Below are 57,671 nucleotides of genomic sequence, written 5' to 3' on the forward strand. Positions count from 1 at the left end.
ATCCCCCATCGTCCCGACCCGGCCCAAGCCCGCAGACCCCGACAGGTCCGCGGGCTTCATGCCGTTCCACGCCGATCACACCACGACGGACCGGCCGGCCCTACCCGCCACGCACCCCGGCAACCCGAAAGGGGAGGGGGCTCCCGGCCAAACCGCACTTCGCCGAGGCTCCAGAGGAGATGCCTGGGCGGTGCTGGCGGCGGGGGCTATAGACGAAGCGGAAGAGGCCGAATCCAGCCTCCTGCGCCTGCGTGAGACTGCAAACCTCCGATGGGGACGTCACGATGAGCACCGCCCCTCCTGCTTCAACGACGGGGGATAGGGGGGACGGCACTGCGTCCGGAGGTGCGCCGGGAAGCGTCGGAGAAGTGTTCCTCGTCTTCCTCAGGCTAGGCCTGACCTCCTTCGGGGGGCCGATCGCTCATCTCGGATATTTTCGGCAGGCTCTGGTCATGCGCCGCCGCTGGATCGACGAGGCCGGCTATGCTGATCTCGTCGCGCTCTGCCAGTTCCTGCCGGGGCCTGCCTCGAGTCAGGTCGGGTTCGCCTTGGGCCTCCTGCGAGGCGGAGGACTCTTGGGCGGCCTCGCGGCCTGGACGGCTTTCACGCTTCCCTCGGCCCTTCTGCTGCTGGCCTTCGCCTACGGCGCGAGCGCGCTGTCCGGCCCGGTGGCCGACGGATTGATCCACGGGCTCAAGCTCGTCGCAGTGGCGGTGGTCGCGCAGGCGGTCTGGGGCATGGCCCGGTCACTCGCACCCGATCGTTCGCGGGCGTCGCTCGCCCTCGGTGCGCTGCTGCTGACGGTGTTCGCCCAAACGGCGTTCAGCCAGATCCTGGCGATCGCCCTCGGAGCGGCAGCAGGGCTCGTCCTGTGCCGCTCGGATGACGGGTCGGGCAGCGGCCCTCGCGCCGTTCCGGTCTCACGCCGGGCTGGGGCGGTTGCATGGGCCGTCTTCCTCATCCTGCTGATCGGACTTCCCTTCCTCGCACAAGCGCTCGCCTCCCACACCCTGGCGGTGTCGGACGCCTTCTACCGCTCCGGTGCCTTCGTCTTCGGCGGCGGCCATGTCGTCCTGCCGCTGCTGCGCTCGGCGGTGGTCGAGCCCGGCTGGGTGTCGCCTAGCGCCTTCCTGGCCGGTTACGGTGCGGCTCAAGCCGTTCCGGGGCCGCTCTTCACGGTGGCCGCCTATCTTGGGGCGGTGGCAGGACCGGGACCGAACGGCCCGCTCGGCGCCGCCCTCGCGCTGGCCGCCATCTTCCTGCCGGGCCTCCTGCTCGTCTACGGGACGCTGCCGTTCTGGGATTCCGTCCGGGCGCGACCGGCGGCGCGGGCGGCCATGCGCGGGACCAATGCCGCCGTGGTCGGCATCCTGGGCGCGGCCCTCTACGATCCGGTCTGGACCGGCGCGGTCGGCTCACCCCGTGACTTCGCCCTGGCCGCGATCGCCTTCGTCCTGCTGACCGTCTGGAAGGCGCCGCCCTGGAGCGTCGTCGTGCTGACGGCCCTGGGCGGACTCGTTCTCGCTTCGGGGTGAGAAAGCGATCCGTCAAGGCCCGTCGCGGTTCGGCGCGGGCCGATAGGCCTCCGTCGGAAGATCACGCGACAGGCTCTCGCCGGTCGAGCGGCCCGGTGCCGGACTCGGCATCAGGCCGCCTCCCGCTCCCTCTGCCGGTTTGGGCACATCGGTGATGTAGCGCTGCGCTCCCCCTTGGGCTGGGTTCGCGGCCGGTGATTCGGTCGCCGGGGCAGCGCCTTGCGGCGCGGTCGGTGCGAGGTAGCGGCGACCGCCGCTGTCGGGTGGCGTCGGCGCTGGCGGCCGAAGCGGCGGCGCGGCCTGCGGCTGGGCCGGAGGCCCTGGCGCCGGCTTCGGTGCGCTCTCGGCGGGCGGCTCGCTGGGCGCGGGCCGAACGGCCTGCCTCTTCGTCGGAGCAGGCTTTTCGCGCCGGACGGAGGCTGGGCGCGGCCGGGCCGGCGCGGCGCGGATGCCGGGCTCGCCGGGAAGGCTGATGGTCATCCGCTCGACCGCGGCGACGAGGTCGTCCAGACTCGCCTGCGCCGTGCGGCACAGCCGGATCCGCAAGGACAGGGCGCGCCGGCCTGCGGTCGGGGCGACCGACGCATCGAACAGGCCGCCGCGGCTCGCGACGCGCTGCGCCGCGCTCGCCCGTTCGAACCATTGCCACGCGTAGAGGCAGTCGCTGCCGAGCGCGAGGCCGACCGGCCCGTAGCCGTTGCGACGCGGCGCGACGATGCGCAAGACCTGACCCGGAAACCGGACGGCGATCTCGCCCTCGATGCCGAATTGGCTCGGCTTGGCCAGTCGCGGCGGAAAGGCGAGCAGCAGATCTCCGGTCTCGTTGCGCAGGGCGATCTCGGCATGGTTGCGGCCGTCGCCTCCCTCGAAGCGGATGCGCTGGTCGAATCCGTCGCGCAGGCGCGTCTCGACCACGCCGGCGACCGCTCCGGCGCCGGGCAGGCGCAGGGCCGGCGCCGATTGAGCCAGGACGGGACCGGCGAGCAACAGCGCCGCGACCGCCGCGAAGGAGCCGAGGAGGCACGATCTCACGGAAACCCTTTCCCGTTCGATCCGGCCCCGGAGGAGAGGCGGGAGGGCACCGAGAAGCGGTCGCTCTCCGGGCTCGTGGCGGCCCGGCCGCGCTCGGCCTGCTGGTCCTGCCAGAGTGTGCCGGGAGGCGGAGCGGAGAGACCCTCGGGCTTGTCGAGGCCGTTATAGCCCGGCAGCAGGGCGAAGCCGTAGCGCTCGTAGGGCATCGCGCCCGCCCCGTTCACCCGCCGCGCCACCAAGGGAGGACGCGCCGTTACGGGCTCGCGGGCATAGCTGCCGGGCGCGGCCGGCTCGGAGAGCACGCGCTGCAGCGAACTCGGCGGGTAGCGCAGGGGATTGTCGAGGGGGACCGGCAGCGGGAACTCGTTGCGCTGGACCGCTGCCGGCACCGTACCGGTCTGGGAGCCGGCCGTGGCCGCGTCCGGCCGGGGCACCCGGCCATAGGACGGCGCATCAGGCTTCGGCTCGACCTTCGCCTGCGCGGGCGGCCGGGCAGGAGGCGGCTGTGGGGCTGCGCAGGGCAGCGGCGGCCCGCCCGGATCCTCACGGAACAGCATGTCGACGACCTTCGGAAACAGACCGTCGTAGCGGTTCACGGTTTCGAGATAGGGGCGCTGACGCTTCAGGCGTTGCAGCGTGAGCGCGTACCCGAACACCGTGGTCTCGCTCGGCATCCAGGCGACCGCGCGCTGGAACCATTCGAGCGCCGTGTCGAACTGGCAGGAATTGTAGGCGTACCACGCCAGCCCCTGCGCGCCCTCGCCGGAGGCGGAGGCGATCACAACCTTGGCGTAGCGCTCGATCCGGGCCGGCTCGATGAAGGGCGGGTTGGCGAGCGTCAGCTTGCGCTCGAGCACGTCGATGAACAGCAGCTCGTTGCCGACGAAGCGGTCGCGCCAAGCATAGGCCACCTCTTCCGCCTCGCGCATCATGTTCAATTCGCGCAGGGTGTGGGCGAGGCCGTGGGCGACCATGGCGTCGCCGCCGCGGCCGATGGCGAGCTTGAACCACTCCAGCGCCTCGCGGAACTGGCGCCTCTTGTAGGCGTACCAGCCGAGCAATCCGGTCTGGCTCGGGTCGCCGCTCTTGCGGGCATAGGTCTGGAAGGCGGTGAGGTCGGCCAGTGTCGGTGTCTGCGCCGGTTCGTCGTGCAGGAAGGCAGCGATGCGGGCGCGCGTGATGTCGAGGCGGATCGCGTCGAATTCCGAGGCGCCCTCCGGGAGGGTGTGCCCCATGGCGATGAGCCGCTCGGCCTGATCCATCTTGAGATGGCTCATTGCCTTCTGGATCGTGGCGAGCCGCGCGCCCGCATCGGCGCTGCCGTCGAGGACGGATTTGTAGAGGTCGAAGGCGTCCTCGCCCGCCCCCGTCGTGGCCAGCGCGTCGGCGATGATCCAAAGGCTCTCGAGATCCGTCGTGTCGAGGGCGCCGGGATCGGCGCGGTAGAGGGCAACCACCTCCTCGGAATTCTTGCCCGAAGCGTTCCTCTCCGCGGTGGCCTTGATGCTGTTGCGGAACTCGGCCCGGCGGAGCTTGCGCGCGAGTTCCTCCGAGGGCTGCCAGTTCGGTTCGAGCGAGCGGCGCGCGGCGATGGCCGCGCGCAGGTCCTGGAAGCGTCCGGCGGTGAAGAGATCCCACAGCGGCGCCTCCTCGGGCGGGCTCGGCTGCAGGGTGTCGAGATCGGACGGCTCGGTCCATCCCGGATAGAGCCGCTTCAGCCGCGCGATCTCGGCCTTCATCCGCGCGGTCTGCTTCTGCGAGGCGTAGTAGCGCAGTGCGCTCTCGTCGACCATGCCGGGCGTGCCGCCGGTCTCCGGATCGACCATGATCGCGGGCGCGCGGGCGCCGTCGCCGTAGATCAGGCGCGAGGTGGCCTCGGGCGCCGGCTGGGCGCCTCCCTGGGCTGCAGCGGGTACCGCACCTGCCAGCAGGGCAAGGGCGGCGAGGGCAGTCGCGGGGGGAATCAGGACTTCACGCATGACGGATACCGCATCCGGGCCGCGATCAGCGCGAGAAGGTGGAGGGTCGTCGGATAGTAGTTCTGATTGTCCTGCACCGTCCTTAACGGTTCGGGAAAGGGCGTGCCGTCGGCGGCGCAGGCGGTGAGGGCGGGGATCGCCGTGTAGCCCGCCTCGCTCAGCCACTCGACGGGCTGCCCGTCGCGGGTGTCGACGATCGGAAGGCGCTCGCGGTCGATTCCGCCCCACAGCGTCTTGAACGGCGCGTAATCCTCCGGCCGCCCGACGCCGGCCCAGGCGAGATAGAGCGGCACGCGGATCGCATTATAGGAGAACAGCGGCGGGAAGCCGTCGGCAGGGCGGAGGGTCTCCTTGGCCGAGATCCACTCGGTCGGCAGGCCGCTCGGCCCGAAGCGGGACTGGCGCAGGAAGTCGAGGCCGCTGCGGATCAGCGAGGCCCAGTCGTATTCGGGGGCGACGATCGTCAGCCGCTGGAAGGCGGGAAAGACCCAGTAGGACAGGTTGATGAGCGGCCCGTCGGCGCGCTCCCGGGCCGAGAAGCCGGAGACCGCCGGCAGCAGGACCGGCCCGTGCGGGTCCTTGAACAGGATCGTCTTGCGGCCGAACTCGACGGCGATGCGGCGCGCGGCGGTGCGGTAGGACGGCTCGCCCCAGGCCTCCGCCGCCTCGGTCAGCGCCCAGGCGACCAGGATGTCGCCGTCGGTGGCGTTGTTCATGTCGGAGACGGCCGGGCGATGGTCGGGCGCCCAGCGCCAGGCCAGCAATTCGTCGGAGCGCACCATCAGATTGGCGCGGGTCCAGCCCCAGATTCGCTCGAAGGCAGCTCGGTCGCCGGATGCGACCGCGATCAGCATGCCGTAGCCCTGGCCCTCGCTGTGGCTGATCATTCCGTTGGCGGTATCGACGATCCGGCCCTGCTCGGTGACGAACCGCGCCCGGTAGGCGCGCCAGGCCGCGTCATCGTTCAGGGTGTTGGCGAGAGCCGGGCCGGCATCGCTCCGCGCCGGCGTCTCAGGACGCGGCGGGCTCGGCAGGGCTGTCGCGGGCGGCACGGTCGTGGCCTCTGTCTGCTGAATCGCGGGCTGAGCAGGGGCCGGCTGGGCAGGGGCCGGCTGCGATGGCGGCTGCTGGGCGGAGGCGGGTCCCGCCACCATCAGGGCGATCGTCCACCCGGAGAGACGCAGGACATTGCTGAGACGGGAACGGGACGGCGCAAGGGCGGGCCGCATCAGGAATTCCTCCGGCCGAGCTGACGCACGAGGCCCGTGGTGGCGAGGCCGAGACACAGGGCCATGAACAGGGTCATGCCGACGTAGTAGCCGGGATTGAGGGAGAGCCACGCCGCCGAGACCAGCCGGAAATTCGCGAGCGACCATATGCGGGTCTTGATCAGCGCGACGCGATCCGGCTCGACGGTGGTCAGGGTGCCGTCCGAGGCGTCCAGAAAGGCGGCGCGCCCGACGAGGCGGGTCCAGACCACCGGATCGACGAGGCAGGACACCGAGGCCTTGAGCATCGACGGATTCGGGGCGGTAACGAGCACAGTGGTCTCGCTGAGTCGGGTTCCGCCGCTGTCCTCGGCGATGATCAGCGAGGCGCGCGGATTGACCGGCACGTCCCCCGCCGCCGGCGCCTCGATCAGGCCCGTCACGCCGCTGCGCAGTCGCAGGGCCCCGTTCGCGAGCCGGGTCCAGCCCTCCCGCAGGACCGTCGGCACGAAGGCCGCACCCGACAGGGTCTGATCCCAGCGGGCCACGAGTTCCTCGTCGGTTTCGGGGCTTGCCGGCCGCGGCGGGCTTCGCGGCGAGGGCGCCGGGGCAGCGGCAGGGGCGGCAGCGGATGCGGAAGGGGGGGCAGCCGCGGGCGCGGCCGCGACGCTGACCGGCACCGCGGCAGGCGGCAGGGCGCAGCGCATCGGCAGGTTGCGGCGCAACCGGTCGAGGGTCAGGACGCCCTCGGGGCCGAACTGGCCCGGTGTGGCCACGGTCTCGGCGCGCCCCGCCCAGATGCGGCGGATCTCGCCGGGATCGAGACCGACCTCTTGGATCGTCACCGGGTTGAGGGCGCGGGCAGGCGCCACCACGAGCTTGGCACCGCCCTCCGTGCCGCCCGCATCGGGCACGAGTTCGAAGTCGATGAGGCGCTTGGCGGCGATGGCGAGGCGGGCAGCCAGCGTCGCGGCGGCATCCGCCGTCTCGCGGTCGGTGACCGGCAGCACGAGGCGCGGGCGCCCGCCCGACGCTGTGACCGGCACGGCAAAGGGGACCGCTCCCGCCTTGACCGCCGCGAGGTCGGGGCTGCGCACGGCGCGCGCCAGCGCCGGGATTTCGAGGCGGGTGCGGTCGAGGAAGAGGAAGCGCGGCTGCCGCGCCGCCGGCGAGAGGGTGTCGCAGACCTTGTCGGACGCGTTCGGCAGCTGCGCGCTGATCTCGACGCTGTTCAGCCCCGGCCGCCACAGGCTCAAGGGCAGCGGGATGGCCTGATCGTCGAACACCTCGCCGCGGGCATAGGGCAGCGGCACGCTCGCGGCGTTGCGGCCGTTGATGTCGACGACGATCTGGGCGCTCGAATCGAGGCCGGCGGCGTAGCCGCCCGCCAGGTGCAGCATCACCTTGCCGTAGTCGGCGGGCACGAAATCGGCGGGAAAGCGCAGCTCGATCCGGGTGCGCAGCAGGCGCCCGTTGAACTCGCGGCTCGTGACGCCGAGGCGCGCCAGTTCGAGCCGCTCGCCGCCCTGCACCTCGTAGCCCCGGATCAGGGGCGCGAGGGCCGCGCCGGGCGCGCTGCCGCCGGCATCCCCAGCCACGGCGAGCTGGGCGGTCGCCGCCCGCACGTCCTCGGGGCCGAGGCCGGTCACGACCAGCGTCGGCGCGCGGTTGCCCCGCGGCGGCAGCAGCGCGAGTCGCGGCCCGGTGATCGGCCCGAGATCCTCGACGCCGTCCGTGCCGCGGATCTCGGCGGCGGTGCCGACGAGCAGGTTGACGCCGTTGCGGCCGGAGAGCGGCGGCCCGAAGCTGACCGCGGGCCGGGCGAGCCGGCTCACGACGGCCACGGCCTGCACGGCACCGATCATCCGCTCCAGGCGCGGCAGGGTCGGCTTCTCGTTGAGCAGCACGCCCATCGGGAGGGCCCCGCTCTCGTCGGGCTCCAGGGCGGCCAGGGATTTCAGGTCGAGGTCGGCGGCCGGCGCGACCACCAGCCCGGAGCGGGAGGGGTCGATCTGGGTCCACAGCTCGTAGGTCGCTTCGATCGTGCAGTCGACGCGGTGGCGCTGGCTCGCCGTCAGGGTGACGGCGTTGTAGCCGGCCTTGAGGACACCGTCGGGAATGGCGAATTCCACCACCTTGACCGCACCGGGCGCCTGGATCCGGGTCCAGCCGACCTTGGTGCCGTTCACGAGGCCGGTGAGTTCCGAGCCCTCCGGTGCCACCGAGATCGCCGAGAGGTAGGAGACGCGCAGCCGCGCCCCGCCCCGGACCTGCCCTTCGGTGAGGTAGACCGGGTATTGCAGCACGTCCTCCTCACCCGAGAGGCGGAAGCCGCGGGTGCCCGCGGGCAGGCGGCGGGCCGGGGCGATGGTCGCCTGCACCTGGGAGCGGCGGGTGGCGTCCGAACTCTCTGCGGCCGGGGGGCGGCCCTGAGTCGCCGACGGTTGCGCGGGCGCTTGAGGCGGAGCCGGGTTCGGCTTGCGCAGGGCATCTCCGGTCGGGGGCACCGTCAGGCGCTCCGCCGGACCGGTCCCGAGGAAGCTCTGCGCCCGGGCGGCCGAGCCCGACGCGACCGCGCAGGCGAGCGCGAGGGCCAGGGCGGGCGCTCGGGCCATCCGGCGCCACGGACCCGAGCCCCGTCGGGACCGATGCCGCTTCGCCATCGTGCTCACGCCGTACCCGCTTCGCGGCCGGTCCGTCCGGCGAGCGCACGCTCGTTCTCGTAGTCGAGCATCATGCGCACCCAGTCGTTCGAGGCGCGGGAAGGGGCTTGGGGTGATGCTTGGGGTGATGCTTGGAGTGATGCTTGGGTTGGGGCTTGAGCAGCCTCGGCTGGAGCAGCGTCCCTCGGAAGCGTCGGGGTGACCTGGAGCGTGGGCCGCAGCGCGGACGACGCAAGCAGCGGCTCGGGCAGATTCGCCCCGGTCGGGGCCTGTTCCGGCGCGTCGTAGATCGGCGAGGTGCCGTCGATCACGGGGGCTACGGCCGGCCGCGCGTCGGCGGCGAGGGCGTAGCGCGCGGCGCGGAACGGCTCGGAGAGCCCCCACCAGATGAATTGCAGCGTGCCGGTCAGAATGTTCTTGTGGCGGCGGCGGCGCATCTGGAAGCGGCGCATCGCCTCCGCGTCGCCGTACATCAGGCCGGCGAGTGCCACGTAGTCCTGTGGCCGGAGGCGGCCGAAGCTCAGGCGGGCGAAAGCCTCGTCCTTGGCGCGGTCGATCCGCTCCAGGGTCACCGGCAAGGCCCCCGCCGGGCGCGCGCCGGCCACCGGGACGATGGTGAGCGCGCCCGTGAGTGTGCGGTGCCCGACCCCAGCCGGCAGCAGGGCCGCGGGCAGGCGCACCGTGCAGGCCTCTGCGGAGACGCGCTCGATCGACACGTCGATGGCCCGGCCGGCCAGCGTGATCTGGCCGCGGCGGTTGATGGCGAGCGAGGGCGCCCGCTCTAGCTGACGGCGCTCGGCGCAGACCCCGAGCGCCGCACCCGCGGTCAGCAAGTTGAAGAAGTTCCACAGGCCGACCACCAGCATCAGGTTGGTCACGCCCGGCTCGAACAGGTAGCGCCACGCCGCCACCGCGCAGCCCACCGCGAGCAGCCCGTAGACGGCGAAGAAGGGGAGCGAGGCCGACGAGAGATGGTTGTGGTCGAGGCTGATGCCCTTGTCGGTGACGTTGAAGGTCGGCTTGCGCGGCGACCAGATTACCGAGACGATCGCCTTCGACAGATAGAGGCCCTGGACATACTCGTAGAGCTCCGAGACGAAGGGCCAGCGGAACTTGCCGTAGACATAGTTCTGCATCATCAGGTTGATGACGATGTAGGTCGCTGTATAGGCAATCGATTCATCGACGCTGGCGACGAAAATCTTCAGGTCGAAGAAAATGTGTAACAGCGGCGCGAACATGAAGATCAGCCGCGGCACGGGGAAGAACCAGAACGTCATGCTGGAGAGGTAGGCGATCTTCTGGATCGGCTTGAGCCCCTTCTGCAGCGCGGGGTTCTTCAGGAGCAGGATCTGGAACATGCCCTGGCACCAGCGCGAGCGCTGGCCGATGAAGGCCGAGAGCGTCTCGGGCTGGAGACCGGCAATCAGGGGCTTGTCGACATAGGCGCTGGTCCAGCCGCGGGAATGCAGCTCGAACGCCGTCTCGCAATCCTCGGTGATGGTGATGCCGGAGAATCCCCCGGCCTCGTCGAGGGCGGTGCGGCGCAGCAGGGCGGCGGAGCCGCAGAAGAACGAGCCGTTCCACTTGTCGAGCCCGCGCTGCGTCACCGCGTAGAACATCTCGTTCTCCGACGGCATCCGCTCGAAAGTGCGCAGGTTCCGCTCGATCGGGTCGGGATTGAGGAAAGCGTGCGGGGTCTGGACGAGGAAGAGCTTGGGATCCTCGGCGAAGTAGCCGACGGTCTCGCTCAGGAACGAGCGGAACGGGACGTGGTCGGCGTCGAGCACGACGACGATCTCGCCGGTGGCAAAGGCGAGCCCGTTGTTGAGGTTACCCGCCTTGGCGTGCTCGTTGCGGGCACGGGTGAGATAGCGGCAGCCGAGTTCCTCGGCGAGCGCGGTCAGGTCGCGTCGCCGCTCGCGCGCGGCCTTGGCCTTCTCCGGGTTGGGATCGGCGCATTTCTGATCCGAGCCGCCGTCGTCGAGAAGCCAGACCGTGAGCTTGTCGGGCGGGTAGTTGATCTGGCGCGCGGCTGCCAGCGTCATCGCCAGGATGGCGGCGTCCTCGTTGTAGCTCGGCACGAACACGTCGACGGTGGGCAGCTCGGCCGCGCTCGCCACCGGGGGCGGGCGCCGCCTGAGCGGGTCGGCGTTGATGATCAGGCTCACGAACAGGATGAAGACGCAGTACAATTCGCCGAGCAGCAGCAGCAGGCCGAAGCCGAAGCTGACCGGATCGCCGGGCGAGGGCAGCGTGTCGGTGACCCGCCACAGGATGTAGCGGAGCACCACGAGGCTTCCGAGCGCCAGGAACACGAAGCGGGTGCGCGGGCCGTCGAGGAACAGCCACAGCACGATCATCGCCGCCATGGCGGCGAGGCTCATGGCGAGCTGGTTCTGGGTCCCGACCGGCTGGCTCAGCAGGACGAGGCCGGCGACCGTCGTTCCCATCCACGCCAGCCACCGCAGCGCACGTATCACACTCGCCACCCCTGCGTCGTGAACGGATCCATCTTTAAAATACGACGATCTCCGGATGCGTTCACGAGTCGGCTACCCTGCCTTGCGAATAGGGTTGATTTTGCGCTGCAGAGCGTAGCGTCATCCGTAGAAAAATATGCCGGCTCGGGAAAGCACCCTTGCGACTATAAAATGCAATCTTGAGGAATGTCTTCCTGATATGGAGATCAAGCCTGACCCGGGACGGGAGTACTTTGCGGTAAGACGGCAGGGCAAGGCGGCGGATTGTCCGCACCGATGCGACGCCTGAATCCTGGCGGCTCGCAGAGGGCGCGGCCCTCTTGCGGGGATGCGGGAGCGTGGGCGCCTGCCCTGCTCAGGCGGCCGCACGAAACCCCCGGTCGCGGCCCGTTTCCCCGCCGGGGAGCGATGGGGCCGCGGAAGGTTCGTGAGAGACGCTCAGAAATTCGCCCGGGCCTCGATGCTCGAATAGTAGCCCGTGCCCTGCACCCGGTCCCGCACGTAGCCGGCCGCGAGCGACATCTGGACGGGTCCGAAGCTCAAGCCCGAGAGGTGGGCGCCGACGCGGTACTGGCGGAAGAAGTCGTCGCCCAGGAACAGCGCCTCCGGACCGATATAGACGCCGTCGGCGACCATGTAGCCGACGCGGAAGCGGGAATAGTAGGCGTTGAACTTGGTCGAGTAGGAGCCGTAGGCCGAGACCATGGTCCGGTCGGTTGGCGTCGCGTAGAAGTTTCCGGCGACCTTCAGGCCGACACCGGTTCCGACGACCGGGTTGCCGGGGTCGGGGATCGAGAGCTGGTTGCTGCGGACGTTGAAGCCGATGTAGCCGGCAAGTGCCGCGTCCCGCCAGATCCACTCGTAGCCGGCGAGCAGCGAGCCCTCCTGCTGGTAGCCGGTAACGCGGCCGCCGACGGCCTGCCCCGGATAGGAATAGGTGCCGGCCACGCCCTCGACGCGCACGCGCGCGCCACTCACCGTCGGTGGGCTGCCGAGCGCCGTCGTCACGGTGACGGAGCCGAAGGCCGAGGAGTTGGAGGTGATGCTGGTCGAACCATCGACGGCCACCGCCCAGCTGTCATCCACCGCCTGTGCCTGCGCACCGGTGTACCAATCGACGCCGGCCGTCGCGGGGGCCGCGGTCGGCAGGTCGGCGGCCTGGGCCGGAGCGGCGAACACGGCCGCAAGCCCGCAGACCAGAACACAGAGATTCCCGGGAGTCCGTTGATGGTTGCGAGAAACCACAGCCATTCGATCCTCGGATACGCACACGCTACGCACCGATTTATCGGGGTCCAGGGTTAACAGGTGCCTCCCGGAAACGGAAAAAGCCCGGAGGCGTCGCCTGATTGCATTCGCTCGGCGTCTCTAGGCCCTTGCTATAGATGGGGTTTCTTTTTCCGAATTGGTCTCGACGATCGCCGGACAGGGCTCGCATTTCGCTCGGCTGACGGCTTGGCGGGCGTTTCGGGAGAAGCGGTCACGCCGCCCGGACCTGTGGGGCCGCCGCGCTCAGCACCGCCGCGAGATCGTCGGGGCGGAACGGCTTGTCCAGCTGCAGGAACTGCCGTGCCGCCGCCGGCAGGCGCCCGTGGGGGCTCGCCAGGATGATGCGGATGTCGGGATAGCGCTCGACCACCGTCGCGGCGAGTTGGAGGCCGGTCATCACCGGCATCGACTGGTCGGCCACCATGGCGTCGTAGGCCGCGCTCTCGCACAGGAGGGCCAGCGCGTGCTCGCCCGAGGCCGCTTGCACTACCTCGTGGCCGAGATCGGCCAGCGCCTCGGCGAGGCTCGCCCGGACGAGGCCGTCGCTCTCCACGAGGAGGACGCGCAACGCGGGCTGCCACAGGGGCGGCTCCTCCGCCCGCCGCTCGGTGGCCTTCAGCCAGATCTCGGCGACGAAGGCCTCCTCAGCGGTCCCGTCCGAGACGAGGCGCCAGCCGGCGTCGATCTCGGCGAGGAGCCGAGCCACCGTTTCCAGCGATTCGGGGCGCGGTGCCCGCGCGCGCCGACCGGGTTCGTGCTGCCCGCTGGCGATGAGGAGGCGCACGTAGGGGCCTGCCGGCAGGCCGAACCCGGTCTCCGCCTCGCTCAGGTGCTCGGCGGCCGCGATCGCGAAGCCGCGGAGGCCATGATCGCGGAAGTGAAAGGCGAGGTTGAGCAGCACGACTTCGAGGATGCGCTCGGCGCACAGCACCTTCGGCAGGTCGCCGGGGATGCGGTTGATGACCGGCACGTCGCGCAGCACGTTGGCCTGCATGAAGGCGAGGGCGGCCTCGACGCTCGCGCCGACGTCGCACTCGGTGATTGTCTCGCCCTCGCCACGCACGAGGCTGAGCATCCGCCGGGTCAGCGCCGCCCCGCGCACGGCACCCGCGAGTGCCGCATCGACGAGGCGCGCCGGCTCAGGATTCAGGCCGTGGCGCCGCCGCAGGGTGCCGAGATTGGCGAGCACGATCGTCAGCACATCATTGAAATCGTGGACGATGCCGTCGGTCACGCGGCGCAGGACGGCGTCGCGTCGCCGCTCATTCAGACCGGCGGGCGTCTCCGAGACGCCGCCCCCGATCGCCCGGCTCAGGGCATGGATGCGGCGGCCATCGCCCGCCTCGCGCAGGAAGCGCACCAGCACCCGCCGTTCCGCCTCGGGAGCGGGATCGATGCCCTCGGCGCGGGCGCGCAGCACAACGTCGTGCGGTCCGTCCGCCCGGCGTGCGGCGTCGAGGGTGAGATCGAGGAGCGCGCGATCCTCAGGCTCGAACCATGCGGCGAGGTCGGACAGGTCGCTGGCGTGGTCCGAGGCCGCGGTCCCGGCGCTCTCGACGTCCGACCACACGACCCGCCGCGTCTCCGGGTCGATCTCCCAGCAGGTCCAGCCGGACATCGCCTCGAAGGTCTGGAGCCGGCCCTTGATCCGGTCGAGGCCGGTGCCCGCCAGCGCCAGCGCCGCTTCGCGGCTCTGGGAGCGGCCGGCGACCGCCTCGGTCAGCGCCGCAATCTCGCGCACCGGCGAGACGGCGGGCTCGTCCGGCCCGGCCTCGCCCGCGGCGAGGCGCTGCAGCGGCTGCGCCGCCCGCCCGCCCAGGGCATAGCCGAGCGCGGCGGCCGCGCCCACAACGGCGAGCGCCAGCCCTAGGACACGCCCGTCCGGGAGCCCGGCCACCGCCGCGGTCGGAGGCGCCGAGGCGGTCACCACCCAGCCGGGACTGCCGAGTTCTCGCCCGCCTTGGACCGGCACGGAGGCCGAACGGTGCTCGCCCCAGGGCGTGGACGCGGTGCCCGCGAGCACCCGTCCGTCGGCGCCGCGCACCGTGAAGGCGATGGTGTCGGGCAGGTCGAGTGCTTGGCGCAGACGCCGACCGATCTCGAGAAAGGCAGGGCCGGCGCGAAGCTGGATCCGCTCGGAGCGGCCCGGCAGCCCGAGGGAGAGTATGACGTCGAAGGGGGCCGTCTCGTCGCCGTCGTTGGTGGCGATGACGATTTCGGCGTTGCGCGCCCGTGCGAACCAGGGCTGCCGGGCGACGCTGCTGCCGGTTCGGCGCGGATCGGCGGCGGCCCGCACGCTCCCGTCCGAACCGATCAGGGCGGCATCCCCGTAGCGCGGGTTGAGCGCGAGCCAGTCCCGCAGCAGAGCCGCGCGCTCGGCCTCACCCAGCGCCGGGTCACCGGGGCGCAGCAGCAGCGCAAGGGTCCTCGCATCCGCGACGCTGCCGTGAAGCTCCGCATCGACCGCTTCGGCGAAGGCCCGCGCGCCCGTTAGAGCGGCCCGCTGCGCCCCATCCGTGGCCGGGCCGGCGCCGAGGATCGCGGTCCCGATCCAGGCGAGCAGAAGCGCTGCCGCGGCGATCAGGGCCAGCTGCGCCGCGTTCAGCACCTTGAGCGAGATCCGGACGGAATCCAGCATACGGGGGCTCCGCCAGCCCAGCCGGCCGGCCGCAGGGAACCGGGATTGGCATGCCTGCATCTAAGACGAGGGCGCTCAACGCTTAAGGGCTGGTTAACGATGAGGGCATTCCCCACCGGCCGCCTCGGCGGAGGCCGGGGTCGACCGTACTGCGAGCGGCTCCACGGACGGGAAGCGCGCCGCTCCGTCCGGCATAAGGTTCGCGGTTCGAATCGGCTGCTGGCCGGCCAACTTTCCTTGCGAGGGATTTGTGGCTTTTGTGGCATGCCCCTTGCCAGGAGCCTCCCGCCGGCCGTGAGGACCGGTGACGGCGAGCACGTGAGTCCCCGCTCAAACCCCCGCGCGGACGGCCCTCGTGAGCGATTCCAACGGGATGGGATCGATCTCGCCGTCTTCAAAGATGCGGAGCGCGAGATCGAGATGAACGCAATGGCCCTTTCCGTCGCCGTCGCCCCCGAGGCGGTCGAGGATGCGCTGGCGGCGCAACTGATCGAGATGACGGTCGAGGACTGCCAACGTGCCTTTGCGGAGGGCAGCGTCACCGCGGAGGCGCTGGCGGAGGCCTTCCTGGCGCGGATCGAGACCTACAACCCACGCTACAAGGCGCTCATCGTGATGAACCCGCAGGCACTCGAGGAGGCCCGCGCCATCGATGCCCGCCGCGCGGCGGGCGAAGCGCTGGGGCCGCTCGCCGGAGTGCCCGTGGTCATCAAGGACACGATGGACATGGCCGGCCTGCCGAGCACCGGCGGCTGGCATTTCCTCAGCGCCGAAGCCGGTGGTGTCGACCTGATCCCGGCGACCGACGCGCCGGTGACCGCGCGGATGCGCGAGGCGGGCTGCGTCATCCTCGGCAAGACCAACGTGCCGGTTCTGAGCCACACCGGCAGCCACGCCAACGACAGCTGGGCCGGCCCCACCCTCAACCCGGCCGCACCCGACCGTATCCCCGGCGGCTCCAGCGCCGGCACCGCCACGGCCGTGGCCGCGAGCCTCGCCGTCCTCGGGCTCGCCGAGGAGACCGGCGGCTCGATCCAGAATCCGGCCTCGGCGCAGGGCTTGGTCGGCATCAAGCCGAGCTTCGGTCTCGTGCCGAATGCCGGTGTGATGCCGCTGGCCGGCAGCACCCGCGACGTGGTCGGGCCGATTGCCCGTTGCGTGCGCGACGCCGCGCTCACCCTCGACGCGCTCGCCGGTTATTCCTCGGCCGACCCGAAGACCGTGGCCGGCATCGGCAAGCGCCCGGCCGGGGGCTACACGGCCGGCCTCGACGCGGGCGCGCTGGCGGGCAAGCGCCTCGGTCTCTACGGACCCGGCTGGCGTGACTTGCCGCTCTCGGAGGAAGCGAGCGCCCTCTACACGCGTACGCAGAAGGAACTGGAGGCGGCCGGCGCCACCCTCGTGGCCGATCCCTTCGCCGGCACGGGATTCGCCGCCCTCGCCGAGCCGACGCCGGGCCTCGTCTACTTCGACGCCCGCGGTTTCGAATCCGCGCCCTACGACCTCCAGCTCTACCTGGAGCGGATGGGGCCGGACGTGGCGATCCGCAGCTTCGCCGCCTTTGCCGAGGCCACCAAGGCCGAGGACGCGTTCGCGCCCGGCGGCGTGCTGCACCCGATCACCAACCTGCGCGGGCTCGCTCCCTGCCTCGCCGACCCGGCGAGCCCACCCGACCTCTCCGACTTCCTCGCTGCCCGCGAGGCCTATCTCGCGGTGTTCGACCGGGTGATGGCGGAGCACGGGCTCGACGCCCTCGTCTTCCCGCAGATGCGGGCCGAGCTGCCGCCGCTGCACGGGCCGGGCACGCTCCTCGAAACCACGGTCTGCGAGATCAACATTGCCGGCCTGCCGGGGGTGACGCTGCCGGCGGGCGCCTACGCCTCCGGCTCGCCGTTCAACCTGATCTTCGTCGGCCGGATGTGGAGCGAGGGCGATCTGCTCGCCTACGCCTACGCCTACGAGCAGGCGACGCATCACCGCCGCGCCCCGGCCCTCGACGCCTGATTTTCTCGCAAGCGGGACACAAGCCCGTCCGGCTCACCCGGCGCCGGGCGGGCTTGCTGCCTGCGCTTGCACCCTGTGGTTATCGTGCCCTGTGCACGTCTTGGAAATTGTGCGCGACCGTTCTGTGTCCGCGGCGCTATCCTGATCTCAAAGGGGACAGGGCCGGGATGCTGACCGATCATCGCCACGAGGAAATTCTCTCGCAGCTCGCGCAGACGGGACGCGTCGGCGTCACCAGCATCGCCGCCACCTTGGCGGTCTCCGACGAGACGATCCGGCGCGACCTGAAGATGCTGGAGGAGCGCGGGCTGCTGCGGCGCATCCACGGCGGCGCCGTGCTGCCGCGCCTCGATCAGGAGCGCCCGCTCACCGAGCGCAGCGGGCTCAACAGCCGCGAGAAGGGCCGCGTCGCCGCGCTCGCCGAGGGGCTGGTGGAGGACGGGATGTCGATCTTCATCGACACCGGCACCACCACGCTGGCCCTTGCCCGGCGGCTCACCACCCGCAAGCTCACGGTGACGACGAACTCGATCGACCTCGCGCTGCTGCTGGCCGACAGCCCGGCGCGGGTGAACCTGACGCCGGGTCGGCTGCGGCCGAACGACAACGCCCTCGTCGGCTACGACACCGTGGACTACGCCCGGCGCCACTTCTTCGACCTCGCCATCATGGGCATCGCCGCCTGCGACCTCGCACAGGGCTGGATGGACTACGAGGATCACGAATCCGTCCTGCGCCGGGCGCTGCGGGGACAGACCCGGAGGGCCGTGCTGCTCGCCGATTCCCGCAAGTTCGGGCGCCAGGCCAACCTCCAGACCTTCGATCTCGCCGCGCCGCTCACCGTGGTGACCGACCGGCCGCCGCCCGAGTCCTTCGCCGAGCGCTTCAGCCGGCACGACATCGACCTGATCTGTAGCTGAGGCCGGCCCTCAAAGCCGGTGCCTCACGGCGTCGGCAGTGTCGGCGTGACCTCGGGCGGCGTCTCGCGCACGGCGCGCAACTCGTACCAGAGGGCGTTGAGAACGCCGACCGCGGCGGCCAGTCCGAGGCCGAGGATCCAGGCAAAGTACCACATCGTCGTGTGTCCTGATGCGAGAGCAAGGGGCCAGGGAAGCCAGCCCCGGCGGCGCCGGGGCCGGGATCGTCAGTAGGCGGCCGAGCCGGGCGCGGTGATGTCGCGATTCGAGACCTTGCCCCACAGCACCCGGTAGACCCAGGCGGTGTAGGCAAGGATGATCGGCAGGAAGATCACCGTCGCGATCAGCATGTTGCGCAGGGTCGCCCGGCTGGAGGAGGCGTCGAACACGGTCAGCGCGTGGCCCGGATGCGTGTTCGAGGGCAGGATGACCGGGAACATCGACAGGCCAACGGTGGCGATGATGCAGGCGATGCCGAGGCTGGAGGCCAGGAACGTCAGCCCCTCGTGCCGGGCGCGGAAGCCCAAAGCTGCCAGCAGCGGGCCGGCGATGCCGAAGAGCGGCACCAGGGCGAGCGCCGGATGGGCCCAGAAGTTTGCGAGCCACGCGCCCGCATCCGCCACGACCGCCTTGGTCAGCGGATTGGACGGGCCGTCGCCGGGGAGCGGTGTCACCACCCGGTAGCCGCCGAAGGCGCCGGCCCAGATCAGGAGGCCGCCGAGGGCGAACAGGGCGGCGGTGGCGAGTGATGCCTTGAGTCCGATGGCGCGCGCGCGCTCGGCGACCGGTCCCTCGGCCTTGAAGGCGAGCCACGCCGCACCGTGCGCCACCAGCATCGCCAGCGAGACGAGGCCGCACAGCAGCGCCAGCGGGTTGAGCAGGCCGAGAAGGCTACCCCCGTAGATCGGGCGAAGGTCGCTGGTGAAGTGGAAGGGCACGCCCTGGAGCACGTTGCCGACGGCAACGCCGAAGATCAGCGCCGGCACCGCGCCGCCGACGAACAAAGCCCAGTCCCAGCGTGCGCGCCAGACCGCGCTCTCCCGCTTCGAACGGTACTTGAACGCCACCGGCCGCAGGATGAGGGCGAACAGCACCAGGAACATCGCGAGGTAGAAGCCGGAGAAGCTCAGCGCGTACAGCGCCGGCCACGCGGCGAAAATCGCGCCGCCGCCGAGCACCAGCCAGACCTGGTTGCCTTCCCAGGTCGCGGAGACGGTGTGGATCGCCACCCGCCGCTCGACGTCGGTGCGGCCGACGAAGGGCAGCAGGGCGCCGACGCCGAGATCGAAGCCGTCGGTAAGGGCGAAGCCGATCAGCAGCACGCCGAGCAGCACCCACCAGACGAGGCGCAGTGTTTCGTAGTCCGAGAGAAGAGCGAGCATGGAGGGGAACTCCTCAGGCGAGGGCAGGCGCGACGGCGGGGTCGGCCGGCGAAGGGGCGAGGGCTATTCGGCGGCGACGAGGCCGGCGTCGTTCCGGTTCGTGCCGGCGCCGGGGAAGAGCGCGGCCGGGTCGTCGGCCAGGGTCTCGGGCCCCTTGGCGATGGCGCGCAGCATCAGTTGCACTTCGATCACCGCGAGCACGCCGTAGACGAGGGTGAAGCCGGCGATGGTGATGAGGAGCGAGGGGATGCCGAGTTCGGAGGTCGCGAGCGCGGTCGGCAGCACGCCCTCGATGATCCAGGGCTGGCGGCCGAACTCGGCGACGAACCAGCCGAACTCGATCGCGATCCAGGGCAGCGGCAGGGCGAAGAGTGCGGCCCGGAACAGCCAGCGCGGCGCCTCGGCCTCGCGGGCCGTGTACCAGAGCGCGGCGCCGAACAGGCCGATCAGCAGGAAGCCGCAGGCCACCATCGCCCGGAAGGTGAAGAACAGCGAGGGCACGTGCGGCACGGTGGACCACGCCGCCCGGTCGATGTCGGCCTCATTCGCCTTCAGGGGATCGCCGATCAGCGGCTTGAGGAGTTGCGCGTATCCGAGATCGACTTGCGTCCGGGCGAACTCGGCGCGGGCCTCTGCATCCGTGCGGTCGGCCTTGATCCGCTCCAGCGCCGCGTAGGCGACGAGCCCGTTGCGGATGCGGTCCTTGGCGTGCGCGACCAGTTCGGTGATGCCGGGGATTTCGGTCGTCAGCGAGCGGGTGCCGATCAGGCCCATCGCGTAGGGGATGTGGAGCGCGTAGCGGGTGGTACGGCTCTCCAGATCCGGGATGCCGACGGCGGTGAAGGCGGCCGGAGCGGGCTCCGTGTGCCACATCGCCTCCATGGCGGCGAGCTTCATCTTCTGGTGGTCGGTGACGGCGTAGCCGCTCTCGTCGCCGAGCACGACGACGCTCAGTGCCGAGGCCAGGCCAAAGGCCGCCGCGATGGCGAAGGAGCGCTTGGCGAGCTCGAGATGCCGCCCGCGCAGGATGTAGAAGGCGGAGACGCCGAGCACGAAGACCGCGCCGCAGACATAGCCGGCCGAGACCGTGTGAACGAACTTCGCCTGCGCCACCGGATTGAAGATCACGGCGGCGAAGTCGGTCACCTCCATGCGCATCGTGTCGGGGTTGAACGTTGAGCCGACCGGGTTCTGCATCCAGCCGTTGGCGATCAGGATCCAGAGTGCGGAGAAGTTCGTGCCGAGCGCCATCAGCCACGTGACGATGCAGTGGCTCAGCGCCGTGAGCTTGTCCCAGCCGAAGAAGAACAGCCCGACGAAGGTCGCCTCCAGGAAGAAGGCCATCAGGCCCTCGATGGCGAGCGGCGCCCCGAACACGTCGCCGACATAGTGCGAGTAGTAGGCCCAGTTCATGCCGAACTGGAACTCCATGGTCAGGCCGGTGGCCACACCCAGCGCGAAGTTGATCCCGAACAGGAGGCCCCAGAACTTGGTCATGTCGCGCCAGATCTTGCGGCGCGTCATGACGTAGACCGTCTCCATCATGGCGACGAGGATCGACAGTCCGAGCGTCAGTGGCACGAACAGGAAGTGGTACATCGCCGTCAGCGCGAATTGCAGGCGCGACAGATCGACGAGCAGCGGATCGGTCATGGGAGGCTCCTTGTCCGACACCGCCTCTCGCGCCGCCGCGCTTTTGCATCCTTGACGCAGATCAAAGCCGCTCCCGCCGCCCCCGCCGCACAAGGCGGCATGACCCGCAGACGATCAATCCGCGCCCGCTCCGGCCGCGCCGTCGCCGAGCCGGCGGCGCTCACGCTCGCTCGCCGGGCTGCACGGGTCGGCCTCTCGCGCATCCACGGGCTCCAGGCCCTCCGCTGCGCCGTGACACTCGGGTTGGCCGTGGCGCTGGCGCGGCTCGCGGGCACGCTGATTGAGACAGGAGGGCTCGACGGGCTCGCGCTCGGCCTTGCCGGAGCCTGCCTCGTCGCGGGCGCTGGCCTGGCAAGCGCGATCGAGGCGCGCAGTGCCGCCCTGGAGGCGGAGGTCGCCGTCGCGTTACTCGATGCCGCTGAGGCGCGGCTTGCGGGCATGCCGGCCCGTGCCGCTGCCGACCTGCCGCGCGGCGCGGTGATCGCCGGATTGCAGCGGCATCCGGGAGCGCTCGCCCGGCTCGTCGTCGGCCACGCCACGGCACGGCGGATGATGGCGCTCGGGCCGGTGCTGACGGCGGGTGGCGTCGCGGTGGTGTCCTGGCAGGCGGCTTTGGCGCTGCTCCTCGCGACGCCGGTGATGATCGTGTTCTTCGCCCTCGTCGGCGGCATGATCCGCGACCGGGCCGTGGCGCAGGAGGCGGCGCTCGGGCGCCTCGCCACCCAGTTCGCCGACCGGGTGCGGACGCTGCCGACGATCCTCGCCGCACACGGCCTGCCCCGCGAGACGGCCAAGCTCGACCGGCGGCTTCAAGCCTATGCCGACGGCACCATGGGCGTGCTGGCGGTGGCCTTCCTCAATGCGGGTGTACTCGATTTCTTCGCCTCGCTCGCCATCGCGATCCTGGCGGTGTTCCTCGGGCTCGGCCATCTCGGCCTCGCGGAGGTGCCGGGCTTCGCGGGTCTGGCGCTGTGGCAGAGCCTGCTGATCCTGCTGCTCGCCCCCGAATACTTCCTGCCGTTCCGCCGCTACGCCGAACTCTACCACGCCAAGGCCGAGGGCGAGGCCGCGGCGAGTGCGCTCGCCTGGGTTTTTTCGGAGGAAGCCCGGACGACACTCGAACGCGGCTTGGCTACGGCGCCGGGCGCCCGCGGCCTCGTCCTGCCCCATACCGGGCCCGTTCCCGATTTCGACCTGCCGGAGACCGGCCTCATCGCACTGACCGGGCCGAGCGGAGCCGGAAAGTCGACCCTGCTGCGGGTGCTCGCGGGCGTCGAGGCGCCGCTTGCCGGCGCCGTCCGCCTGCCGGGGCAGGGCCTTCCGGCGACCTGGGTCTCCCTCGACGCGCCGATTCCGGCGGGCACGCTCAGCGCGGCGATCGCGGACGGCACGCCCGCGACACCCGAGGCCGTGGCGGAAGTTGCCGCTTCGCTCGGTCTGAGCCACGATCCGCACTGGCCGGGCGGACTTGACGCGACCGTGCGGGCGGGGGCGGAAAACCTCTCCGGCGGCCAACGGGTCCGCGTCGCCGTCGCGCGCTTGCTGCTGCGGCCGGGCACCGGCTTCTGCGACGAGCCGACCGCCAAGCTCGATCCCGAGAACGCCGCGCGGGTGCGCCAAGCCCTGGCCTGCGCCGCCCGCACCCGCCTCGTCATCGTCGCGACCCACGATCCCGCCCTCGCGGCGCTCGCCGACCGGCGCATCGCCCTCGGCGCCACCCTTTCCGAGAGGCAGGCCGCGTGATGCGCACCCGCTCCGATACGTCCCCCGCCGGCTCGGCCCGCGCCTGGCGTCTCGCGTTCGCCCTCGCGGCGCTGGCGCTGGCCGCGAACCTGGCGCTTGCCGGCACCGCCGTGAGCTTCCTGGCGGCAGTGGCCCTGGCCGGCGCCGGGCCGGCGGCCTTCGCCTTCAACTTCCATCACCCCGCGGCTTTGGTGCGCCTGTTCGCGCTGCTGCGCACGGGCGCGCGCTACGGCGAGCGCATGGCGGGTCACCGCGCGGCGCTGACCGATCAGGTCCACCGCCGCGCCGGCCTGTTCGCGGCCCTGGCGCGGGCGCCGGAGAGCCGGGGCGCCGGCTGGCAGCTCGGACGCCCGGAGCGGCTCGCCGACTTCATCGACGATGTGGCCGACATCGACTACGCCCGGCTGCGCGTCGGCTTTCCCCTCGCCATGACCGGCGCGGCGCTCGCCGGTCTCGTCCTCGCCACGGCCCTCGTGGCGCCGCTCGCACTCCTTCCCGTTGCGGTGCTCGCGCTGACGGGCGGCCTCGTGGCCCGACATGCGCTGACGCGGCTCGCGGCCATCGAGGCATGGGTACGCCGCGCGCGGCGCACCGCCGCCGCCGATCTCGGAGCCGCGCTGGCGGGTGCGGTGCCCCTCGACGCCGAGGGGCGGCGTGGTCCGGCCCTGCGGATCGCTCTCGATCCGCTCCGCGATGCCGAGCGCGAAGCCGCCTGCGGACGGCGGGCGCTCGCCCGGTTCGAGGCCGTGCTGGCGCTAGCCGGCCCCGCCATCGCCCTGGCCGTGCTGCTCGCGGCCTGGAGCGCCGGCGCCCGCGGCACCGGGCTCTTGCCCGCCGCCTTCCTGGCCTTCACCTGGCTCGCGCTCGCGGAGCCGATCCTCTCCCTGCCGCGGGCGCTGCTCGGCTCCGTCCGCGCCCGCCTCGCCCGCCAATCTCTCGCCATGGAGGATGGCGCCGCCGCGGAGCCAGACCCGCGGCCCGGCCCGGCCCTCGGCGCCCTGACCCTGCACGGCCTTCGCCTGCGGGCGCCGGACGGGCGCGACCTCGGCCCGGCGCCGGAGCTTGCCATCGTGCCCGGCACGCTGCTGACCCTCGTCGGCGCCAGCGGCTGCGGAAAGACCACCCTGCTGAAGGCGCTCGCCGGCTGGAGCGTGGAGCGGCCCGCCGAGACGATCCGGATCGGCGGCACCACCCGTCCGGCGGCGGAGCGGCGGGGGCTGACGCATCTGAGCCTGCACGATGCGGCGATCCTGTCCGACACCGTGCGCGAGAACCTCTTCGCGCCCGCGGCTTCCGATGCGGATCTGTGGACGGCGCTGGAGGCCGTCGAACTCGACGCCCGCATCGGCGCCGGCGGCCTCGATGCCTGGATCGCCGAGGGCAGCCTTTCCCTCGGCGAGGCGCAGCGCCTCAACCTCGCCCGCGCGCTTCTGAGCCCGGCCCCCGTCATCCTGCTCGACGAGCCCGCGGAGCATCTCGGCGACGATCAGGCCGCGCGCATCCTCGGGCGCCTGCTCGCGCGCTGGCACGACCGCATCGTCGTGCTGACGAGCCACCGCCCGGATCTCAGGCTCCCCGGGCGCCGGGTCGCGCTTGGGCTGGATTGAGGGACGCGATCCGGGATCGCGCCCGTTCGTGGCGACAGGCCTTCGAACGCGGTGGGACCGTGCGGCGCTGCCGCGTCGAAGTCCCTCGGAGCGGGCGCGCTGGCCGCTCCGATGTGCCTCTTCGAGGGTGGTCCGAAACGCTCGTCCTCCCCCGGCCCGCGCCCGCCGGCATGCGCGTGACGCCGATTTCGGGCAATCCGGCACCGGGGAGAGAGGGCGGGCGCACTTTCGATCGGAAGGCGGCGTTGTTCGGCTTGCCGGTCGAGCTGCTGTTCTTGCTTGCCCAGTATCTTGAAGGCTGAAATCTCCCCTTAACGCTCTGGAGATCCGCTCTGTATTCTCCGAGGACAATCGGATTCGCGGCGGGCCACCACAAATTGAGCGTCCGCGAAGCCCGTTGCCGGCCGCTTCACGCAGGCCGGCACCCGGATCCGAGGATCGGATCGATCGAAATCCCTTCCGGCCCTGAGATCGGGGGACGGCTGCGCGTGCTGAGAAGGCCATCGGCGGCCGTCGATGCGGTCATGCACGCCGTCTCGAGCTTGCGATGCCTCAGAGCTGCCGCGGATACCGGCTCGGTATGTGACCTCTCAAGTTATTTATTCCGCCGAGACCACTCGAACTATCAGAATAGAAGTCCGATGAACTAGGAGCTGTCCGGCAAAAAGATCAGGCGTTGACCGCCGTAACGCGGTAGCTTGATCGTTCTTCACCATCGGCGCGTTTCGGTCCTATCCGGTTTCGACTTCCCAAGCGGCGCAGGCACAGGCTATTGAATCGGCTGGAGCGGGCCGCGGACGGGAGGTCTCCGATGCAAAGCTCGACCGAGGGTGCCGGTGTCGAGCCGATTTCAGCCGGGCATGCCTGCGTGCTCGACCGGCCGGAAAGCGGTTGCGCAGCGTGCAAGGTCCGCCTCGTCAGCGTTTGCGCCGCCCTGACGCGTGAGGAACTCGCCGGTCTCGAGGCGCTGAGCCAGCAGGTCCATCTCGACCCGCGCCAGGCCTTGTTCCAGCAGGACGACCGGGCGGGTGCCGTCTACAACGTCACCGAAGGGAGTTTACGCCTGTCGCGGCTCCTGCCGGACGGTCGCCGGCAGGTGATGGGCTTCGCCATGGTCGGCGATTTCCTCGGCCTCGCTCTGCCCGAGCGCTTCACCGTCACCGCGGAGGCGCTCGCGCCGACGGCGCTCTGCCGGTTCGAGAGGCGCGCCTTCGCCGGCCTCGTCGCGCAAACGCCGCACCTGCTGCAGCGCCTCTACGAGCGGGCCGGCCATGAGCTGACGCTGGCACAGGATCACATGATGCTGCTCGGCCGCCGCACCGCCGAGGAGAAGGTGGCGAGCTTCCTGCTCGGCCTGCGCGCGCGCTACGGCCGCATCGGACATGACTCCATCACCGTCGAACTGCCGATGGGCCGGCAGGACATCGCCGACCATCTCGGCCTCACCATCGAGACCGTGAGCCGGATGCTGACCCGGCTCGACAGGGAGAAGGCGATCCTCATCGTGCCCGGCGGGGTGCGCCTGCTCGATCCGGCGCGGCTCGAGCATCTTGCGGCGAGCTGAGACGCCTCATCGTTCGAGGCTCTGAAGATAGGCGATCAGGGCCTGCGCCTCGTCGGGGTCGAGCCGGAATTCCGGCATCGTCGGGTGCCCCGTGGTGATGCCCTCGGCCAACGCCTCGGCAAGGTCCGTCACCGGGTAGCGGCGGTGCAGGTCACGGAACGGCGGCGCGTCCGCCAAGGGGCTCGCGCCGATGCGCCCGATGGCGTGGCAGCGAGCACAGTTCGTCCGCGCGATGGTCTCGCCGCGCGCGGCGCGGGCATCGAGGGCCGGGGCCGCGGCCGGCAGGGCGATCAGCACGAGGGCCAGGATCGGGAGGGCGGTCGGAACGCGCATCAGTGACACATCAGGCAGGGGAGGGGGCTGCGTTGCAGCATCTCGCGGGTGACGCCGCCGAATAACCACTCGCGCAGGCGCGTGTGGCCGTAGGCGCCCATCACGATCAGGTCGGCCTCCTGTTTCAGGGCGAAGCGGAGGAGTTCGTCGCCGTCACTCACGGCGGTGCGCAGCAGGTGCGTTGTCACGGAAGCGCCGTGGCGGGCGAGGTGGCCGGCGACATCTTCCGCCCCTTCGTAGCGGGCGCCCTCGCCTGTGCTGACGACGAAGACCTGGTCCGCCTCCCGGATGAAGGGAAGCGCGGCCGAGACGGCCCGGCGCGCTTCCGTGCCGTCCTTCCAAGCCACGACGATTCGGGCGCCCCGGAGATGCTCGGTGCGCGGGGGCACCACGAGGACCGGGCGGGCAGCCTCCATCAGGACGGGGCCGGGCGGAACGCCGAGGGCGCCGAGCGGGGCGTCGTCGGGGCCGCGGCGTCCCACCACGAGGAGGTCGGCCGCCCGTGCCTGCTCGACGAGATGGGTGATCGGGCCAGCCAGGGCCTCACGCCAATCGCGGCGCAGCGGAGCATCGGCGGAGCGCTCGAACAGATCCCGCGCCTGTTCGAGCACGGCGCGCGCCTTCTCCTCGAAGTGCGGCTCCTCGTCGTCGATCTCGCCGATGTCGCGCACGTAATCCGGTGCCGGCACCTTGCGGGCGGCGGCCCCTGTGAGCGTCGCCTCGAAGCGCCGCGCGATGCCGGCGGCGAGCCGGATGCGTTCGGGGGCGGCCCCGTCGAGATCGACCGAGACCAGGATGTTCGCGTAAGCCATTCTCGCCTCCCGAGGCGTCCCCATCCGATCGATGGCGGCATCCTCGCCGCCGCCCGGTACGGGTGCCTTGATCCAGCGCAAGGCAGCCGAGGGAGCCCGTGCCACGAAGGCCGACCGCGCGCCGTCCGATTACGGGAACGGGCAGGCCCGGATGGACGCGGTGGACGATCCCGTGGTCGAGGTGACGGGCCTCGCGCCGCCGGGCGGCGCGCCGCCGCATCTGGAGCTTCTCTGCTACCGCGCTCCGGGGCCGATCCGGGGAGCCTGCGCCGACGGATCGCCGCCCGCCACCCGCATCGTCCTGGCCGGGAGCGGGGCACCGGCCAGAACGATGCGCGACCCGGACGGCCACCGGCTCGTCCGTGCGGCGGAGTCCTGAGCTCATCACTCCGTGCCGCCGGCTCTCAGGGCGGTCGCGACGGTCGGGCAGGACCGATGCCCGAGGGGGGACGTCACAGCCGTCGTCACGGTGGTCGAGGCCTGCTGCCAGCTCAGGAAGTCCGTTCCCGTGCGCGTGCCGCCGAGCGCGTAGATCGCCGCGCGTCCCGCGCGCGTCCCGGCTTCTTCGACGACCACCGACATCCGAAAGTACTGGCGCGGCGACGGGACGGGCCGGGCCTGGCGCAAGGATGCGTCGAGATGGGAGGGGCGTCGCTGCGCGACGAGGGCGGCGAGGTCGAAGCGACCGCCCTCGTTGTAGACGGTCAGCACCGGCCTCAGGATCGCGGCGACGTCCGGCGTCATCGAAGGCAGCCGCTCGATCTCGTCGACGCTGGCGAAGGGCGCGTTGCGCGGCCCCCAGAGGAGACCGCGCGCGCGGTACTGCGGCAGCTCGGCGCCGCCCGTGGGTTCGGGGACGTCGTCGGCGTCGCGGTAGTCGACGATCTCGGCGGCGACGGCGAGGACCGTCCGGTCCGGCACGCCGAGCAGGCGGAATGCTTCCTCCAGCGCCGGCCGCGGGGTCCGGTTCAGGTCGATCAGGCGCCCCTGGTCCTGCAGCGACACGAAGGCGGTCCGGCTGCGGTCGAGGGGGCAGGCCACGACGGTGCCGTCCTCGGGAAAGTCGAGGCCGGCGAGGCGGTAGGTCCGCCGCACGCCGAGATCGTAGGCGATCAGACGGGTGATCCCGTCGGCGATTCCCTGGAGCTGCACGATCCGTCCGCGCGCCTGCGTCAGGGCCGCGCTGGAGCGGACCTGCAGCAGCGCGCCGGCCAGGATCGCGCTCACCACGGCGAGGCGACCGGCACGCTCGAGGCGGTGATCGCCTCGCTGACCGGCTCGATCGAACGTCGCGACGCGGTGCGCCGCCATCTCACCTCGGCGATGATCTACCCGGCCCTGCTGGTGCTGATGGCGGTCGGGACGCTGGTGATGATCGTCGTCGTGCTGGTGCCCGCGCTGACGCCGCTGTTCGAGGGCAGCGGCCGCCCGTCGCCCTTCGCCATCCGCGCCGCCGCAGCTCTCGGCGACGGGATCAGCGCCGGCTGGCCGGTGATGCTCGGCGGGGCCGCCCTCATCGGCCTCGGCCTTGCCCGGATCTGGCGCGAGCCCGGCTTCGCCGCCGCCCGCGGGCGGCTGGCGCTGCGCCTGCCGCTGGTGCGCGAGATTGTGGCGGGGATCGAACTCGGGCGTATCTGCCGGGTGCTCGGCACGCTGCTCTGCGCCGAGGTGCCGATCCCGGACGCGGTCGCCGCCACCCGTCCGCTCGCCGGCAACCGGGTGTTTTGCAAAGCCCTCGACGAGGCCGGCCGCCGGCTGACCGAGGGCGGAAGCCTCGCCTCGGGCCTCGCCAGCCTGAAGCCGCACGCGCCCTCGACCCTCAACCTCATCGCCAGCGGCGAGCAGGTGAACCGCCTCGGCCCCGTCCTCCTCCACGCCGCCGAGATGCACGAGACCCAGACGCGCCAGCGCATCGACCGCCTGCTCGCGCTCCTCACCCCGCTGGTGACCGTGACCATCGGCGGCCTGATCGGCGGCCTCATCATCTCGGTCATGGGCGCGATCATGAGCGTCGGCCAGCTCGTGCAGTGATCTGGACCGCGGTCGCGCGCCCGAACCCGCGAAAGCCCTCAGCCGGGGGGGGCGGTCCACAGCGTCGCGTGCAGCCCGAGGGCCAGAAACGGTCCGAAGGGCAGGCGGAAGGCCAGATCCACCCGCCGACCCGCAAGCGCGGCCAGCGCGAGCGCCGCGAGCGCGCTGGTGCTGGCGACGAGGAGCAACAGCGGCAGGCCGGCCAAGCCGGTCCAGGCGGTGGCGGCGGCGATGAACTTCACGTCGCCGAGACCGAGCCCCGTCCGCCCGCGCAGGCGCGCGTAGGCGGCGCGCAAGGCCCAGAGCAGCAGGAACGCGCCCGCCGCCTGAACCAGGCTCGCCCCGGCCGCCGCCAGCGCCGGACCGGTAAGCGCGGCAAACCCGACCCCGAGGACGAGCAGGGCGAGGTTCAGCCCGTCGGGAATGATGCGGCGGCGCAGGTCGATCAGGCTCACCGCGAGGGTGAGGGGCAGCGGCAGCAGCGCCGCGACGGCCGGGTCACCGAGATCCATGGCGCCTCAGATCGAACTCAGCCGCGCCTTGAGGGCGGCCATCCGGCTCTCGCGCGCGCAGGTGAAGCCCAGCGGAACCGCCCGCATCGGATGCGGCGCCACCGCTTCCGCGCCTTCGCGGTCGTGCAGATCTACGGTCGGAGAGGCAGCCATCGACGCGACCCCCGCGCCCGCGCGGCTTAGACGAGAGCCGATCCGGCGCCGCAGCATGCCCCAGAACGGGAGGCCCGACACCGGTTCCGCTTCGGCGTTATCCGGTCCGCCGCCGGTCCGCGCGCCGAGACTGCGCCGGCGCAGGAACTGCCAGAAGGCGTAGGCCGCGAGCCCGGCGGCGACCATGGCGGCCAGCCAGAGCGCGAGCAGGAGGCTCGCCGCGACGCGCCCGTTCAGCTCGCGCATGAGGCCCAGCGCGAAGGCCGTGTACCACGAGACGCCCGAGACCGCCCCCGAGATCAGGAAGATCCCGGTGCGCAGGTGCGACACGCCGTCGAACATCGGCCGGCTCACGTCGCGCAGCACGCCCGGCAGGACGAAGGCATGGATCAGCCATCCGTTCACCGTCAGCGCGGCGACCACCGTGATCTTGGCGACGATCTTCGGGTTCGAGAGTTTTTCGGGAGCCTCGAATGCGTAGACGGCCAGGAAGCCGAGGCCGGAGACCCACAGGAGGATCAGCCCGACCGTCACCACCTTGCTGACGAACAGGAAGGTGCGGGTGATCTCGTTCGGCAGGCCGCCCCAGCGCATCCAGCGCAGGATCCAGAAGTCGAGCATCGTCGCCCCACCGAGGCCGAAGCACAGACCGAGCAGGTGGAGGCCGACCAGGATTGTGAGCAGCCGGATGGGCGGCAGCGGCAGGCTCAGAAGAGTCTCGGGCGCGGCCGGCAATGCCGCCGCAGCAGCCCCGTGACCGGCGTCCAGGACAACTGCGAGCACGACGAGCAGAGTCGGGACCGAGCGCCGGAGGTTCGAGATGACATCAGGCCGACGCATAAACGCCCCCGGAGCCGCCGCGGGTTCGTTCCCGTCGGTTCTGCCCCATGAAGGTCGCACGCGGAATATAACAAAGATCAAAAAATTCCGGTGAATCTCCGCCCGAAGCGCCTCGTGCGCCGGCTCCCGCAGGGGATTCTTAGGCTTAGCGCCCCATCGTCGACCCCTCCTCTCACGATGCGGACGGCGGCGGCGATGTCTCACCCAGAGCAGGGTTCGGAGCGCGACGACGCATGCGCTCGTTCGGCCGAGGCCGGTTTCTCGCTGGTCGAACTTCTCGTCGTGCTGGCGATCATCGGCATGATCGCCACGATGGTGACGCCGCAGGTGATCGGCTATCTCGGCCGCGCCAAGGGCGAGACGGCGCGCATTCAGGTCAAGAACATCGCTCAGGCGGTCGAACTCTACTATCTCGACAACGGCACCTACCCGACGGCTCAGCAGGGCCTGCAGGGCCTCGTCCAGCCGACGGGGCCCGCTTGGCGGGGCCCCTACATCCGCGACAGCCGCGGCCTGACCGATCCGTGGGGGCAGCCCTATCTCTACCGCTCGCCCGGCGCCGACGGGAAACCCTACCAAGTCTACTCCCTCGGCAGCGACAGGCAGGTCGGCGGATCGGACGCCGCCGCGGACGTGTCGAGCGATTGAGGCGGGAAAGGAAGGCCCTGGTCAGCCGATCTGTCCGAGGGCACGACGCACCCGGACGGCGGTGATCGGACCGTACGCCCAAGCCTCACGCGAAGTGCCGCGGCCGCTTGTCTGGAAGCCAACGACAGGACAGCCTCCGTCGTCGCGGATCAGGGGGGAGGATCGCCATGCAGCGCACGACCATCGCCATCGATGACGAGCTGGCCGCCGCGCTCGATGCCTACATGGACGGCACGGGCGCGGGGAGCCGATCGGAAGCCATCCGCGATCTTGTGCGGCGCGGCTTGTCCGCGCGTCCCGAAGCGCCGGCCGACGCGCCGTGCTTCGGCGTCATCAGCTACACGATCGATCAGTCGGTGCGGAACCTCGCGGCGCGCGTGCCGCAGGGGCGGCTCGACCGCCACGATCAGGCGGTCGCCTCCCTGTCCATCCCGATCGATCATACGACATCGATCGACGTGACGCTGATGCGCGGTCCTGCCGGAGACGTGTCGTCCTACGCAGAGAAGCTGTTCCTCGAGCGTGGCGTCATGCACGGCACGCTCAACCTCATTCCCGTCGTCCAGGACACCTCCGCGCACTCGCACGAGGAAGGGTTCGCATCGAACCACACCCACACGCATCTTCGCGTTCGCAGCGGCTTCTAGGTGTCTTTTACGGGACGTCCGCAGCACTGACGCCCCGGGAGCGGAAACGGCCGGCCCTCCGATCGTTGCGAGTGAAGCTGAAGACTGCGCCGCCAGCCTTGTCCGCTGCCGCTCGCGTGGTGCTCAAAAAAATCCCGCTCGTCACGCGGCGTGGGCCATGCCGTCCGGATGCGCCTCCCGCGGCTCGCCGCCATGCTGCTTGAGCGGCCTGTTGCCGGTCAGGCGGCGCAGCAGCACGTAGAAGACCGGCGTCAGGAACAGGCCGAAGGCGGTGACGCCGATCATGCCGGAGAACACCGCGACGCCCATGGCGTTGCGCATCTCCGATCCGGCCCCGGTCGCGGTCACGAGCGGCAGGACGCCCATGATGAAGGCCATCGACGTCATCAGGATCGGACGCAGCCGCAGCCGACTCGCCTCGATCGCCGCCTGGAGCGGCGTGCGACCGGCGAATTCCAGTTCTCTGGCGAATTCCACGATCAGGATGGCGTTCTTGGCCGAGAGGCCGACGAGGACGATCAGGCCGATCTGCGTGAAGACGTTGTTGTCGCCTGCCGATACCCAGACCCCGAACATCGCCGCGAGCAGCCCCATCGGCACGATCAGCAGGATGGCCAGCGGCAGAGTGAGGCTCTCGTACTGCGCCGCCAGCACGAGGAAGACGAGCAGCAGGGCCAGCGGGAAGACCCAGATCCCGGAATTGCCGGCGATGAATTCCTGGTAGGTTAGATCGGTCCACTCGAAGGCGAAGCCGCGTGGCAGGGTCTCGGCGGCGATGCGCGCCGCCGCTTCCTGGGCCTGCCCCGACGAGTAGCCGGGGGCCGCACCGGCGTTGATGTCGGCGGAGAGGAAGCCGTTGTAGCGCATGGCCCGCTCCGGTCCGGCGGTCTGCCGCACGCGCAGCAGGGCCGAGAGCGGCACCATCTCGCCGGAGCCGGCGCGGACCTTGAGCAGTCCGACATCGTCGGAGCGCGCCCGGAACGGTGCGTCGGCCTGGACGCGGACCGAGTAGGTGCGGCCGAACTTGTTGAAGTCGTTGACGTAGAGCGAGCCGAGATAGATCTGCAGCGTGTCGAATACGTCCGTCACGGGGATACGCAGCTGGCGCGCCTTCGTCCGGTCGAGATCGGCGAAGAGCTGCGGCACGTTCATCTGGAAGCTGGAGAACAGGCCCGCGAGTTCCGGCGCCTGCGCCGCCTTGGCCATGAAGGCCTTGGTGGCCTCGTTGAGCGCCTCGTAGCCGAGGCCGGCCCGATCCTCGATCTGCAGCTTGAAGCCGCCGATGGTGCCGAGGCCGTTGACGGGCGGGGGCGGGAACATCGCGATGAACGCCTCGGGGATCGCGGCGTATTTCCTGTTGAGCGACTGCGCGATCGCCGCCCCGCTCAAACCGGGACCTTTCCGCTCCTCGAACGGCTTCAGCGTCGAGAACACGATCCCAGAATTCGAGGAATTGGTGAAGCCGTTGATCGACAGGCCGGGGAAGGCGACGGCGCTCTCGACGCCGGGTTCCTTGAGGGCGATCTCGCTCATGCGGCGGATCACCTCCTCGGTCCGGTCGAGGGTCGCGCCGTCCGGCAGTTGCGCGAAGCCGACGAGGTACTGCTTGTCCTGGCCGGGCACGAAGCCGCCGGGGATCTGGCGGAACAGGAGCGCGGTCACGCCGACGAGCCCGACGTAGAGGATCATCATCGCGCCTTTGCGCGAGATGACAGCGCCGACGCCGCGTCCGTACCCGTCCGAGGCCCGCCCGAAGGCCCGGTTGAACCGGCGGAAGAACCAGCCGAGCAGCGTGTCGAGGATCCGGGTCAGCCGGTCCTTGGGTGCGTGATGATCCTTGAGCAGGAGCGCGGATAGGGCCGGCGAGAGGGTCAGCGAGTTGATCGCCGAGATCACCGTCGAGATCGCGATGGTCAGGGCGAACTGCTTATAGAACTGGCCCGTGAGCCCACTGATGAAGGCGAGCGGAACGAACACGGCGACGAGAACGAGGGCGATGGCGATGATCGGCCCCGAGACCTCGCGCATGGCCTGATAGCTGGCGTCGCGCGGCGAGAGCCCGGCTTCGATGTTCCGCTCCACGTTCTCGACCACGACGATGGCGTCGTCGACGACGATGCCGATGGCGAGCACGAGGCCGAACAGGCTCAGCGCGTTGATGGAGAAGCCGAAGGCATGCATGACCGCGAAGGTGCCGACGATGGAGACCGGCACGGCGAGCAGCGGGATGATCGAGGCCCGCCACGTCTGCAGGAACAGGATCACCACGAGGACGACGAGGGTGATCGCCTCCAGCAGCGTGTGAATCACCGCCTCGATCGAGGCGCGCACGAACTGCGTCGGGTCGTAGACGATCTGGTAGTCGATCCCTTCCGGCATGGTCCGCTTGATCTCGGCCATGGTCTGGCGGACCTGATCCGAGATCCGGATCGCGTTCGAGCCCGGCGATTGCGAGATCGGGATCGCGACCGCCGACTTGTTGTCGAGAAGCGAGCGGAGCGCATAGTCGGAGGCGCCGAGTTCGATCCGTGCGAGGTCGCGCAGCCGCGTGATCTCGCCGTCCGGCCCCGTCTTGACGACGATGTCGCCGAACTGCTCCTCGCTGTTCAGGCGGCCCTCGGCGTTGAGCGACAGCTGCAGGTCGAGGCCCGGCACGGCCGGCGAGGCGCCGATGACGCCGGCCGCCGCCTCGACGTTCTGGGCCTGGATCTCGCGCACGACGTCGCCGGCCGACAGGCCGTGCTCAGCGACCTTCTGCGGGTCGAGCCAGATGCGCATGGCGTAGTCGCCGGAGCCGAAGAGCTGGACCTGACCGACGCCGTCGAGTCGGGCGAGACGGTCCTTGATGTTCAGCACCGCGTAGTTGCGCAGATAGGTCATGTCGTAGCGCCCGTTGGGCGAGACGAGATGCACGACCATGGTCAGATCGGGCGAAGACTTCACCGTGACGATGCCGAGTTGGCGTACGATCGCCGGCAGGCGGGGCTCGGCCTGCGAGACGCGGTTCTGGACGAGTTGCTGCGCCTTGTCGGGATCGGTGCCGAGCCGGAAGGTGACGGTCAGCACCATCACCCCGTCCGTCGTGGCTTGGCTCGACATGTAGAGCATGCCCTCGACGCCGTTGATCTGCTCCTCGATCGGCGTCGCCACGGTCTCGATGATGACCTTGGGGTTGGCGCCTGGGAAGGTCGCCCGGACGACGACCGAGGGCGGCACGACGTCCGGATATTCCGAGATCGGCATCGCGAAGAGCGAGAGCAGCCCACCGACGAAGATGAGCACCGAGAGCACGCCCGCGAAGATCGGCCGGTCGATGAAGAATTTGGAGAGATTCATGCCGACCCTTGGGGAAGACGGGCGAAGGAATGCGGAGGAGGGGGCGTGAGACGACCGTCCGCGCAGCCGTCAGGGCTGCCGGTCGCGGCCGTTGCCGCCGGGCGGTCTCGGACGATGGAGTCGAAGCGGTGAGCTTCTCAGCGCTGCGCGAGCTTGGCCGTCCCCGGCGCGGGATCCTGCGGGCGGGCGCCCATCCGGACCAGCTCGGGGCTGATGCGCGTGCCGGGGCGGATGCGCTGCAGCCCGTTGACCACGATGCGCTCGCCGCCGGACAGGCCGGAGGTTACGACGCGCAGGCTGTCGACGGCCCGGCCGAGGGTGACGGCCCGGAACTCGGCTCGGCTGTCCGCCCCCACCACGAGCACGAAGCGCTTGTCCTGGTCCGTGCCGATGGCGCGCTCATCGACGAGCAGGAGAGATTCGGGAACGGCTTGGCCGAGGCGCATCCGCGCGAACTGGCCCGGGATCAGGTGGCCGTCGCCGTTGGCGAAGGTCGCGCGGACGCGGACCGTGCCGCTGCGCGCATCGACCTTGTTGTCGATGAACTGCAGGCTCCCCTTGGCGCGCCTGCCGTCGGCCGTGATCATCTCGACCGGGATCCGCGCGAGCCGGCCGCGCCCGCCCGACGGCTCGGCGATCGAGGCCAGGGCTTTCAGGATGACGGTCTCGTCGGCGTCGAAGCTGGCATAGACGGGATCGACCGAGACGAGGGTCGTCAGGACGGCGGCGCCCGCACCGGTCGCCACGAGGTTGCCCGGCGTGATCTCGCGGCGGCCGACGCGGCCGCCCACGGCCGCCCGCACCTGCGTGTAGTCGAGATTCAGGCGCGCCGCCGCCAGCGCTGCCTTCGCCCCCTCCAGGGTCGCTTTCGCCTCCTTGAAGGCGTTGGCGCGCACGTCGAGGTCGCGCGCCGTCACGATGTGCCGGTCCGACAATTGCTGCCCGCGCTCAAGGTCACTTGACGTCAGGGCGACGCGCGCCTCGGCACCCGTCACCTGGGCCTCAAGACGCTGGACCTCCGCGGCGTAGGGGGCGGGATCGATGGTCACGAGAAGGTCGCCGGGTTTGACCAACTCACCCTCCACGAAATGCGTGGCCTGAATCGCGCCTCCGACGCGGGCCCGCACCTCGATGCGGTCGACGGCTTCGAGGCGGCCCGAGAACTCGTCCCAGAGGATCACGTCGCGCGGCTCGACCGTGGCGACCGCAGCCGGCACTGAGGGCTCGTCCGGCGGAGCCGCGGCCTGAGCCGGCGCGGAGCGCAGCACCGATGCCGGCGCCGCGAGCCAGGTGGCGCCCGCCAGCAGAGAGAGCGCGAGCCCGACCCCGACACTGCGCCGGAGGAGAAAACGGCCTAAGGAGGTGCCACGCTGAGGATGCACGAGCGGCTCCGACATCTGTAGAGTTCGCTACACATGTCGGCATGGACGCCGCACGTCAAGAGACTTATCTACCACTCGATACAAAACTTGGAGCCCGCGGACAATGGTGATGGGGCGGCCCCGGTCTTTCGACACGGACAAGGCCCTCGACGAGGCGATGGAGGTGTTCTGGCGCCACGGCTACGACGGCGCGAGCCTCGCCATGCTGACGAAGGCAATGGGCATCAAGGCGCCGAGTCTGTACGCGGCCTTCGGCAGCAAGGAGGGGCTTCTGAAAGCCGCCCTCGACCGCTACGCGCAACGGCGCTGCGAGCACATGCGCCACGTGCTCGCGGGAGCGACTGCCCGCGATGTGGCCGAGCGGTTCCTGAGCAGCATCGCCGAGAGCCACACCGACCCTGCCAACCCGCCCGGCTGCCTTCTGGTCCAGGGGGGGCTCGCCTGCGGGGCAGGCTCTGAGAACATCCCGTTCGAACTGGCATCCCGGCGGGCGCAGACCGAGGCGGATCTGCGCGAACGGTTCGCGCAGGCCCAGCGGGACGGCGATCTGGCGCCGGAGGCCGATCCGGCGGCGCTGGCGCGCTTTCTCTCGACGATCGCGTCCGGCATGGGCGTCCTGGCCTCGTCGGGTGCCGACCGCGACGCCTTGCGGGAGGTCGCGCGCGTGTCGCTCAGCGCCTTCGCGCGATGCCGAGAGGCGGGCGGTGTTCCGTCCTGACTTCTTCTCGCCTGCGCGCGCTCCGGCCTTCGACCCGCAGATTCGCGGCCCCGTTCGGGCCGCGGACACATCCCACGACCGGCGGCTTCGCATCACCGCGCCCGAAGCCGCAGGTCGGTGTGCTTCCGGCCGGTGAAAGGATGTTCGAAGCCGTCCGTGCGGGAAACCTCCGGTTCAGTGGGCGATGAGCCGGCTCACGGCTTGCCGCCGTTCGATGTCGAGGATGGGCTTACCCGGAACGGTGTGCGAGCGATAATCCGAGCCTTCCGCGATCCTGGCCTCCCCGGTGGCGAACAGGTAGGGCACGCCGCGCTCGGTGAGGCGTTAGGCGAAGATGTAGGACGGCTCGCCATTGAGTTGGACTCCGAGCACGGCCGCACCGAGCGGTTCATTCTCGATGAGGGCCAGCGCCCGCTCCGCGCTCGGGACGGGGCCGGCACCTCGGCTCCGGCCTCCTGCAGCCACCGCTTGATCTCGACCGCGACGAGGTACTCATCCTCGACCACGAGGATGCGGGGACCCGACAGGGGAGGCGTCGGCGTGGTCATCGTGGCTCCGGCAGCAAGTGGCTGCAAAACCTATCCCTGTCGCCGCTGCCGAGAACTTTCCCAGATTACTTCAAGGGCAGCTCCATTCGACAACGCAGTCCGCCGAGGTCGAGAGCGTATTCAGTCTGCCCATGCAGAGCATAGGGGAGCGAGTTCTCGATCAGTTCGCGCCCGTAACCGCACCGGGCCAGGAGCTGGGGCTTGACGCTGATGCCGCTTCGATCCGGTCCAGGCCGCTGCCCGGTGGCCGCATCGATGGGGGTGCCGCTCCTACAACCCTGACGTCATCCGCGGCGGGAGCGCCGCGCCCACCGTGAGGCGCCGCTTCGCATCGAAGCCGCATACAACTTCCATCCGGTGGTCCGCGGCTCGTCCAGCGCATCGTCGGCTCGATAGCCGGCATGCCGAAATCAGTCCGAGATGCGGGTTTCAACGCAATGGAGTCTGGCCAGCTGCTGTCTCGAGGATATCGAATGTAAAAAACCAACAATTGAGAAAGTAATCGCCGGTGTTGCGAAGGGGCTGGCCTTGTGAGAGAAGCTGCTGCTATAGGTTGAAAAGAGAGAGATTTCCTGGCCGCCGCTCACTTGGCTGCCTGGGCTGGCCGCATTCGCTCGGGAGGCTGCCTATGCACTTCACTCAGCGCGAAACCGACAAGCTGCTGATCTATATGCTCGCGCAGGTAGCGCAGCGCCGTAAGGACCAGGGTCTCAAGCTCAACCACCCCGAAACCGTCTCCCTCATCTCCGTCGCGGCCCTGGAGGGCGCGCGGGCCGGCAAGACGGTGGAGGAGGTGATGGAACTCGCGGGCAAAGCCATCACCCGCGACAGCGTGATGGAGGGCGTCGCGGAGATGATTCCCTACGTCCAGGTCGAGGCGGTGTTCACGGACGGCTCCCGCCTCGTCACCGTGCATTCTCCCATCAAGTAAGCCCGAGACGTGAGGAGAGGCCGCGATGAGTCCTGTCCAGAAGAAGGCGCCCGTCGGAGGCATCGTTTTCGGCTCCGGCGACATCGAGATCAATGCCGGCTACCCGACGACGACGCTCAAGGTCCGCAATACCGGTGACCGGCCGATCCAGGTCGGGTCCCACTACCATTTCTTCGAAGTGAATGCCTCGCTCGAATTCGATCGCGCGCAGGCGTTCGGCAAGCGGCTCAACATCCCGGCCACGACCGCCCTGCGGTTCGAACCGGGGGACGAGAAGGAGATCTCGCTGGTGCCCTATCAAGGCAAGCAGCGGGTGCTCGGCTTCAACGGCCTCGTCAACGGCTGGGTCGGCGACGAGACCTACGACGATGACCGCCCTCGGCTGACGGACGCGCTCGATCGCGTGAACCGCTACGGCTTCAAGAACAAGCCGTAGAGCATCGTCCCGAAAGGTGGCTACCGGCTTTCGGAAGCAGACGATGCAAAAACAAGAGGATCAAGCATCGTCCCGAAAGGTGGCTGCCGGCTTTCGGGAAAAGACGATGCTCCATCTCGCCCCTTCGACAGTCGGACCTGGAGCGCTGGGATGACCAAACTCTCGCGGCGGCAATATTCGGATTTGTACGGACCCACGGCAGGCGACAGGATCAGGCTCGCGGACACGGATCTCTACATCGAGATCGAGAAGGATCTTCGGGTTTACGGCGAGGAGGCCGTCTATGGCGGGGGCAAGACGCTGCGCGACGGCATGGGGTACGACAACGAACTGACCAGCGCGGCGGGCGCGCCGGATCTCGTCATCACCAACGTCACGATCGTCGATGCGGTCCTCGGCGTCATCAAGGCCGATCTCGGCATCAAGAACGGCCTGATCGTCGGGATCGGGAAGGCCGGCAATCCCTCGACGATGTCAGGGGTGACGCGGGGCCTCGCGCTCGGACTGGGCACCGACGCCATCTCCGGCGAGCACCTCATTCTCACCGCGGGCGGCATCGACGCACATGTCCACTTCATCTCGCCGCAGCAGGCGCAGGCCGCGCTCAGCAACGGCGTGACGACGCTGTTCGGCGGCGGTATCGGTCCCACCGACGGCACCGACGGCACCACCATCACGCCGGGCACTTGGAACATCGAGATGATGCTCCGCTCTTTCGACGCATGGCCGGTCAATGCGGGCGTGCACGGCAAGGGCAACGGCTCGGCGCCGCTGCCGATCGACGAGCAGATCCGCGCCGGCGCGATGGGGCTGAAGGTTCACGAGGACTGGGGCAGCACGCCGGCGGCGATCCGCATGGCGCTGACCGTCGCCGACGATCACGACGTCCAGGTCTGCATCCACACGGACACCTTGAACGAGGCGGGCTTCGTCGAGAGCACCATCGCCGCCTTCGAGGGGCGCACGATCCACACCTACCACACGGAGGGCGCGGGCGGCGGCCACGCGCCGGACATCATCCGCGTGGCGGGCATCGCCAACGTCATCCCCAGTTCGACCAACCCGACCATGCCCTACGGCATCAACTCGCAGGCCGAATTGTTCGACATGGTGATGGTCTGCCACAACCTCAGCCCGAAGATCCCGACCGACGTCGCCTTCGCCGAGAGCCGCGTGCGGGCCGAGACCATCGCGGCGGAAAACGTCCTGCACGATCTCGGCGCGATCTCGATCCTGTCGAGCGACAGCCAGGCCATGGGCCGCGTCGGTGAGAACTGGGCGCGCACCCTGCAGACGGCCCACCTGATGAAGGCGCGGCTCGGCGCCTATCCGGGCGACGCCTCCGGCAACGACAACCAGCGCGTCCTGCGTTTCGTGGCCAAGGTGACGATCAATCCCGCCATCGTGGCGGGCGTCTCACACGTGATCGGCTCAGTCGAGGTCGGAAAGATGGCCGATCTCGTCCTCTGGGAGCCGGCCTTTTTCGGCGCCAAGCCGAAGATGGTGATCAAGGGCGGCATGATCTCCTGGGCGGTCATGGGCGATCCCAACGCCTCGCTGCCGACGCCGCAGCCGGTCGTCTACCGTCCGATGTTCGGCGGGCTGGGCCCGGCGGTGGCCAAGACCCGGGTCACCTTCACCTCGCATGCCGGCTACGAGGCCGGCATCGCGGACCGCTACGCGCTGACGTCCAAGGTGGTGCCCGTCTACGGCACGCGCACCATCACCAAGGCGTCGATGGTTCGAAACGACCGGCTCCCTGTCATCGAGGTCAATCCGGAGACCTTCGCGGTGACCGTCGATGGCAAGCACGCCACGATCGAGCCCGCGGCCCACCTGCCACTCGCTCAGCTCCATTACTTCAGCTGACGTCTCCTGCGTCGCCACAGCTCGGTACATGCGTTGATGAGACCGATCGACATCATGTGGGTGTGCCTCGGCGGCGGAGCCGGCTCGCTGCTGCGCTGGCAGCTCGGCGGGATCATCGACCGCGCGATCCCGGCGCGCTTCAGGTTCGGCACCTTCCTCATCAACGTCACGGGCGCCTTCGGGATCGCCTACTTGTCCGCCGCGTTCGCCGTCGGCTGGCAGCAACGCCACGGGGACATGATGTCGTCCCTGGTGCTGACGGGCTTTCTCGGCGGCTACACGACGTTCAGCTCGATGCAGCTCGACACAGTGCAGATGGCGATGGAGCATCGCCACGCGCTCTCCGCCCTGTACCTCGTCGCCTCCGTCGGCCTCGGCCTCTGCGCCGCGGCGGCGGGCGTGGCCCTGGCGCGAGCATAGGGGCTCGTCATGGAAGCTCGCATGGGCGCGCAGGCCGTCTTCGTCTTCATCGGTGGTGGGTGCGGCGCGATCACGCGCGAATTCCTGATGCTGCTGATCCCTCAGCAGAGCGGCGCCTTTCCGCTCGATATCTTCACCGCCAACATCATCGCTTCGTTCTGCCTCGGCGCGGCCTTCGGACTTCATCGCCTCGGTCAAGTCTCGGACGAGTTCATGCTCTTGGTCGGCACCGGCTTTGCCGGCGGAATGTCGACCTTCTCGAGCTTCATCTACGGCGTCCTATCCGAGGCCGTGGCGCCGGGCCAAGCCGGTCTTGCGGTCCTCTACGGCCTCTCCAGCCTGATCGTCGGCTACGCCGCAATCCGGCTCGGGATCGAATCCGGGAAACGCCTGCGCCGTGCATGAGCACGGCCGGTTTGGAGAGACGAATGATCCTCGTCGAACACAAGCTCGGTCATCTCAGCGATCCGGTCTGGCAGGAGCGCGCGCGGCAGGCCCGGGTCGATCCGCTGGTTCTGGAGCAGTGGGAGGCGCCCAAGAGCCGCCTGCGCAAGGCGAGCGAGAGCGGGATCGAGCTGGCGGTCTCGCTGCCGCGCTCCGAGCACCTGCACGACGGCGACGTGCTCCACTACGACGCGACGCGTCAGCTCATCGTCGTTGCCCGGATCGCCCTCAAGGAGGTGCTGGTCATCGAGTTGGAGGGGCTGGAGCGCCTCGCGCCGCACGAGATCCTGCGCGCCTGCTTCGAACTCGGGCACGGCCTCGGCAACCAGCACTGGCCGGCGGTGATCAAGGGATCGACGGTCTACGTGCCGCTCTCGGTCGATCAGAAGGTGATGGCCTCGGTCATGCGCACTCACGCCTTCGCGCATGTGAAGACCCATTTCGCTCCGGGCGAGGAGGTGGCGGCGAAGCTCGACGCGAAGGAGGTTCGGCTGCTGTTTGCCGGCGCCGACGCCACCCCGCACCACCATCACGGCGATCGCGGCGGGGCGCACGGCCATGATCATCATGAGCCCCATGATCATCCGCACGATCACGGGCACGACCACGGACACGAGCATCACGACCGACACGGTCCGGTGGCGTGATGCGGCACGGTGAGCCGAGGGCCCGTCTCGCACCGCACGGCATGGCGCATCTCGCGCGTCTGCTGCAATTCTCGGATTCGACCCTGCCGGTCGGCGCCTTCGCCTTCTCCAACGGGCTCGAATCCGCGCTGCAGACGGGCATCGTCACCGACGCGGACAGCCTGCTGCCCTTCGTCGAACTCGTTCTGCACCAGGCGGCGCGGGTGGACGGCATCGCGCTGCTGCACGCCCACCGCGCCGTCCTGGCGGAAGACTTTTCCGGTGTCGTCACGGCCGACCGGGAGCTGATCTGCCGCCGCGTCGGCGAAGAGCAGCAACTGATGCTGACGCGGATGGGGAAAAAATTCGCCGAACTGGCGCTCAAGATCAGCCCTTCGCCGATGCTGGCGCGCTGGCTTTCAGAGATTCGGTCGGACGCCACCCCCGGCTGCCTGCCGATCGGCCAGGCGATCGCGCTCGCCCATCTCGGCGCCGACGAGAGCGAGGCTTTCGTCGTCCACCAGTACGGCATCGCCTCGATGATCCTGAGCGCCGCGCTGCGGCTGATGCGGATCGACCATTTCGAGACCCAGCGCATCCTGTTCGCCGCCCAAGGGCGTGTTCAGGACGATTACTTGGCCGTGCGCGACCTCGCCCTCGACGAGATGGCGGCCTTCGCGCCGGTCTTCGACGTCCTCGTCGCCCATCACACCACGGTCCATGTGCGTCTGTTCATGAACTGAGTGTCTCTCACGAAACGCCCGCCGCACGCTCGTCGCCAGAGCGAGAACGGCCGGTGACCGGGCGTTTCGTGAGGCAGTCCGAGTGCGGCAAAGGAAATAGAGATGAAGAAGATCACCCGTATCGGCATCGGCGGCCCGGTCGGCTCGGGCAAGACCGCGATCATCGAGACGATCACGCCGCGCCTGATCGAGCGGGGCATCAAGCCGCTGATCATCACCAACGACGTCGTCACGACCGAGGATGCCAAGCAGGTGCGCCGCACCCTCAACGGCGTGCTGATCGAGGAGAAGATCGTCGGCGTCGAGACCGGAGCCTGCCCGCACACGGCGGTGCGCGAAGATCCGTCGATGAACATCGCCGCGGTCGAGGAACTCGAAGACAAGTATCCCGACAGCGACGTGATCCTGATCGAGTCCGGTGGCGACAACCTGACTCTGACGTTCAGTCCCGCACTGGCGGACTTCTACATCTACGTGATCGACGTCGCCGCCGGCGACAAGATCCCGCGCAAGAACGGCGCCGGGGTCTGCCAGTCGGACATCCTCGTCATCAACAAGCGGGACCTCGCCCCCTATGTCGGAGCGAGCCTCGACGTCATGGCGCGCGATTCCAAGATCATGCGCGGCCCAAAGCCGTTCCTCTTCACCAACTGCAAGACCGGCGAGGGAGTCGACGACCTCCTCCAGCTCATCCTCGACATGGCGCTGTTCGACGTGGCGACGAACCGCCCACTCGCGGCGAGCGCGTGATGCCATGACCCTGCACGGACAGCTCAGCCGTCTCAACGGAGCGCGGGAGTTGCGCGGGTTCCAGACCGAGCCGGCGCAGATGCGGGCCGGTGCGCCCGGCAAGGTCGGTCAGCTGCGTCTCGGCTTCGCACTGCGCGACGGGTCTTCGGTGCTGCACGACCTCTATCGGGTGGCTCCGCTGCTGGTGCAGCAGGCGCTCTACTGGGATGAGGTGATGCCGGAACTGCCGGTCTGCCCGATCATCTCGGTCGGCGGGGGCATCCTGCAGGGCGACCGCTACATGATCGACATCGCGGTGGGGGAGGGCGCCTGTGCGCACGTCTCCACGCAGGGCGCCAACCGCATCCACTGCATGGATGCGAACTACGCCGCGCAGCACCAGAGCGTGACGGTGGCGGCTGGCGGCTACCTCGAATACCTGCCGGACGTCACCATCCCCTATCGCGGCTCGCGCTTCCTCTCCCGCACGGAGATCGTCGTCGCGGAAAGCGCCACCCTTCTCTACGGCGAGATGGTGCTGGCGGGCCGCAAGCATCACCATGCCGAGGAGCGCTTCGGCTTCGACCTGCTGTCGATGGACGTGACCCTGCGCCGGCCCGACGGGCGCAAGCTGTTTTCGGAAAAGATCCTGATCGAGCGCGGCGACCCGACCATCGCCTTCGCGGCGGTGATGCGCGGCTTCGATGCTTTCGCCAACATCCTCTGCGTGACACCGCCCGAGACCGCCGCACGCATCAAGGACCGGTTCGAGACCAACTTCTCCCCGGACGCGCCGCGGGCGGTCTCCGGCGTGAGCCGTCTGCCCAACGCTGCCGGGCTGATGCTGCGCGCGGTCGGCGTGGAGAGCTACGACGTCCGCCACGAGGTTCGTCGGTTCTGGCGCATCGTGCGTGAGGAAGCGCGCGGCCGGTCCCTTCCCGCCGAACCCTACTGGCGCTGAGCGAGGGCCGGAAAGATGCCGCGCGCGAACCCCAACCTTCTCGTCCAATCGCTGCGCGGAGCGAGCCAGGTGTTCTTCATGGAGAACGCGGCGACGGGCGTGCTGTTCTTCGCCGCGATGGCCTATGCTTCCTCGGTCAGCGGCAACTGGGCCACGACGATCGGGGCGGCGGTCGGCGTCGGCGTCGCGACGCTGACCGCGCGACTTCTGGAGTGCGACGAGGCTTCCGTCTCCTCCGGCCTCTACGGCTTCAACGGCATCCTCGTCGGCGCCGCCCTTCCCACCTTCATCGCCGCCTCGCCCCAGCTCTGGGTCTCGATCGTGATCGGGGCGGCGGTGAGCACGGTGCTGACCGCCGCCTTCAGCGCGACGCTCACCGACAAGTGGGGTATTCCAGGCTCCACCGGCCCTTTCGTTCTCACGGGCTGGCTGATGGTGGCCGCGGCCTATTCCTTCGGCCGCCTGCAGGTGACGGGCGACGCGCCCCGGCTCGCCGGCGACCTCGTGCGGGGCGCCGCCGGCATCCCGGCACCGATGGACCTCGTCGCGATCTTCTTCCGCAACATCGCGCAGGTCTACCTTCTGGGCAGCGCAGTGAGCGGCGCCATCCTCCTGGCCGGAATCCTGATCGCCTCGGTTCCGGCTGGGATCGCTGCGGTCGCCGGATCGCTGATCAGCTTGGTCGTGGCGATCGCGATGGGCGCTGATCCGTCGGCCGTGAGCCAGGGGCTCTACGGCTTCAGCCCGGTCCTGACGGCGATGGCCGTCGGCGTAATCTTCCTGACGCCCTCGCCGCGGGTCGCCGCCTATGCCGCCCTCGCGACCGTGATGACCGTCTTCGTCCAGGGCGCCCTCGACGTCATGGTCGCGCCGGCCGGAATCCCCTCCTTCACCGCCCCCTACGTCCTGACGATGTACCTGTTCATCGCGCCGAAGCGTCTGATGGCGCCTCACCCGCACGCGCCGGTGGCCGATCACATGGTCGGCAACGGGACGCCGGCCCATTCGGCGGGCACGGCGCGGTGACGTCCCGCGGCCTCGATCCCGGCGTGATCGGCCCACTTCGTCTCGACCCTGGACCCGCGACGCACTGACCGACGCGGCCGGCGCCTCGGAATTTTCGAAACGCACGATCAAGGAGCAGGCGATGCACGGCATCAATGCGGGCGACACGGCCTTCATCCTCATCTGCACCGCGCTGGTGCTGATAATGACGCCGGCCCTGGCGCTGTTCTACGGCGGCCTCGTCAAGCAGCGGGACGTGCTGTCGGTCATGATCCAGAACTTCGTCTGCATCGGTGTCGTCGGGGTGATCTGGGTGTTCGGGGGGTTCAGCCTCGCCTTCGGCCCCGATATCGGCGGCACGATCGGAAATTTCGCGTTCTATTTCGGGATGTACGAGGTCGGCATCGCGCCCAATCCGGTCTATGCGCCGAACATCCCCTTCATCATGGTCTTCGCCTACCAGATGATGTTCGCCATCATCACGCCGGCCCTGATGACCGGCGCCTTCGTCGGACGCTTCCAGTTCGGCGCCTTCCTGTTCTTCGTCACGGCCTGGACCATCCTCGTCTACCTGCCGGCCGCGCATTGGGTCTGGGGTGGCGGCTTCCTGGCCAAGCTCGGCGTCGCCGATTTCGCAGGCGGCATCGTCATCCACACCTCCGCGGGCTTTTCGGCACTGGCGACGGCGAAGTTTCTCGGCAAGCGCAAGCTCGCAGCGGGACAGTCCGAATCCGCGCCGGCCAGCCTGCCGCTGGTCGCCCTGGGCGCGGGCCTGCTGTGGTTCGGCTGGTTCGGCTTCAATGCCGGAGGCGCCTACGCCGCGGATGCGCTGGCGGCCTACGCCTTCACCAACACCATGCTCGCCGGCTCCATTGCCATGCTGACTTGGATGTTCTGGGAATGGCGCGAGACCCGGCACCCGTCCTTCTCGGGCGTTCTCGTCGGTGCGGTGGCGGGTCTCGCGACGATCACCCCGGCCTCCGGCTATGTCGAGCCCATCGCCGCCCTGGCGATCGGCGCCATCGGTGCCACAACCTGCTACTACGCCAAGTACGTGCAGCAATGGCTGAGGATCGACGACACGCTCGAAGTCTGGCGCGCACACGGCGTGGGTGGCGTCACCGGCGCCCTGCTCGTCGGCCTTCTGGCCAGCCCGCACATCAACCACGTCTCGGCCAGCCTGCAGCAATTCGGCGTCCAGCTTCTCGCCGTCGCCATCGTCGGCGCCTATGCCTCGTTGGTCACCTTCGCGATCCTGAAGGGCCTGGACCGGTTCGGGACGCTGCGGGTGCCCGACGAGATCCAGGAGGAGGGCCTCGACACGATGCTGGGCGAGCGCGCCTTCAACCTGTGGAACATGGATCGCACCCTGCCGAAGTAGGCCGGCTAAAAACAGCGCGGCATGGTCGACCGATGAGGTGAAAGCTGTCCAATCGGTTGCACGTGCTGCCGGATCGACGCCACGACGGCGCTCCGCGAGCGCTCAAGCCGGCGCGGCCTTCCAGGCGTTGGCCTCAGGCTCCAGCCCCGGTTTGATCAGTGCTGTTGTAGGAGATTTAATCTTCGTAGATGCGCTTCGTCTCGCCGCACTTGACTTGCACGGACAATAAAATTTCGGCAAATTCTTGAGATTGTGGCTCGCGTTTCTCGGATTTGTGCAAGCTAAGACGATGCCGCCAGATCATCAGCTCACTTGATCCTCCGGTATCGTGCGCTTAGTCATTCGGGATGACCGCTACTCATCCGCTCCGTCGCCGTGGCCGTCCTCCCAAAGTGCTGACCGGCCACACATCGACGCGCGAAATGCTGATAAGGGTCGGTGTCGTCGCGCTGACGGAGAAAGGCTTTTCTGCGACCGGCCTCGACGAAATTCTACGTGCAGCCGGTGTGCCCAAAGGATCATTTTATCACTATTTTGAGAGCAAAGAATCGTTCGGCATCGAATTGCTCCAGAGATATGCAGAGTATTTTTCGAGAAAATTAGATGGCTTCTTCGCCGACAGTCGCCATACGCCAATGCAACAACTCGAAGCCTTCACGCGCGACGCGGAGGCCGCTATGCAGCGGTTTGCATTTTCGCGTGGCTGCCTGGTCGGAAATCTAGGTCAGGAGATGGGAGCGCTCCCCGAGGCCTATCGCAAGCATATCAAGGATGTGTTCGCCGACTGGGAGCGGCGCACGAGCGAGTGTCTGACCCGCGCGCAGGCAGCCGGTGAGATCGGTGCCCATCATGAGCCTGACAGGCTTGCTGCCTTCTTCTGGATCGGATGGGAGGGCGCGGTGCTGCGGGCCAAGCTCGAACGGCGCAGTCAACCGCTTCAGACTTTCGCGGACGGATTTTTCGCAATGATTCGTGCCTGAGCACGCCTCTGTCACCACGTCCGAAATTGCAGCCTTTGTGGGAAGATCGGTTTGCGCTGCGACTTCGCACGTCGGGCGAAGGTAAGTTGCGATGCCTTCGCCGGCGCAGGCGTCGACGCATCATGCCCGATTTTCTCTGATGCAGCCCTGCCATGCCAGAACACGGCGGCGGCTCACAATATGTACAGCTTGCTCAAAAATTAACTCAGATGCGGCGTGTAGCGCATAAATTACAAGCATCATAGCAAGAACTGAGGACTTTTTAGAATTAGACGATCGGTCTAATATTCTACTTGCAGCTCCACCGCGTCGATCCCTGGAAAATTTCTGCAGGGCAACCATAAGGAATGCAGCATGACCTTGCGACGACCTTCGCGTGACGACATCGAGGATATTTCGCGACGCCATCATCTTCGTCTCACCGAGAGCGAGGTGGATGACTACCTTGATATTGTTAAGGGGGTCATGGACGGCTACGACGAGCTGGATCAGTATCCTGATCCGTCGCGGGAGGTCGTCCCCGCAGTTCGTATTCCGGGGACTCGGCCAAGCCGCGACGACGACCCGCTGAATGGTGTCGTCCGCTTCTGCAGCGTTCAGGCTGTCAATCCGAGCGGTCCACTCGCAGGTAAACGCATCGGCATCAAGGATACCGTATGCGTCGCAGGTATTCCGACCACCTGTGCTTCACGCCTTTTGTATGACTACGTGCCGGATCTCGATGCAACGATCGTCCGCCGCATTATCGAGGCGGGCGGTCATATCACGGCCATGCTCAACACCTGCGATTTCGCATTCTCGGGTGGGGGGCACACCAGCACGTACGGGCCGGGCCTCAATCCCAAGAATCCCGCGCATGTCGCTGGCGGGTCTTCGTGCGGCTCCGCCATCGCACCGGCGACGGGCCTGGTCGACATCGCCATCGGCGGCGACCAAGGTGGCTCGATCCGCATGCCGGCGTCTTGGTCGGGCATCGTGGGGCTGAAGCCCACTCACGGACTGGTGCCCTACACGGGCATCGTCGGCTTCGACCAAACCATCGATCACATCGGTCCAATGGCCATGACGGTCGAAGACTGCGCGCTGATGCTCCAAGTGATCGCTGGCAAGGACGACACGGCTATCGACCCTCGTCAGCCTTCCGCGATCGAAGTTCCAGACTACCGCAGCCGGCTCGACGGTGGCTTGAAAGGTCTCAAGATCGCGGTTGTTAGAGAGGGGTTCGAGACGCCCGAATCGATGACGGAAGTCGACACGGCCGTTCGCAACGCAGCGAAGTCTCTGGCCGGCATGGGAGCCGAGGTTTCCGAGGTCTCCGTTCCCGAGCATCGGCAGACCGTGCCGATCTGGAATGCCATCGCCATCGAGGGAGGCGTTGACAGCTTCTACCACGGCCATGCTGCCTACCAGACGAAGGGTTACTTCAACACGCGACTCATGTCGGCCATGTCACGTGCGATCGTCACGAATGGCGGAGATTTTTCAGCGACCGCCAAGATGGGCGTGATCATGGCCCACTACATGCGCGAGCGCTACCATGGTGTTCTTTACGGTCGGGCGCAGAATCTCTCACGTGTGCTGACAGCGGCCTATGATCGCGTCCTACGTGACGCCGATCTGGTGCTGATGCCGACGACACCGCAAACAGCTCATGCTGTTCCGCCATCGGTGGAGGCCGATCGCAAGACCTATGTCGGTCAAGCCCTGAACATGATCCGCAACACAGCCGCTTTTGATCTGACAGGTCATCCATCGATCTCGGTGCCGGTGCACGATGTGAAGGGACTTCCGATCGGCCTCATGCTGACTGGGCGCCATTTTGACGAGAGCACCGTATTGCGGGCTGCACACGCCTATCAAACGGCTGGACAATAAAGCTGACCCGTCCGACCGTGCCGCCAATCGGCATTTCCGACGTTGGCTGCCTCCATTCCTGTCTCGATCGCTCGGCAGCTTGGCTCGGGAAGTCCGTGCAGTCTGGGGGCAGGTGCATGTAACGACCAAGACCCGCCGGAGCCAGTTCCGGCGGTGTCCTCCGCTGGATACGCGAAATGATGAAGTACTTTGTGCTTCTTCCGCAGCGCGCCACCAATCAGGGCGAGGAGCCGGCTCAGTCGTTGAGAGGATTAACGCCCCGCTCCTAACAAGAAGGCGAAGGCATATAGTGTTGAGATTGGGAGATAATCGGCGGCAGCGGCCTTCGCCCGACTAGCTCCGCCGACCTACCTCCCGACGCAATGCGGGTCACGGGCGGTTGGCGCTGTATTCACAGCGGTCGCTCGCGAGTGTTGCGGGCTGGCCTCAGCGCTGATGCAGCGCCTCCACAACACCGCTGAACCACCGGACTGCGAGACCGGGACGCACATCGATAAGCGGTTTGTGACGGTTTCCGACAACATCCGGAAGGGGAGGGACATTCGCGAAGCCGGTCGTCGGTGTCATCGTCGCCCCTCGCGGCCCAGCGCGCTGGATCGCGAGCGTCAGCTCGTTGAGATGCAGGAGGAAATCGGGCGGAAGCGGCTGCGGGCGGGATTCGACGATCGCGCGGGCCATCTCACCGATGCCGAGCAGCTTGTCCTGAGCGTAGACCTCGCGGCGTCGCAGCCAACTGACAATACGGTGTTTCACCGACCGTCCGACGCCGCGCTCAGCTTCGACGGCGTGCGACTTCCACCGGCGGATGAGGCGGATCCTCCGGCCCCCGATCCCGAAGATGCGGCCGAGCAAGGGCTGGGTCCGCAACGTGTAGGCTTTTCGAGCACTGAGGCTGACGCGCGAGAATCGTTCGAGATGGACGGCCGCCTGATCGTGGAACACGTTATCGACGCGGATTTCGCCCGTCTCGCCGACGATGCGGATGCTGTGATCGCGCGGCGCGACCCAGCTGCAGGTCACGCGTGCGGACACCCCGCCCGCGAATTCGAGGCAGCCGACCGACAGGTCGGGCGTATCGGCTGGGTCGAGCGGGGTGTCGGTCTTGTGTGCCACCAAGGTGGAGGAGAACGCCGTCATCGAGCGCACCGGGCCGAACATCGCGCACAGCCAGACCAAGTGATAGCCGACATGTTCGACCGTGCAGCCCTCTTGCAGTTCCTCCGCATAGGGAAAGGGTGCCCCGGTCGGACTCTGCACCGATTCCAGGTTCATCAGATGGGCCGGGTTGTCGTCCAGTTCGGCGTACACGAGTACGGGCTTTCCGATGGCGCCGTCATCGACCGCTTTCCACATCGTCGCGATCGCATCGCAGAAGAGGTTGCAGGGCGCACCCGTTAGGACCAGTCCGCGCGCCGCGGCGAGGGCGAAGAGCTCCCGGGTCTGGCCAAGATCCGTGGTGATCGGCTTCTCCGAATAGACGTGCTTTCCGGCCTCGAGCGCCCGCTTGGTGACCTCATAATGGGAGCGGATGCTCGTCAGATTGACGACGATGGCGACGTCCGGATCGGAGAGCAGCGCGTCGAGATCGGGGTAGACGTGGAAGCCGTAATGACCCGACACGACCGCGGAGCGGGCCGTATCGATGTCGAAGACGCCGCAGACCGTGATCTCCGGGTAGGCCCAGGCGGTGCGCATGTAGATGTCGAACACGTACCCGCAACCGACATAGGCGATCTTCATCGACGGCACCTTCCGAGGAGACGGGCAAGTCCGATCTCGTCGCGCGAGCTTCGGCGACCTGAGAACGAGTCCGCTGCGCCCCGATCCTGCCCGCGCCACCAGGACGGCGGCCGCGCGGCGAGCGGGACCATGCACATCGTGTGCAACGCGCTCCGCGCCGTAACCGCTCGGCACCTGTCTTCGGGGTGGCCGAAGCTGTTTTGCTCACGGCAGCATCAGAGCTGCCAATAAAATAGACAAAAATCTTCGATTAAGTACGGACTAGCATTCCCTGTTGATCCAGGGTGAAAGCGGCGGCCTGGCTCAAATGCTCCTCAACGCGAGAAAGCATCTCTAAAGAATTGCGCCACACAGCTAGGGCCTGAATTCGTCAGCTTCAGCCCTGCGAGACACGATGGCCGCCAGCGAAAAGAACGCGCCCCTCCTTCGGATCGCGGGCCGCAATCTGAGTGCGACTTCGGTCGCCGAGGTCTTCACGGTTTCGGCCGGCATCGGTTCCGCATCGATTTCCGCCTTCGATCCGAAGCAGGACGGCCTGGTCCTGAAGAACCTGGGCTTCACCAGCTACGCCGGCTTTCTCGCCGCGCTGAGCCAGACGGGTGCGGATACGGTCCTGACGCTCGCGAATGGTGAGAGCCTCACGCTGCGCAACGTTCGGATCGCGGATCTGAGCATCGCGAACATCGCGCTCGACCGCGCCCTGCCCGAGTCCGGCGCGGCGACAGCCTGGTTCAAGGCGTCGTCGGCCGGCGGACAGCTCGCCGGCACAAGCGGCAACGACCAGCTATCGACGAGCTTCACCACGGGCACCCTGGCCGGCGGCCAGGGCGACGACGTGTACTGCGTATCCTCGCAGGATGTGTCCATCGTCGAAGTTGCCGGGCAGGGCATCGACACCGTCAAAAGCTGGGCAAAGAGCTACACGCTGTCCGCCACGCAATCGGTCGAGAACCTGCTCCTGCAGGGGACGGGCGACATCGCCGGGACCGGCAATGCGCTCGACAACTTGATCGTCGGAAACGAAGGCCGCAACGTTCTCGCGGGCGGACGCGGCAACGACGTCCTGACCGGCGGCGGCGGCAGCGACACGTTCGTCGTCCAGGCCGGGGACGGCACCGACGTCGTCACCGATTTCCAGGCGAAGGGCGCGGCGGCCGATATCCTGCGGATCGAGCGCTATGGCTATGCGAGCCTCGCCGAATTGCGGCCGAAGATGGTGCAAGCCGGCGCGGACGTGATGATCTGGCTCTCCGATAAGGACGCGGTGACGCTCAAGAACACTGCGCTCGCGGATCTGACGGAGGCCAACTTCGGCTTCCTCTCGACGCAGCGGCCGATGACCCTGACGGGTACGGCTGGGAAGGACACCCTCGTCGGCGGCATGGAAGGCGATACGCTCACCGGAAAGGCCGGCGACGACACGCTCACCGGAGGGGGCGGCTCCGATCTCTTCGTCATCGCCCAGGGCGATGGATCCGATACGATCACCGACTTCTCCGCGGGCGACCGGCTGAAGCTCTCGGGCTCGGCCTTCGCGAACTTCGCGGAGTTGCGCGCGGCATGGGTCGCGTCCGGCAGCGACCTGCGCATCGCCCTCGGCGGTGGCGACAGCCTCTCGCTGAAGAATGTCGCCCCGAACGCGGTCGGCGCGGACCAAGTGATCATCGACTACACGCTGGCGACCTCCGGCGCCACGACGAGCTGGATCAGCCAGCCCAAGGCGACCGGAACCGTGCTCGGCACGAGCGCCAACGACAAGATCTCGGTGGGCGTGGCGGGTGGAACGCTCAAGGGCGGCCTCGGCGACGACATCTACAGCATCGTGGCCGGTGTCACGGTGGTCGAGCAGGCGGGCGGCGGCATCGACACCGTTCAGGTCTGGACCGGCGAGGGCTACGCGCTCGCCGACAACATCGAGAACCTGACGCTGATGGGCAGCAGCGCCGGCTGGATCCGTGGCAACGGTCTCGCCAACATCATGGAGGGGAATGGCGCGGACAACATCATCGTCGGTGGGCGAGGCAACGACATCCTCACGGGCGGGGGCGGGAGCGACCGCTTCGTCGTCGCCAAGGGAGACGGATCGGATTTCATCACCGACTTCTCGACCGGCGCCGTCGGGCGCGATGTGGTGCGCCTCGACGGGTTCGGCTTCAAGAGCTTTGCCGAGGTGGCTGCCCGGATGTCGCAGTCCGGAGCCGACTCGGTTCTCGATCTGGGGGGCGGCGCGACGCTGACCCTGCGCGGGACGAGCCTTTCCAATCTCACCGCCGAGCACTTCGCGCTGCCGCTCGACACTTCCGCCCTCGTCCGAACCTTCCGTGACGATTTTAGCAGCTTCTCGCGCGCTTCCTCGGGAGACGGCACCTGGATGACGCAGTTCACCTACGGGGGCGCCGCGAATTACACGCTGAGCGCGAATGCCGAGGAGCAGCTCTACGTCGATCGCGACTTCAAGGGCCTGCCGCAATCGCTCTCGTCCGCGAGCCTCGGGCTCGATCCCTTCTCGATCCAAGATGGCACGCTCGTCATCTCGGCCAAGCCGGTCACCGAGGCCGCGCGCCCCTATACCGGCAAGTACGGCTGGACCTCCGGGCTGATCACCACGCAGTCGAGCCTCTCGCAGACCTATGGCTACTTCGAGATCACCGCCGAGCTTCCGCAGGTCAAGGGTTCCTGGCCCGCCTTCTGGCTGTTGCCGGCGGACAACAGCGGCACCAGCGAACTCGACGTGTTCGAATATCTCGGCTCGCGCACCGACACCGTCGTCTCCTCCGTGCATGCCCAGAAGAGTCTTACTGCGATGACGTGGCTGCCGGTGGAGGATCTGGCCGCCGGCAAGCACACCTTCGGTGCGAAATGGACGCCTTACGGCATCGACATCTTCATCGACGGGACACTCGCGGCGCATCATGCGACGCCCGATGACATGAGCAAGCCCATGTACATGCTCGCCAATCTGGCCATGGGCGGGAGCTGGGGCGGCTCGCCGGACGCGGGCGCCACCGCCCAGCTCAAGATCGACGCCATCAATGCCTACCAGTTGGAGGAGTACACCCTCGCCGGCTACCGGCTGAAGACCGGCGAGACGCCGACAAAGACCCTCTACGGGACCTCCGCCTCCGAGACGCTGACGGGCACAGACGGCGCCGATGCACTCGACGGACGCGGCGGCGTGGATGCCCTCGTCGGGGGGCGGGGAGACGACACCTATGTCGTGACTCAGGCCGGCACCGTCGTCACGGAGCGACTGGGCGAAGGCATCGACACCGTGACCAGCCAAGTCTCCTTCACGCTGTCGGCCAACATCGAGAATCTCACCTTGCTCGGCAGCGGGGCCATCGACGCCACCGGCAACGCGAATGCCAACATCCTGACCGGCAATGCCGGCGGCAACGTCCTCAACGGCGCGGGCGGCAACGACGTTCTGACCGGCGGTGGCGGCGCCGACACCTTCGTGCTTCGGCAGGGAGACGGATCGGACATCATCACGGATTTCGCCGCGGGTCCGGGCGCGGGCGACACCGTGAAGCTCGATGGCTTCTGGTTCACGAGCTTCACCGACATCGCCTCGTCGATGACGCAGCACGGCGGCGACGTCTACCTCGCGCTGAACACCTCCGAGACGCTCGTCTTCCGCGACCACCACGTCGCCGATTTCGCGGCGGACGACTTCCGGCTGCCGGAGGCGCCGCCGGCGAGCGAGGCACCGATCCGCTGGATCATCGGCACCACCGCCGCCGAATCCCTGTCCGGCACGCCGCTCGACGAAGCGCTGCAGGGGATGGGCGGGCAGGACAGCCTCGCGGGCGGTGCGGGCGACGACACTTACACCGTCGCGGTGGGAACGACCGTCGTCGAGAGGGCCGGCGAGGGCGTCGATACCGCCGAGAGCTGGCTGTCGGCCTACACGCTCACCAATCATGTCGAGAACCTGGCCCTGATGCTGAAGGGGGCGATCGGCACCGGCAACGATCTCACGAACCGGATCACCGGCTCGGCCGGCGACGACCGCATCGACGGTAAAGGCGGCAACGACTGGCTGACCGGCGGCGAGGGCAAGGACAGCTTCGTGTTCAGCACCGCCCTCGACGGAGCTCGGAACGTCGACACGATCACCGACTTCAAGCCGCGGACCGACGTGCTCCTGCTCTCCGCCGACACCTTCGCCGGGATCGGCGCGAAGGGTGCCCTCGCCGCGAGCGCCTTCGAGACCGCCACCGCGGCGCACGACGCGGCCGACCGCATCGTCTACGACAGGGCAGCGGGCGACCTCTCCTTCGACGCGGACGGAAGCGGTGCCGGGGCGGCGGTCAAGTTCGCCCACGTCACGCCCGGCCTCGCACTTTCCGCGTCGGACTTCCTGATCATCTGACCCCCCCTCGGACGGGCAGGCGAAGAAGTGGCGTCCGTGGTCTCGAACGAGTCGCGCGGGGTCTCTATCGCTTGCAGGACGAGCGCTGCCGGCACATCCCGCGGATGGCGGAACAGCGCCCGCCATCGCGACGAAACCGCCGATCGCAGGAGTCGTCCGCGCCGGTACAGTTCCGCGCGCAGGTGGCGAGCCAGACCGGATCCTGGTTGCGTGCCGGCTGCCGACCGTCGTCATCGGCTTGGCATCTCGACCGGCAGTCGACGGCAAGCTGCCGCCGGCACTCGTCCATCGAGATTTGGGTCAGTCGGCGGCAGCGCATCCAGTCGAGGTCGCACTGCTCGCACGCTTCCCCAGCCGCGGCCAGCAGGCCGGTGGGCAGCGAGAGACCAAGGCACAGCGTAGCGACGCGAACGAGGTGGCGGCCGCTCCCCGGTCGAACCGTTCGGGATCCGCGGTGCCGACCCTCGCTCCCACTTCTGAAAACGTGCATCTGTCCCCGCCCGTGTCCGTCCATCTGCGCGCGACGAGATTGGACCGAGATCGAATCGTCCCTGAGATGCCGGGCCAGGTGGGTGCCTTCGTCCGGTCGCCGGCAACTCCCCATCCGCCGGATGCTGGCCGCCGAAGGGTGCCCGTCCGCCGCTCCGGACCGCATGCCGGGTTCCCTGGCTCTCAGCGGCCTCGCGGCAAGCCCCTGCCGACTGCCTTAAATTTATCTTTACCCGGAAGCTCCAGGTTCGGCACAGTGTCCCCCGTAACGAGGAGCTGTCCGAGCTCGAGAGCCCGTGGCGGATTTCGCGTGACGCTCAAGGGAGGGACGTTTGGGCACGTTCGCGATGCTTGCCTTCTTCACGGCCTTTGGATGCGTCTGCGGCTTCTACGTGTCGGTGGTCGGATTCGCCGTGACCTCGCTGGGTATCGCCCTGCTTCTCGGGCTGACGAACCCGCTCTTCTCGGGCCCCTTCACCTTCGGCTTCCTCGTCCTCGCAGTCGTGGCCCAACAGACGGGTTACGGTCTCGCCGTCGTCGGCCGGGGCGCGGCCCACAGCCTTCGCCGTCGGCCTGCGCGAACGGAGGCGACGGGGCGGGAGATCGATCCGGAGCACGAGACGGCCGGTCGGCACGGACAGGCGCCCCAGGGTCCTCTGCCGCGATAATCGGCATCAATACGACCCGCGGCTCATGAACACGGCCGGGACGGTCCGCACCACGATGAAGAGGTCGGTACCGAACGACCAGTTCTGAACATACTGGCTGTCGAGGCGAACACGCTCCGCATAGGAGGTGTCGTTGCGACCACTCACCTGCCACGCACCCGTCAGGCCTGGGCGAACCGCGAGATAGTGCTGCACCTCGCTGCCGTACATCGCGATCTCGTCCGGAACGATCGGACGCGGACCGACGACGCTCATCTGGCCGGCTAGGATGTTGAGAAGCTGTGGCAGCTCGTCCAGGCTCGTTTTGCGCAGGTAACTCCCAACGGCGGTGACGCGGGGATCGTTCTTGATCTTGCGCGTCT

Annotated in this window: 47 protein-coding genes (1 of these 47 running past the window's edge); 27 read left to right on the plus strand and 20 right to left on the minus strand. The window is 68.9% G+C overall.

Going from position 1 to position 57,671, the window contains the following annotated elements; translation table 11 throughout:
- Nucleotides 1–284 precede the first annotated feature (284 nt).
- Nucleotides 285–1,535: a chromate efflux transporter gene (gene chrA / locus FHU13_RS25410; protein WP_210287851.1), complete on the plus strand. Its 1,251-nt coding sequence runs from the start codon at nt 285–287 to the stop codon at nt 1,533–1,535.
- Between the two features lie 12 nt (nt 1,536–1,547).
- Here chrA and bcsN read toward each other — a convergent pair whose 3' ends face one another.
- The 7 genes from bcsN to FHU13_RS25445 form a co-directional block, all read right to left on the minus strand.
- On the minus strand, nt 1,548–2,567 hold the full coding sequence (gene bcsN, locus FHU13_RS25415; protein WP_183438612.1) for a cellulose biosynthesis protein BcsN: 1,020 nt from the start codon (nt 2,565–2,567) through the stop codon (nt 1,548–1,550).
- Nucleotides 2,564–4,546, minus strand: a complete 1,983-nt coding sequence (locus FHU13_RS25420) for a hypothetical protein (RefSeq protein ID WP_183438613.1) — start codon at nt 4,544–4,546, stop codon at nt 2,564–2,566. Before FHU13_RS25420 ends, bcsN begins: the two co-directional genes overlap by 4 nt.
- The gene (locus FHU13_RS25425) at nt 4,531–5,775 is read right to left on the minus strand and encodes a glycosyl hydrolase family 8 (RefSeq protein ID WP_183438614.1); all 1,245 of its coding nucleotides are present in this window, start codon (nt 5,773–5,775) and stop codon (nt 4,531–4,533) included. The genes FHU13_RS25420 and FHU13_RS25425 overlap by 16 nt, the downstream gene beginning before the upstream one ends.
- On the minus strand, nt 5,775–8,426 hold the full coding sequence (locus FHU13_RS25430) for a cellulose biosynthesis cyclic di-GMP-binding regulatory protein BcsB (RefSeq protein WP_183438615.1): 2,652 nt from the start codon (nt 8,424–8,426) through the stop codon (nt 5,775–5,777). The genes FHU13_RS25425 and FHU13_RS25430 overlap by 1 nt, the downstream gene beginning before the upstream one ends.
- On the minus strand, nt 8,423–10,870 hold the full coding sequence (gene bcsA, locus FHU13_RS25435) for a UDP-forming cellulose synthase catalytic subunit (RefSeq protein ID WP_246714870.1): 2,448 nt from the start codon (nt 10,868–10,870) through the stop codon (nt 8,423–8,425). The genes FHU13_RS25430 and bcsA overlap by 4 nt, the downstream gene beginning before the upstream one ends.
- A gap of 468 nt (nt 10,871–11,338) precedes the next feature.
- Nucleotides 11,339–12,151: a cellulose biosynthesis protein BcsS gene (bcsS, locus tag FHU13_RS25440; protein ID WP_183438617.1), complete on the minus strand. Its 813-nt coding sequence runs from the start codon at nt 12,149–12,151 to the stop codon at nt 11,339–11,341.
- A 229-nt stretch (nt 12,152–12,380) separates the two neighbouring features.
- Complete coding sequence (locus FHU13_RS25445) at nt 12,381–14,807, minus strand: response regulator (protein ID WP_183438618.1); 2,427 nt, start codon at nt 14,805–14,807, stop codon at nt 12,381–12,383.
- Between the two features lie 420 nt (nt 14,808–15,227).
- Here FHU13_RS25445 and FHU13_RS25450 point away from each other — a divergent pair, with 420 nt between their 5' ends.
- Both FHU13_RS25450 and FHU13_RS25455 read left to right on the plus strand, forming a co-directional pair.
- The gene (locus tag FHU13_RS25450) at nt 15,228–16,811 is read left to right on the plus strand and encodes an amidase (protein WP_183438619.1); all 1,584 of its coding nucleotides are present in this window, start codon (nt 15,228–15,230) and stop codon (nt 16,809–16,811) included.
- Nucleotides 16,812–16,978: 167 nt separating this feature from the next.
- Nucleotides 16,979–17,731 carry a DeoR/GlpR family DNA-binding transcription regulator gene (locus FHU13_RS25455; protein WP_183438620.1) on the plus strand — a complete coding sequence of 251 codons (753 nt, stop codon included), beginning with the start codon at nt 16,979–16,981 and terminating at the stop codon, nt 17,729–17,731.
- A gap of 23 nt (nt 17,732–17,754) precedes the next feature.
- Here the strand turns inward: FHU13_RS25455 and cydX are convergent, their stop codons facing one another.
- The 3 genes from cydX to FHU13_RS25470 form a co-directional block, all read right to left on the minus strand.
- Entirely contained in the window at nt 17,755–17,886 is a 132-nt protein-coding gene (gene cydX / locus FHU13_RS25460; RefSeq protein ID WP_012453227.1) for a cytochrome bd-I oxidase subunit CydX, read from the minus strand.
- Nucleotides 17,887–17,955: 69 nt separating this feature from the next.
- Complete coding sequence (gene cydB / locus FHU13_RS25465) at nt 17,956–19,110, minus strand: cytochrome d ubiquinol oxidase subunit II (RefSeq protein ID WP_183438621.1); 1,155 nt, start codon at nt 19,108–19,110, stop codon at nt 17,956–17,958.
- Nucleotides 19,111–19,173: 63 nt separating this feature from the next.
- Complete coding sequence (locus FHU13_RS25470; RefSeq protein ID WP_183438622.1) at nt 19,174–20,763, minus strand: cytochrome ubiquinol oxidase subunit I; 1,590 nt, start codon at nt 20,761–20,763, stop codon at nt 19,174–19,176.
- Nucleotides 20,764–20,862: 99 nt separating this feature from the next.
- Between FHU13_RS25470 and FHU13_RS25475 the strand changes: the two genes are divergently transcribed.
- From FHU13_RS25475 to FHU13_RS25485, 4 genes are all read left to right on the plus strand, one after another.
- On the plus strand, nt 20,863–22,506 hold the full coding sequence (locus tag FHU13_RS25475; protein WP_183438623.1) for an ATP-binding cassette domain-containing protein: 1,644 nt from the start codon (nt 20,863–20,865) through the stop codon (nt 22,504–22,506).
- Complete coding sequence (locus tag FHU13_RS25480) at nt 22,506–24,113, plus strand: ATP-binding cassette domain-containing protein (protein ID WP_183438664.1); 1,608 nt, start codon at nt 22,506–22,508, stop codon at nt 24,111–24,113. The genes FHU13_RS25475 and FHU13_RS25480 overlap by 1 nt, the downstream gene beginning before the upstream one ends.
- 170 nt (nt 24,114–24,283) lie before the next feature.
- Nucleotides 24,284–24,415: a hypothetical protein gene (locus tag FHU13_RS28315; RefSeq protein ID WP_281411665.1), complete on the plus strand. Its 132-nt coding sequence runs from the start codon at nt 24,284–24,286 to the stop codon at nt 24,413–24,415.
- Between the two features lie 509 nt (nt 24,416–24,924).
- The gene (locus FHU13_RS25485) at nt 24,925–25,677 is read left to right on the plus strand and encodes a Crp/Fnr family transcriptional regulator (protein WP_183438624.1); all 753 of its coding nucleotides are present in this window, start codon (nt 24,925–24,927) and stop codon (nt 25,675–25,677) included.
- Between the two features lie 6 nt (nt 25,678–25,683).
- Here the strand turns inward: FHU13_RS25485 and FHU13_RS25490 are convergent, their stop codons facing one another.
- Both FHU13_RS25490 and FHU13_RS25495 read right to left on the minus strand, forming a co-directional pair.
- Nucleotides 25,684–26,010, minus strand: coding sequence for a c-type cytochrome (locus FHU13_RS25490; RefSeq protein ID WP_183438625.1), 327 nt, complete (start codon nt 26,008–26,010; stop codon nt 25,684–25,686).
- The gene (locus FHU13_RS25495) at nt 26,010–26,822 is read right to left on the minus strand and encodes a universal stress protein (RefSeq protein ID WP_183438626.1); all 813 of its coding nucleotides are present in this window, start codon (nt 26,820–26,822) and stop codon (nt 26,010–26,012) included. Before FHU13_RS25495 ends, FHU13_RS25490 begins: the two co-directional genes overlap by 1 nt.
- A gap of 31 nt (nt 26,823–26,853) precedes the next feature.
- Between FHU13_RS25495 and FHU13_RS25500 the strand changes: the two genes are divergently transcribed.
- Nucleotides 26,854–27,201, plus strand: a complete 348-nt coding sequence (locus FHU13_RS25500) for a hypothetical protein (protein ID WP_183438627.1) — start codon at nt 26,854–26,856, stop codon at nt 27,199–27,201.
- Between the two features lie 5 nt (nt 27,202–27,206).
- Here FHU13_RS25500 and FHU13_RS25505 read toward each other — a convergent pair whose 3' ends face one another.
- A complete protein-coding gene (locus FHU13_RS25505; protein WP_183438665.1) occupies nt 27,207–28,133 on the minus strand; it encodes a type II secretion system protein GspK in 927 nt (308 codons plus the stop codon).
- Here FHU13_RS25505 and FHU13_RS25510 point away from each other — a divergent pair.
- Entirely contained in the window at nt 28,080–28,853 is a 774-nt protein-coding gene (locus FHU13_RS25510; RefSeq protein WP_312889649.1) for a type II secretion system F family protein, read from the plus strand. The two genes, FHU13_RS25505 and FHU13_RS25510, sit on opposite strands and share 54 nt — an antisense overlap.
- Nucleotides 28,854–28,891: 38 nt before the next feature.
- Here the strand turns inward: FHU13_RS25510 and FHU13_RS25515 are convergent, their stop codons facing one another.
- Both FHU13_RS25515 and FHU13_RS25520 read right to left on the minus strand, forming a co-directional pair.
- Entirely contained in the window at nt 28,892–29,365 is a 474-nt protein-coding gene (locus FHU13_RS25515; protein WP_183438628.1) for a prepilin peptidase, read from the minus strand.
- Between the two features lie 6 nt (nt 29,366–29,371).
- Nucleotides 29,372–30,358, minus strand: coding sequence for a hypothetical protein (locus FHU13_RS25520; protein ID WP_246714871.1), 987 nt, complete (start codon nt 30,356–30,358; stop codon nt 29,372–29,374).
- A gap of 195 nt (nt 30,359–30,553) precedes the next feature.
- Here FHU13_RS25520 and gspG point away from each other — a divergent pair, with 195 nt between their 5' ends.
- Nucleotides 30,554–31,006, plus strand: a complete 453-nt coding sequence (gene gspG / locus FHU13_RS25525) for a type II secretion system major pseudopilin GspG (protein WP_183438629.1) — start codon at nt 30,554–30,556, stop codon at nt 31,004–31,006.
- A gap of 167 nt (nt 31,007–31,173) precedes the next feature.
- Nucleotides 31,174–31,653 carry a nickel-responsive transcriptional regulator NikR gene (nikR, locus tag FHU13_RS25530; protein ID WP_183438630.1) on the plus strand — a complete coding sequence of 160 codons (480 nt, stop codon included), beginning with the start codon at nt 31,174–31,176 and terminating at the stop codon, nt 31,651–31,653.
- Between the two features lie 141 nt (nt 31,654–31,794).
- Here the strand turns inward: nikR and FHU13_RS25535 are convergent, their stop codons facing one another.
- Both FHU13_RS25535 and FHU13_RS25540 read right to left on the minus strand, forming a co-directional pair.
- On the minus strand, nt 31,795–34,989 hold the full coding sequence (locus tag FHU13_RS25535) for an efflux RND transporter permease subunit (protein ID WP_183438631.1): 3,195 nt from the start codon (nt 34,987–34,989) through the stop codon (nt 31,795–31,797).
- Nucleotides 34,990–35,126: 137 nt separating this feature from the next.
- Entirely contained in the window at nt 35,127–36,386 is a 1,260-nt protein-coding gene (locus FHU13_RS25540; protein ID WP_183438632.1) for an efflux RND transporter periplasmic adaptor subunit, read from the minus strand.
- Nucleotides 36,387–36,474: 88 nt separating this feature from the next.
- Between FHU13_RS25540 and FHU13_RS25545 the strand changes: the two genes are divergently transcribed.
- Nucleotides 36,475–37,089, plus strand: a complete 615-nt coding sequence (locus FHU13_RS25545) for a TetR/AcrR family transcriptional regulator (RefSeq protein WP_183438633.1) — start codon at nt 36,475–36,477, stop codon at nt 37,087–37,089.
- 174 nt (nt 37,090–37,263) lie between these two features.
- Here the strand turns inward: FHU13_RS25545 and FHU13_RS28320 are convergent, their stop codons facing one another.
- Nucleotides 37,264–37,395 (minus strand): hypothetical protein, encoded by a 132-nt coding sequence (locus FHU13_RS28320; protein ID WP_281411666.1) that lies wholly within the window; start codon nt 37,393–37,395, stop codon nt 37,264–37,266.
- 870 nt (nt 37,396–38,265) lie between these two features.
- Here FHU13_RS28320 and FHU13_RS25555 point away from each other — a divergent pair.
- The 13 genes from FHU13_RS25555 (at nt 38,266) to FHU13_RS25615 (ending at nt 50,037) form a co-directional block, all read left to right on the plus strand.
- Nucleotides 38,266–38,568 (plus strand): urease subunit gamma, encoded by a 303-nt coding sequence (locus FHU13_RS25555; RefSeq protein WP_183438634.1) that lies wholly within the window; start codon nt 38,266–38,268, stop codon nt 38,566–38,568.
- A 25-nt stretch (nt 38,569–38,593) separates the two neighbouring features.
- Nucleotides 38,594–39,004, plus strand: coding sequence for an urease subunit beta (locus FHU13_RS25560; protein ID WP_183438635.1), 411 nt, complete (start codon nt 38,594–38,596; stop codon nt 39,002–39,004).
- Nucleotides 39,005–39,154: 150 nt separating this feature from the next.
- Complete coding sequence (locus tag FHU13_RS25565) at nt 39,155–40,873, plus strand: urease subunit alpha (protein WP_183438636.1); 1,719 nt, start codon at nt 39,155–39,157, stop codon at nt 40,871–40,873.
- Nucleotides 40,874–40,909: 36 nt separating this feature from the next.
- Nucleotides 40,910–41,293 (plus strand): CrcB family protein, encoded by a 384-nt coding sequence (locus FHU13_RS25570; protein WP_183438637.1) that lies wholly within the window; start codon nt 40,910–40,912, stop codon nt 41,291–41,293.
- A 21-nt stretch (nt 41,294–41,314) separates the two neighbouring features.
- A complete protein-coding gene (crcB, locus tag FHU13_RS25575) occupies nt 41,315–41,698 on the plus strand; it encodes a fluoride efflux transporter CrcB (RefSeq protein WP_183438638.1) in 384 nt (127 codons plus the stop codon).
- Between the two features lie 23 nt (nt 41,699–41,721).
- The gene (gene ureE, locus FHU13_RS25580; protein WP_183438639.1) at nt 41,722–42,384 is read left to right on the plus strand and encodes an urease accessory protein UreE; all 663 of its coding nucleotides are present in this window, start codon (nt 41,722–41,724) and stop codon (nt 42,382–42,384) included.
- On the plus strand, nt 42,384–43,106 hold the full coding sequence (locus FHU13_RS25585) for an urease accessory protein UreF (protein WP_246714872.1): 723 nt from the start codon (nt 42,384–42,386) through the stop codon (nt 43,104–43,106). The genes ureE and FHU13_RS25585 overlap by 1 nt, the downstream gene beginning before the upstream one ends.
- A gap of 102 nt (nt 43,107–43,208) precedes the next feature.
- Nucleotides 43,209–43,856: an urease accessory protein UreG gene (gene ureG, locus FHU13_RS25590; RefSeq protein ID WP_183438640.1), complete on the plus strand. Its 648-nt coding sequence runs from the start codon at nt 43,209–43,211 to the stop codon at nt 43,854–43,856.
- Nucleotides 43,857–43,860: 4 nt separating this feature from the next.
- Nucleotides 43,861–44,796, plus strand: a complete 936-nt coding sequence (locus FHU13_RS25595; protein ID WP_183438641.1) for an urease accessory protein UreD — start codon at nt 43,861–43,863, stop codon at nt 44,794–44,796.
- Nucleotides 44,797–44,811: 15 nt separating this feature from the next.
- The gene (gene yut / locus FHU13_RS25600) at nt 44,812–45,822 is read left to right on the plus strand and encodes an urea transporter (protein WP_183438642.1); all 1,011 of its coding nucleotides are present in this window, start codon (nt 44,812–44,814) and stop codon (nt 45,820–45,822) included.
- Nucleotides 45,823–45,943: 121 nt separating this feature from the next.
- Nucleotides 45,944–47,182, plus strand: a complete 1,239-nt coding sequence (locus tag FHU13_RS25605) for an ammonium transporter (RefSeq protein WP_183438643.1) — start codon at nt 45,944–45,946, stop codon at nt 47,180–47,182.
- 392 nt (nt 47,183–47,574) lie between these two features.
- Entirely contained in the window at nt 47,575–48,162 is a 588-nt protein-coding gene (locus tag FHU13_RS25610) for a TetR/AcrR family transcriptional regulator (RefSeq protein WP_312889650.1), read from the plus strand.
- Between the two features lie 354 nt (nt 48,163–48,516).
- Complete coding sequence (locus tag FHU13_RS25615) at nt 48,517–50,037, plus strand: amidase (protein ID WP_183438645.1); 1,521 nt, start codon at nt 48,517–48,519, stop codon at nt 50,035–50,037.
- 426 nt (nt 50,038–50,463) lie between these two features.
- Here FHU13_RS25615 and FHU13_RS25620 read toward each other — a convergent pair whose 3' ends face one another.
- The gene (locus tag FHU13_RS25620) at nt 50,464–51,777 is read right to left on the minus strand and encodes a Gfo/Idh/MocA family protein (protein ID WP_183438646.1); all 1,314 of its coding nucleotides are present in this window, start codon (nt 51,775–51,777) and stop codon (nt 50,464–50,466) included.
- Between the two features lie 394 nt (nt 51,778–52,171).
- On the opposite strand from FHU13_RS25620, the gene FHU13_RS25625 reads away from it, so the two are divergent.
- Together FHU13_RS25625 and FHU13_RS25630 are read left to right on the plus strand one after the other, a co-directional pair.
- Nucleotides 52,172–56,152 (plus strand): family 16 glycosylhydrolase, encoded by a 3,981-nt coding sequence (locus FHU13_RS25625; protein WP_183438647.1) that lies wholly within the window; start codon nt 52,172–52,174, stop codon nt 56,150–56,152.
- 821 nt (nt 56,153–56,973) lie between these two features.
- Nucleotides 56,974–57,309: a hypothetical protein gene (locus tag FHU13_RS25630; protein ID WP_183438648.1), complete on the plus strand. Its 336-nt coding sequence runs from the start codon at nt 56,974–56,976 to the stop codon at nt 57,307–57,309.
- Between the two features lie 6 nt (nt 57,310–57,315).
- Here the strand turns inward: FHU13_RS25630 and FHU13_RS25635 are convergent, their stop codons facing one another.
- Nucleotides 57,316–57,671, minus strand: partial view of a sugar transferase gene (locus tag FHU13_RS25635; RefSeq protein WP_183438649.1) — the 3' portion only. The gene runs 343 nt beyond the window's last position; 356 of the gene's 699 nt are visible here — the last part of the coding sequence; its start codon lies off the right edge, out of view; its stop codon occupies nt 57,316–57,318.

The organism is Methylobacterium sp. R2-1 (genome assembly GCF_014191355.1).
Taxonomy (GTDB): Bacteria; Pseudomonadota; Alphaproteobacteria; order Rhizobiales; family Beijerinckiaceae; genus Methylobacterium.

Coding starts and splice junctions, on each gene's coding strand:
- FHU13_RS25485 (WP_183438624.1), top strand. CDS start 24,925: ATGCAAAGCTCGACCGAGGGTGCCGGTGTCGAGCCGATTTCAGCCGGG.
- ureG (WP_183438640.1), top strand. CDS start 43,209: ATGAAGAAGATCACCCGTATCGGCATCGGCGGCCCGGTCGGCTCGGGC.
- bcsA (WP_246714870.1), bottom strand. CDS start 10,870: ATGGGAACGACGGTCGCCGGCCTCGTCCTGCTGAGCCAGCCGGTCGGG.
- FHU13_RS25500 (WP_183438627.1), top strand. CDS start 26,854: ATGGCGGCATCCTCGCCGCCGCCCGGTACGGGTGCCTTGATCCAGCGC.
- FHU13_RS25615 (WP_183438645.1), top strand. CDS start 48,517: ATGACCTTGCGACGACCTTCGCGTGACGACATCGAGGATATTTCGCGA.
- FHU13_RS25535 (WP_183438631.1), bottom strand. CDS start 34,989: ATGAATCTCTCCAAATTCTTCATCGACCGGCCGATCTTCGCGGGCGTG.
- FHU13_RS25470 (WP_183438622.1), bottom strand. CDS start 20,763: ATGACCGATCCGCTGCTCGTCGATCTGTCGCGCCTGCAATTCGCGCTG.
- FHU13_RS25480 (WP_183438664.1), top strand. CDS start 22,506: ATGCGCACCCGCTCCGATACGTCCCCCGCCGGCTCGGCCCGCGCCTGG.
- FHU13_RS25565 (WP_183438636.1), top strand. CDS start 39,155: ATGACCAAACTCTCGCGGCGGCAATATTCGGATTTGTACGGACCCACG.
- FHU13_RS25445 (WP_183438618.1), bottom strand. CDS start 14,807: ATGCTGGATTCCGTCCGGATCTCGCTCAAGGTGCTGAACGCGGCGCAG.
- FHU13_RS25425 (WP_183438614.1), bottom strand. CDS start 5,775: ATGCGGCCCGCCCTTGCGCCGTCCCGTTCCCGTCTCAGCAATGTCCTG.
- FHU13_RS25570 (WP_183438637.1), top strand. CDS start 40,910: ATGAGACCGATCGACATCATGTGGGTGTGCCTCGGCGGCGGAGCCGGC.
- FHU13_RS25450 (WP_183438619.1), top strand. CDS start 15,228: ATGAACGCAATGGCCCTTTCCGTCGCCGTCGCCCCCGAGGCGGTCGAG.
- FHU13_RS25515 (WP_183438628.1), bottom strand. CDS start 29,365: ATGGATCTCGGTGACCCGGCCGTCGCGGCGCTGCTGCCGCTGCCCCTC.
- FHU13_RS25520 (WP_246714871.1), bottom strand. CDS start 30,358: ATGCGTCGGCCTGATGTCATCTCGAACCTCCGGCGCTCGGTCCCGACT.
- bcsS (WP_183438617.1), bottom strand. CDS start 12,151: ATGGCTGTGGTTTCTCGCAACCATCAACGGACTCCCGGGAATCTCTGT.
- FHU13_RS25585 (WP_246714872.1), top strand. CDS start 42,384: ATGCGGCACGGTGAGCCGAGGGCCCGTCTCGCACCGCACGGCATGGCG.
- cydX (WP_012453227.1), bottom strand. CDS start 17,886: ATGTGGTACTTTGCCTGGATCCTCGGCCTCGGACTGGCCGCCGCGGTC.
- FHU13_RS25605 (WP_183438643.1), top strand. CDS start 45,944: ATGCACGGCATCAATGCGGGCGACACGGCCTTCATCCTCATCTGCACC.
- yut (WP_183438642.1), top strand. CDS start 44,812: ATGCCGCGCGCGAACCCCAACCTTCTCGTCCAATCGCTGCGCGGAGCG.
- FHU13_RS25420 (WP_183438613.1), bottom strand. CDS start 4,546: ATGCGTGAAGTCCTGATTCCCCCCGCGACTGCCCTCGCCGCCCTTGCC.
- FHU13_RS28315 (WP_281411665.1), top strand. CDS start 24,284: ATGCGCGTGACGCCGATTTCGGGCAATCCGGCACCGGGGAGAGAGGGC.
- chrA (WP_210287851.1), top strand. CDS start 285: ATGAGCACCGCCCCTCCTGCTTCAACGACGGGGGATAGGGGGGACGGC.
- cydB (WP_183438621.1), bottom strand. CDS start 19,110: ATGCTCGCTCTTCTCTCGGACTACGAAACACTGCGCCTCGTCTGGTGG.
- FHU13_RS25475 (WP_183438623.1), top strand. CDS start 20,863: ATGACCCGCAGACGATCAATCCGCGCCCGCTCCGGCCGCGCCGTCGCC.
- crcB (WP_183438638.1), top strand. CDS start 41,315: ATGGGCGCGCAGGCCGTCTTCGTCTTCATCGGTGGTGGGTGCGGCGCG.
- ureE (WP_183438639.1), top strand. CDS start 41,722: ATGATCCTCGTCGAACACAAGCTCGGTCATCTCAGCGATCCGGTCTGG.
- gspG (WP_183438629.1), top strand. CDS start 30,554: ATGTCTCACCCAGAGCAGGGTTCGGAGCGCGACGACGCATGCGCTCGT.
- FHU13_RS25490 (WP_183438625.1), bottom strand. CDS start 26,010: ATGCGCGTTCCGACCGCCCTCCCGATCCTGGCCCTCGTGCTGATCGCC.
- FHU13_RS25620 (WP_183438646.1), bottom strand. CDS start 51,777: ATGAAGATCGCCTATGTCGGTTGCGGGTACGTGTTCGACATCTACATG.
- FHU13_RS25505 (WP_183438665.1), bottom strand. CDS start 28,133: ATGGCGGCGCACCGCGTCGCGACGTTCGATCGAGCCGGTCAGCGAGGC.
- FHU13_RS25545 (WP_183438633.1), top strand. CDS start 36,475: ATGGTGATGGGGCGGCCCCGGTCTTTCGACACGGACAAGGCCCTCGAC.
- FHU13_RS25560 (WP_183438635.1), top strand. CDS start 38,594: ATGAGTCCTGTCCAGAAGAAGGCGCCCGTCGGAGGCATCGTTTTCGGC.
- FHU13_RS25625 (WP_183438647.1), top strand. CDS start 52,172: ATGGCCGCCAGCGAAAAGAACGCGCCCCTCCTTCGGATCGCGGGCCGC.
- FHU13_RS25555 (WP_183438634.1), top strand. CDS start 38,266: ATGCACTTCACTCAGCGCGAAACCGACAAGCTGCTGATCTATATGCTC.
- FHU13_RS25595 (WP_183438641.1), top strand. CDS start 43,861: ATGACCCTGCACGGACAGCTCAGCCGTCTCAACGGAGCGCGGGAGTTG.
- nikR (WP_183438630.1), top strand. CDS start 31,174: ATGCAGCGCACGACCATCGCCATCGATGACGAGCTGGCCGCCGCGCTC.
- FHU13_RS25540 (WP_183438632.1), bottom strand. CDS start 36,386: ATGTCGGAGCCGCTCGTGCATCCTCAGCGTGGCACCTCCTTAGGCCGT.
- FHU13_RS25495 (WP_183438626.1), bottom strand. CDS start 26,822: ATGGCTTACGCGAACATCCTGGTCTCGGTCGATCTCGACGGGGCCGCC.
- FHU13_RS25455 (WP_183438620.1), top strand. CDS start 16,979: ATGCTGACCGATCATCGCCACGAGGAAATTCTCTCGCAGCTCGCGCAG.